Consider the following 57671-nt stretch of genomic DNA (forward strand, 5'->3'; position numbering starts at 1 on the left):
TTTCCCTTTCCGGCGAGTCCGACTCTATCAGATCCTTTCGGGCCTGATTCCCAGTCAGCGGGGCTTGTCCTCCGGGCTGTTGGGCCCTTCCGACGTCCAAAACCTTAGCGGATTCTCCCGGCGACTCATAATCGAGCCTCGCAACTGAATTTCGGCATGCCGAAATTGTCCCGTGCGGGAGGTCGTGCTGAAGAGTTGGTTGCCGCGGATGCGGCGGGATCGGCTGTCGGAGAACCGTTACGGCTCGATGACAACTCGAAGAACCTTACGGATCAGGGAGGGTCGTGTCAACCCCTCCCCGGGGAGGGTCTCAGTCCAGGTCGGTGAGGCGGCCGCCGGCGTCCGGCTGGGCGTGTTCCACGCGGCGCAGCAGGCGGATCAGCATCTCGCCGAGGACGCCGCGCTCCTCGCCGGAGAGGTCCTGGAGCAGGTCCTCCTCGAAGTCGGTGGCCATCCGCATGGCCTCCAGCCACTTGGTGCGGCCCTCGTCGGTCAGCTCGACGATCACACGCACGCGGTTGGTCTCGTCGCGGTCGCGGGTCACCAGCCCCTCGCCCGCCATGCGGTCGATGCGGTGGGTCATCGCGGCCGGAGTGAGTCCGAGCCGCTTGGCCAGCTCGCCCGGTCCCAGGCGGTACGGGGCGCCGGACAGGACCAGCGTCTTGAGGACCTCCCATTCGGCGTTGCTGATGCCGAGGGCGGCGACCTGTCGTCCGTACGCGACGTTCATCCGGCGGTTGAGCCGGCCGAGCGCCGAGACGACCTGCTCGACCTGCGGGTCGAGGTCGCGGAACTCGCGCTGGTAGGCGGCGATCTGCTCGTCGAGGCTCGGCTCCTGCGGGCCGGGCTCGGTGGTGTCGGACATGGCGCGCAGTATGGCACGCCACCCACAGGCATCGAAGTCCTTCACCTTGAATTGTTGAGCTTCTAACTTTAGTGCTAAAGTCTTCGGGTTCGAGTCTTTCGATGACGTGGTTCGAGACCTTGAGGAAGGTGAGTGTGACCAGGGAAATGGGCGCGGCGCTGCGGCGGATCCAGCTGGGCAGCGCGCTGAGCGCGTTCGGGCTGGGGTTCACCGTTCCGTATCTGTACGTCTACGTGGCGCAGGTGCGGGATCTGGGAGCCGGTACGGCGGGAGTCGTGCTGGCCGTCTTCGCGATGGCGGCGCTGGCGGTGCTTCCGTTCACCGGCCGGGTCATCGACCGGCGCGGGCCGCTTCCCGTGCTCGTCGGCGCCTCCGGCATCGCCGCCGTGGGTGCCGTCGCGCTCGGTCTCTCCGCCCAGGTCACCACCGCCGTGCTCGCCGCCGCCGTGCTGGGCGCGGGCACCGCCGTCATGCAGCCTGCGCTCGCCACCATGCTCGTGCGCTGCACCGGCACCGCGACCCGGACCCGGGCCTTCGCCATGCAGTTCTTCCTGCAGAACCTGGGGCTCGGGATCGGCGGTCTGGTCGGCGGGCAGATCGTGGACACCGCCCGTCCGGCCTCCTTCACGCTGCTGTTCCTCGTCGAGGCCGTCATGTTTGTCGTGCTCGGCGTCATCGCGGCGACCGTGCGCATGCCCCGTAGCCCTGCCGTCGTCACCGGCACGGCGGCCACCGAGGGCGCGGCGCCTCGCGGCGGCATGCGGCAGTTGCTGTCGCACCGGGCGATGGTGCGGCTGTGCGTCCTGGGGTTCGTGCTGTTCTTCGCCTGTTACGGCCAGTTCGAGTCCGGGCTCGCGGCCTACGGCACCGAGGCCGCCGGGATCCAGCCCTCGACGCTGGGCATCGCGCTGGCGGCCAACACGGCCGTCATCGTCGTCGCCCAGTTCGTGGTGCTGCGTCTGGTGGAGCGGCGCAAGCGCACGCGGGTGATCGCCTCGGTCGGCCTGATCTGGGCCTTCGCCTGGATCGTGGCGGGGTACGCCGGGCTCGGCCACGGCAGCCAGACCATGGCGACCGCCGCGATGATCTCCACGTACGCGCTGTTCGGACTGGGTGAATCGATGCTGTCGCCGACGGTCGCGCCGCTGGTCGCGGATCTCGCGCCGGAGTCGATGGTCGGTCAGTACAACTCGGCGTTCGCCCTGTGCAAGCAGCTGGCGCTCGCGGTCGGCCCGGCCGTGGGCGGCCCGATGGGCGCCTCGCTGCACGGTCCGTACATCGTCACGTTCGTGCTGTTCTCGCTGGGGATCACCGTGCTCGCGCTGCGGCTCGGCAAGCGGCTCACCCCCGTACAGGACCAGCCCTCGCTCGCGGCCGTGCCGTCGCGGGTCGTGGCCGTGTCGCTGCCGGAGAACGCGCCGGCCGAGATGCCGCCGGTCGCCACCGCGCGCTGACCGGCCCTCCGGGGCGGGCGGCTACCGCGGCAGGTCGAACTCGCACCAGACGGCCTTGCCGCCGCCCGGAGTGCGGCGACTGCCCCAGGAGGTGGCGATCGTCGCGACGATGGAGATGCCCCGGCCCGCCTCGTCGCCCGGTTCCGCGCGGCGGCGGCGCGGCAGGTGGTCGTCCCCGTCGGTGACCTCGATGATCAGCCTGCGGTCGGTGCGGCGCAGGCCCAGGCGCATCGGCGGCGTCCCGTGCTGGAGCGAGTTGGCGACCAGCTCGCCCGCCGCCAGGACGCCGAGGTCGCACAGCTCGACCGGGAAGCGCCATGACGTGAGCACGCCCGTCGCGAAGGCGCGGGCGCGCGGGGCCGCCTCGATGCCGCCGAGCAGATCGAGCGAGGCGTTGTGGAACAGCTCGGCCGCCGGGCCCGTGCGGGCCGGGTGCTGGACGACCAGGACCGCCACGTCGTCGTCGTGCTCCGCCGTCACGTTCAGGGAGCGGATCAGGCGGTCGCACACCACCTGCGGTGCGCCCTTCGCGCCGGCCAGGGCGCGCTCCAGGGCGGCCACCCCCTCGTCGATGTCCTCGCTGCGGCGTTCGACCAGTCCGTCCGTGTAGAGGACGGCGGTGGAGCCGGGCGGCAGGGCGATGGTCCCCGAGGTGTGGATCCAGCCACCGGTGCCGAGCGGGGGGCCGGTCGGGTCCTCGGCGCGGCGGACCGTGCCGTCCTCGTCGCGCACGAGGATCGGCAGATGCCCGGCGGAGGCGTAGACGAGCAGGCCCTCATTGGGGTCGTGGACGGCGTAGGCGCAGGTCGCGATCTGGCTGGCGTCGATCTCGGCGGCGAGGCCGTCGAGCAGCTGGAGCACCTCGTGCGGCGGGAGGTCGAGGCGGGCGTAGGCCCGGACGGCGGTGCGCAGCTGGCCCATCACGGCGGCGGCGCGGACCCCGCGTCCCATGACGTCCCCGATGACGAGTGCGGTGCGGCCCGCCCCGAGGGTGATGACGTCGTACCAGTCGCCGCCGACCGCGGCGTCCGTGCCGCCCGGCTGGTAGGTGGCGGCGATCCGCAGGTCGTCGGGGTGTTCCAGCTCCTGCGGAAGCAGGGAGCGCTGGAGGGTGACGGCCGTTTCGCGGTGGCGGCGCTCACTGGCGCGCAGCCGCTCGGCCGCCTCCGCGTGGTCGGTGACGTCGGCGGCGTAGACGAGGACTCCGCCCTCGTACCCCTTCTCCTCGTCGCCACGGACCGGCGTGCAGGTCACGGTGTACGAACTGCCGCTGCCGGCCTTGCGGGACTTCACCGTCCTCGGGGTGCCGCTGCGCAGCACCTGGTCCATGAGCGGGAGCAGGCTCAGCTCGGTCAGCTCGGGCATGGCCTCGGCGGCGGGGACGCCCGGGGGGCGGGGGCCGAACGCGGCGGTGTAGGCGTCGTTGACGTACGCGATGCGGTGCTCGGGGCCGTGCACGAGGGCGACGAGGGCGGGCAGCCGGCCGAGGATGTCGCGGACGGAGAGGTCCTCGGGGGCGGGTGCGCCGGGCCGGGCCCCGGTGCCGTCGGGGGCGTGGTCGGGACCGCCGGGGGGAGGGCTCGAATCGGTGTCCGCCTGTGCGTACTCACCGCGGGCCGCCGGAACGGGGCTGCGGTCGTCCCGGGCTGCTCTGCGCTGCGTACCGGGTAGGCGGGCGCTCCAACGCGTGAAGTTCACGGAATCTATGGCCTCGTGTGTCGGTCTGGTCCGCTCGGGCGGGCTGCTTCCTCTGCCGGGGCGTCACAAGTATGTGCTGGTGGTCCGTTGCCCCTGGGACGGTCTCCTGGATGGTCACTGTCGGTCGCTGCCGGCCGGGTCACTCTGTGCAGATGTGAGCCCACCTATGGTCACACGTCCAGTGTGTCGGACCCTACTGACAGTCGTCGTCGTCCGGGCGGGGATGCCGTCCCGCGGCGATCTCGAACTCGGCACGGGGATGCTCCAGCGAGCCCAGCGAGACGATCTCCCGTGTGAAGAGTCCGGCGAGGATCCACTCGGCCAGCACCCGGGCCTTGCGGTTGAACGTGGGGACGCGGCTCAGGTGGTACGTGCGGTGCATCAGCCAGGCGGGGTAGCCCTTGATCCGGCGGCCGTAGACGTGGGCGACGCCCTTGTGGAGGCCGAGGGAGGCGACGGATCCCGCGTAGCGGTGGCGGTACTCCTCGGTGGGGCGGCCGTCCAGGGTGGCGACGAGGTTGTCGGCGAGCACCTTGGCCTGGCGGACGGCGTGCTGGGCGTTGGGCGCGGTGCGCGCGTCCGGGGTGCCGGAGGTGAGGTCGGGGACGGCGGCGGCGTCGCCGGCGGACCAGGCGTGCGGGGTGCCCTCGACGGTGAGCCGGGCGGTGCAGCGCAGCCGGCCGCGTTCGTCGAGCGGCAGGCCGGTCTCGGCGAGCAGCGGGGCGGGTTTGACCCCGGCGGTCCACACAAGGGTGCGGGTCGGGAAGCGGGAGCCGTCGCTGAGGACGGCGACACGGTCCTCGCAGGACTCCAGCCGGGTGTCGAGGCGGACGTCGATGTTGCGGCCGCGCAGCTCGCGCACGGCGTACCGTCCCATCGACTCCCCCACCTCGGGAAGGATGCGGCCGGTGGCTTCCACGAGGATCCATTTCAGGTCCTCGGGCTTGATGTTGTGGTAGTACCGCGCGGTGTAGCGGGCCATGTCCTCCAGTTCCGCGAGCGCTTCCACTCCGGCGTAGCCGCCGCCGACGAAGACGAAGGTCAGGGCGGCGTCGCGGATCTCGGGGTCGCGGGTGGCGGAGGCGATGTCCATCTGTTCGATGACGTGGTTGCGCAGTCCGATGGCCTCCTCGATCGTCTTGAAGCCGATGCCGTGGTCGGCCAGGCCGGGGACGGGGAGGGTGCGCGAGACGGAGCCGGGGGCCAGGACGAGTTCGTCGTACGCGATCTCCACGGCGCCGGTCCCGTCCTCGCCGGTGGCGAGGGTGGTGACGGTCGCGGTGCGTTTGACGTGGTCGATGCGCCGGGCCTCGCCGACGACGAGCGTGCAGTGCGGCAGGACCCGGCGCAGCGGGACGACCACGTGGCGCGGCGAGAGGGAGCCCGCGGCCGCTTCGGGGAGGAACGGTTGATAGGTCATGTACGCGTCGGGGGTGACGACGACGATCTCCACCGCGCCGCTTCTCAGCCGCGCCTTCAGCTTCCGTTGGAGACGCAGCGCGGTGTACATGCCGACGTAGCCGCCGCCGACGACGAGAATGCGCGCTCCCGGCTGGGGGCCGGGGGCTGTTCCCCCGGATTCTGAGGCCATCACCACCCCATGACGCAACGTGCACAAGAGTTTGTCCACAGGCCCGGCAAATTGTGTGACCGGAGCTCGCGTGCGGACCGCCTCCGCCTTTCCGGCCGGTCGGGCGGAAGTACCGCAGGTCAGGCGTTACGGGGAGGGGTGCGGGCGAACCGGGGGCCGCCGGGCGGGCGGTGGTTGCTCCGATCGGGGGGCGCTCCCGGCGGGCTGCCCTCTTCTGAATTGACCCTGGCTCAACTATGTTCGTATGTCGTCGGGGTGTCGGACGGTGACCATCGATCCACCCTCGACAGACACGGCGGGAGTCTCCGGGGGGAGACGTCATAACCGGGGGAACAGTTATGCATATTCAGGAATCCCATTGGCCGACGGCCGCGCTCTCACCCGAAGGAAACGGGCGAATCGGGGCAGTCGGCACGGCGAGCGGGACCGGGGCCAACGGCACCGCGGCAGTCGCGGGCACCGTGAGCACGCTGGGGGCCGCGCTCGGCGCACAGGCCCCCGCGCACGGCCGCTCGGCACCGCTGCGCGTCGACGCGCAGCGCAATCTGGAGCACGTCCTGCGCGCCGCCCGCGAGGTGTTCGGCGAACTGGGTTACGGCGCACCGATGGAGGACGTGGCGCGCCGCGCCCGCGTCGGTGTCGGCACGGTCTACCGGCGCTTCCCCAGCAAGGACGTGCTGGTGCGCCGGATAGCCGAGGAGGAGACTGCGCGGCTGACGGCCCAGGCGCGCGCCGCGCTCGGCCAGGAGGAAGAGCCGTGGTCGGCGCTGTCGCGCTTCCTGCGGACCTCGGTGGCCTCGGGCGCCGGGCGGCTGCTGCCTCCGCAGATACTGCGCGTCGGGGTGGACGTCGACGAGGCGTCGGTGGCCGGTGAGAGCGCTGCCGCCCAGGGCTCGGAGAGCGGTGACCCGCGTGACGAGCCCCGTGTGCCCCAGCAGCGCCAGGAGGTCGGCCCGTCCGGTCTGCGGGCGGCCGAGCGCCGCCCCGCCCCGGAGGAGGCCGACGACCTCGGCGCCGGCGCCGCCGAACTGCTGGAGGTCGTGGGCCGGCTCGTCGAGCGGGCGCGTACGTCCGGGGAGTTGCGCCGCGATGTGACGGTGGCCGATGTGCTGCTCGTCATCGCCACGGCCGCTCCCTCGCTGCCGGACGCGGCACAGCAGGCGGCCGCCTCGGCCCGGCTGCTCGACATCCTCCTGGAGGGACTGCGCTCGCGACCGGAGTAGCCGGAGGTACGGCGCGCGGAGTGCGGGGTGGCGGGGTGTTCGTGCGCCGTGCCGATGGGGCGTGAGAGCCGCTCGCGTCGGCGAGGCGTGCGGGCCGCTCGCGTTGGTGGCGTGCGAGCCGGTCGCGTTGCTCCGGCGGGTACGGGGCGTTCGCGCCGCGCCGGCGGGATACGGGGGCGTCGCGTCCGGGGGGGGCGATCACCGGGGAGCCGGGGGCGGGGCGTTGAGGCTTCGGTGCTCCGGGGAGCTCGAAGAGGGCGCCTCGGGATGCCCCGGGGTGCTCGAAGGGGGCGTCTCGGGATGCCCCGGGGTGCTCGAAGGGGGCGTCTCGGGATGCCCCGGGGCGTGTCCGGAGAAGGGCGGTCTTCGGCCACCTCGTGCCGTTGCACCCCAACTGCGCCGTCAACAGGTGCCGTTAATCCTGCCCCTGACGAGTGCCTTTGAGAGCTCGCCTGCGGGAAAACTCCCCGGATGAGTGGTTGCCGGGGCTGAAAGGCGGCGGCTCCCGCGCTCTGTGGCACGCTTGCCCGGTATTCGGGGCCGAAAAGCGCATACGGGGGCGTCCGCGATGAGCGGTGACGGGCAGCAGGAAGAGTCGCTCGAAGGTTTCTCCAGCGGTGGCGGCACGGGCACGGACGGTCCGGCCGGCCGCCGGACGACGGAGGGCCGGAACGGGCCGCGTGCCCCGGGTGCCGACGAGGACGCCGGCGGCACGGTGCTGCCCGGACCCTGGCCGCCCGCGCCCGTCGAGACCCTGGCGGACGCGGCGGACACCGCGCGGGCCGGCGCGATCGACGCCGCGGCGGCCGCGGCCGTGCCCATGCAGCGGACCCCCGTGAGCGCATCCGGGAGCACCGCGCCGAGCCCCGTGCCCGGCGACGCGGGGCCTTCGGACGCCCAGTTGATCCAGCGGATGCGGGGCGGCGACGACCTGGCGTACGAGGAGCTGTTCCGGCGGCACTCGGACGCCGTGCGCCGCTACGCGCGTACCTGCTGCCGGGACGGGCACACGGCGGACGACCTGACGGCCGAGGTGTTCGCCAGGACACTCCAGGCGGTACGGGGCGGCAAGGGGCCCGAGGAGGCGGTGCGGGCCTATCTGATGACGGCCGTCCGGCATGTGGCCGCCGCCTGGACGAAGACGGCGAAGCGCGAGCAGTTGGTGGACGATTTCGCGGTGTTCGCGGCGCAGGCCGTCCGCACCTCGGAGGTCTCCGACGCCGACACCCTCGACCTCGGCGCGGACGTGCGGGCGATGCACGAGGCCGAGCAGTCGATGGCGATGCGGGCGTTCCGGAGCCTTCCGGAGCGGTGGCAGGCGGTGCTCTGGCACACCACCGTCGAGGAGGAGTCGCCGAGCGACATCGCCCCGCTGTTCGGGCTGACCGCGAACGCCACGTCGGTGCTGGCCAGCCGAGCCAGGGAAGGGCTCAAGCAGGCGTATCTCCAGGCCCATGTGAGCCAGGCGCTGACCGCCGGGGGCGACTGCGCGCGCTATGCCGACCGGCTCGGCGCCTACGCCCGGGGCGGGCTGCGGATGCGGGCCGAGCGCGGGCTGCGCGGCCATCTGGACGAGTGCGAGAAGTGCCGGCTCGCCGCGGGCGAGCTGGCCCAGGTCAACGCGGGCATCCCCGCGCTGCTCCCGGTCGCGGTCATCGGCTGGTTCGCCGCCGGGTACGCGCTCAAGGCCGCCGGGGTCGTGGCGGGCGGCGCTGTCGGGGCGGCCGGTGCGGGCGCGGCGGCGGCGGCCACCGGCAGTGGCTCCTCGGCGGGTTCGTCCGCCGGCGGGGCCGCCGTGTCCGAGGGGCTCGGCGCCCCGGCGAAGGCCGGGATCGCGGCGACCGTAGCGGTCGCGGCGGCGGCCGGGCTGGTGTGGGCCCTGGTCGGGGACGACCAGCCCCGTCCCGAGCCGAAGCCCGTCGCCAAACCCCCGGCCGTGGCCCCCGCGGTGCCGTCCCCGACCCCGCCGAAGCCCACCCCGACTCCCCCCGTGCCCGCCCCGCCGGCCCCGGTCCCGGACCCGACGCCAACCCCCACCCCGACACCGACACCGACCCCGACGCCGCCTCCGACACCGACGCCGACCCCCACGCATCCGGTGCCGCCTCCGCCTCCCGCGCCGGAGCCGACCCCGACACCGTCGCCCACGCCCCCACCGGCGCCCGAGGTGTACCGGGTCAACGAGCTGGCCTACACCCTGCTCGGCGACCACTCGGCTCCCGAGGTGGTCCTCGGCGAGAGCAGCTGGGTCTGGCAGCGGTCCGGCCTGTCGATCGGCGGCACGCGGTACGCCCACGGGGTGACCGTCAACGGCAGATCCTCGGTGTCCATCCAGCTCAACCGGTCCTGCACGCGGTACGAGGCGATGGTCGGCGTGGACGATCTCACCCCGGGGCTCGGCTCCGTGCGCTTCTCCGTGTTCGGCGGGGACGGGACGCGGCTGTGGCAGTCCCCGGTGGTCAACGGCGACGACCCGGCCGTACCGGTGGACGTCGGCATCGAGGGGCAGGAACGCATCCGGCTCGTCGTCGAACCAGCGGGCCCGTTCGGCGCGGTCACGCTCGCCGACTGGGCCGACTCCCGCATCACCTGCGTCTGACGGGGCGGGGCGGGGCGGAACAGCATGCGCCGGTACGGGGCAGTGGTGGGGCGGCCCCGGGCGGGCAGGGCGAGTTACGGAAGGTCCCGGGCGGGCAGGGCGAGTTACGGGAGGTCCGCCGTGATGCCCTTCAGCAGGTCGATGGCGTCGTCCAGGGTCAGGGCCCGCCCGGCGGCGTGCTCCTCCTCGTATCGTGACGGCCCGAGTTCCGTCCGGGCCCGGCGGGCCACGGCGTCCACCTCGGCCTGTTCGCCCTCGGCCCGCAGGACGGGCAGCCGCCAGACGTCCGCGGCGCCCAGAAGGCGTACGGCGGCGTCGGTCCGGCCCACCAGCGGCAGCGCGGTGGCCAGCCCGTCCGCCAGATAGCCGGTGACCATCTCGGGGCACTGCGCGTCCCTGGCCACGACCAGCGCCTCCAGCAGGGCGCGCACGGCCACCGCCGGACCGCCCTCGGGCTCCGGTTCGTGGAGGGCGATCCGGGCCGACACCCCTTCCTGCATGACGACGAAGTGGGAGGCGGGGCCGCCGCGCACGTTCGCCTCGCGGGCGAGGGCGAGGAACCGGCGGGCGGCGGCCGGGTCGCCGCGATGGAGCGCCATGACGGCCCGCAGGTAGTGCACGTACGAGGTGGCGTCGCGGGTGTGGTGCCGGTCCGCCTCGGTCTCCGAACGGTCGAGGTCCCGTTCGGCGGCGGCCGTATCGCCGGTGCGGTAGGACAGTTCGGCCAGCCGGGCCAGCAGGAAGGGGGCCTCGGCGTGGGCGCCGACCTCGCGGGCGAACAGCAGCGCCTCCGCGTAGGCCGTGCGGGCCTCCTCGTAGCGGGCGCGCATCATGTGGGCCTCGGCGGCGGCGCTCGCGACCTGGGCGCGCATCCAGCGGTCTCCGAGTCTGCGGCTCAGCCGCCGCAGTTCGGCGAGGTCCTCGTCGATGCCGGGCATGCCGCCGGGGGTGTCGACGACCATGTGCGTGCGGAACATCAGCGTGATCCCGTACTCCCACTCCCCGCCGTGGGCACGGGCGTTGTCGACGGCCCGGTCGATCTGCCGCCGGACGTCCGCCGTGGTCCAGGTGAGGAACGAGGTCATCGGCCAGAGCAGTCCGGGGAAGCGGGCGCCCTGCTCGGCGGAGCCGGCGAACGCCTGCGCGACGCGGCCCATGAGTGCCTGGAGCCCGGGATCGTCCGGGTCTTCGTCGGCCGCCCGGGAGTCCATCCCCAGGAAGAACCACACCATGTGCACGTTCATCCGGGGCCAGTAGCGGGGGTCCGCGGCGTCCTCGGGGTCCGTGCCGAGGGCGAGGGTCCGCTCGGTCCAGGTCAGGCCCTCCACGCGGTAGTTGCGCAGCCACCAGAACCAGGCCATGCCCATGACCAGCCGGATCGCGTCCGGTTCGCCGGCCGGTCCGGCGGCGACGGCCCGCTGGAGCGCCGCCCGGATGTTGTCCAAGTCCGTCTCCAGTCTTCGGATCCACCGCAGTTGGTCGCCGGAGCGCAGCCGGGGCTCGGCCTCCTCGACGAGAGCCGTGAAGTACGCCCTGTGGGCGTACTCGGCGGCGGTCCGTGTCTCCGGAGTCTCGGCGCAGCGCTCGGTGGCGTACTCGTGGATGGTCTCCAGGAGGCGGTAGCGCATCGTGCCGTCCGCCGCCGGGGCGGCGACGACCAGGGACTTGTCGACCAGGGCGCCTATCAGGTCCGCGGTGTCGGCGCGGGGCCCGCCGGGGCCTGCCGGTCCGACGACGGCCTCGGCGGCGGCCAGGTCCCAGCCGCCCGCGAAGACGGAGACCCGGCGCAGGGCCGTGCGCTCGTCCTCGTCCAGGAGGTCCCAGGACCAGTCCACGACGGCTCGCAGGGTCTGCTGGCGGGGCAGGACGGTGCGGCTGCCGCCGGTCAGCAGCCGAAAGCGGTCGTCGAGCCGGTCGGCGATCTGGCGGGGGCCCAGCAGCCGCAGCCGGGCGGCGGCCAGTTCGATCGCGAGCGGCAGCCCGTCCAGGCGGCGGCAGATCTCCGCGACGGACGCGAGGTCGTGCGCCGGGTCGTGCACGGGGTCGAAATCGGGGCGCACCGCCCGCGCGCGTTCCGTGAAAAGCCGCAGGGCGGGGTCGGCGGGGAGCGGGTCCACGGGCCGGACGGACTCGCCGGGGACGCCGAGCGGTTCGCGGCTGGTGGCGAGGACGCGCAGTCGCGGGCAGCGGGTCAGCAGGGTCTCGGCCAGCGCGGCGGCCGCGTCGATGACGTGTTCGCAGTTGTCGAGGATGAGGAGGACCGGCCGGGGATCGCCGCCGTGCGCGAGGCGGTCGACGAGCAGATCGACCGGGTCCGTCCGCAGCAGCGGCCCCTCGTGGCCGCCGTCGCGCAGCAGAGACGTCTCGCGCAGCCCGAGGGCGGAGAGCACGGCGCCGGGGACGGCGTCGGGGTCCTCCACCGGGGCCAGTTCGGCGATCCAGACGTCCCGGGGCCCCGCCCCGGCACGGTGTGCGTGGGCGGCGGACTCCTCGGCGAGCCGCGTCTTCCCGGAACCGCCGGGTCCGGTCAGCGTGACCAGCCGGGACCGGGCCAGATCCTCGCGGATCGCCGCCAGTTCCGGTTCACGCCCCACGAACGAGGTGAGCCGGGGCCGGAGATTGCCACGCACCGGTTCCGGTTCCGGTTCCGGAACCGCTTCCCTTTCCCCTTCCCGTTCCCGCCGCCGCTTCCGCTCAGGGGCGTGCGCGGGCGCGGTCGGGGGCGCGAGCAGTTCCTGATGCAGCGCGGTCAGTTCGGGTCCGGGGTCGGTGCCGAGGCCGTCCGCGAGCGTGCGACGCGTCTCCTCGTACGCGGCGAGCGCGTCGGCCGGCCGCCCGTCGGCACGCAGCGCCCGGATGAGCTGCGCCCGGAAGCGCTCGTCGTAAGGGTGCGCGGCAGTGAGACCGGCCAACTCGGCGACGAGGGCGGCGGGGGTGGGGACAGGGTCGGGTGCGGGCGCGGCCACCGGAGCGGCGGCCCGCACGGGCCCGGCCGCGGGCGCCGCCCGCCCGGCGGGACCGCCGTCGGCCGGGGAGCGTCGCGGACCCTCCGGGCCCTCCGCTCCCGCGCAGCGCAGGTCGGCCTCGATACGGCGTTCCAGCGCGGCCAGGCGGTGGGCCTCCGGGCGGAGAGCGTGTCCCCGGCCCCCCTCGGGAAGGTCGGCCAGGGCGGGGCCGCGCCAGAGGCCGAGGGCGGTGCGCAGGGTGCGGGCGGCGGTCTCGGGGGTGCCGGAGTCCAGCTCGGCCGCGCCCCGCCGGGCCAGCTTCTCGAAGACGTACAGGTCGACGTCGTCCGGACCGGCGGCCAGCCGGTATCCGCCCGGGGAACGCGTCAGGGCCTCCCGCCCCAGCGCCCGGCGCAGCCGGCCCACGAGCGCCTGGAGCGCGGCGGGGGCGTCGGCCGGGGGCTCGTCCGCCCATACATCGTCCACCAGCTCGGTGACCGGCACGGCGCGGCCCGGCCGCAGGGCGAGCGCGGCCAGCAGGGCGCGCAGGCGCGGGCCGCCGAGCGGCAGCACGCCACCGCTCTCGTCTCGCGCCTCCGTGACGCCCAGGATCAGATACCGCACTCCGCCATTGTGTCCCGCCCCTCGGACACCGGTACGGATACGGCCTCGGAGGGCCCGGCATCCGTACGAAGGGCCGTGATCCCCGCGTACGGGACCCGCGCCGCGCACCCCTGCGGCGACGACCGCCTCCAGGCCGTGGCCCTCCGCGTACGGGACCCGCGAGGCGCACGTACGCCCGCACGTGCCTCCGTAGGCGCGCGCACCGGACGCTGTACGCGGCGGCTGACTGGCGTTACGACTCCGTGCCTCCGTACGCGCGCACCGGACGTACGCCCCCGGGAAGCGACCCCGCGCCCCGGTCTCAGCGTTGGAGGGACCGGCGGGCCGGGGCGACGCCGCCGGCGACGGCGCGCTGGCGGGGGGCCGCCGTGCCGGTCCAGCAGGTGCCGCGCCGTGAGACCAGGCGGCGGAGCCACAGTTCGGTGGAGGCGAGGTCGGCGAGGCCGTCCAGGGGAAGGGGTTCGCCCTCGGAGGCCGCGCGCAGCGCCTTGCGGACGACGCGGGCCTCGACCAGTCCGGCGTCCGCGAGGAGCGGGGCGTCGAAGAGGGCGATCAGTTCGGGCAGGGCGGCGCGCAGGCCGGTGCGGTTGACGGCCGTTGAGGTGGCGTGGGAGGGGGCGCCCCAGCCGGGGGGCAGGTCGTGGATGCCCGTACCGGCCAGGACCCGGCGCAGGATCGCGGCGCGGGCGCCGGGCTGGACCCGCAGGGACTCGGGGACCGCGCGGGCGGCGCGGACGACCTGGTTGTCCAGGAAGGGGGCGTGCAGGCGCTGGCTGCGCACCTCCGCCGCCTGTTCCAGGATGCGGTGGTCGGCGGCGTGGCGGGCCAGGGCCGCGCGGGCGCGGGCCTCCCCGGGGCGCTGGACGGAGGCCGGGCGGATCGCCGCCTCCTGGAGGCGGACGGAGACCTCCGCTAGGGCCTCCCCGGTCAGCCAGCGGGCGGCCGGGCCCGGCCGGGACCAGGTGAGCGCGGCGAGGGAGGCGTCGGCGGGGGTGTCGAGGCCGGGGGTCAGGCGGTTGGCCTCGGGCAGCCGTCCGGCGGCCGTCTCCAGGCCGGTGCGGAAGGAGGTGCGGGCCAGCTTGCGGGCGGCCCGGTAGACGGTCAGCGGGACGACCAGCGAGTGCGCGGAGGGGCCTTCGGCCCGGGCGAGGGCGGCGACCGGGCGCACCAGGTGGCGGCGTCTGCGGTCGATCAGGAGATCGGCGAGGCGGGCCGGGTGGGCGTCCAGGACCTGCCGGGCGCCGTCGCCGACGAAGTGGTCGGCGCTGCCCGCCGCGAGTCTGCGGCGGTGGCGCTCGACGAGGACCAGGGAGGGGGCCGGTTCGTCGGTGAGCGGGCCGTTCGCCAGGTCCGCGTAGGGGAGAGCCTCCTCGCCCGCGGCGACCACGACGTGGTGCAGCCTCGGGTTGGCGGCGATGGCGCGGGCCCGTTCGAGTTCGTCCTCGTGGGCGCGGGTGGTCAGATCGTTGAAGGTGACCGCGAGCAGTCGCTCCCCGGCCCCGGTGCCGTGGCCCAGGATCGTGCCGGGCAGTCCGGGGAGGCCGGCGGCGAGCAGGGCGAGCGTCGCCGAGGCGCTGCCGCCGGAGAGGTCGGCGCCGATGCCGGGGACGGGCGCGCCCCGGGCCGCGCGGCGCTCGGCCGGGCCCATGCCGGGGACCGGCCCCGGGTCGGGGGGCAGGGTCTCCGGGGCGTGGCGCGGGGCGAGCAGCCGGGCCCGTACGGCCTCCACCAGGGCGTCGCGCACCCCGTCGACCGCGCTGACCGGGTCGGCCTCGGGTGCGGCGACGGCGAGGGAGGCCACCGCCTCGTAACCGGTGATCTCGCGCGAGCCCTCGCGGAGGATCAGCGCGTGTCCGGGCGGGATGCGCTTGACCCCGGCGTACGGGGTGCCGTCGCGCAGCGCCTCGGGGGTCTCGGGGCAGGCCAGCAGGGCGGCGAGGTGACCGATGTCGAGCTGGGCCTCGATGAGGTCGGCGAGGGGGAGCGCGGCGGTGGCGTACGCCGTGCCGCCGGCCCAGGGGGTGTAGAAGACGGGGCGGGCGCCCGCGAGGTCCCCGACGACGGTGATCCGGCGGCCTATCTGGACGACGGCCGTGTAGCTGCCGGTCCAGGCGGTGAGGTGGCGCAGGGCACCGCCCCGGGCCGAGAGGAGTCCGAGGCGCAGCTGTTCGTCGGTGGCGCCGCAGCAGCCGAGGACGGCGAGCCGGGCCGGCGGCGCGCCCCCGACGGTGTCCACCCGTACGGTGCGGATCTCGTCGGGCCGCCAGTCACCGACCGCCCAGAGGGGATCGGGGTCCCCCCACAGGAGTTGCGAGCCCACGGGGTGCATCGTGCGCGCGTCGTCGTCGGCACCGACCGCACCGGCCGTGCCGAAGCTCGCGGCGATACTGCTCCAACCCACCAACCAACGCATCGCCGCCTCCACAGGCTGTGGACAAAGGGGCGCAGCGAAGCAGTCGCGGGAGAACTCCGGTCACGCGCGGCGCCGTTGCGGACATGCTGCCACGACAACGGCGTGCGGGAGTGGCTGCGGACGGCGCACGTCGTGAGGGCATGCGCCCCTGGCAAGGGCCGGAGCACGGCCGACGGGTCCCCGGCGGGGCGTGCCGCCCGCGCGCGTCGCCCCGGTGATCAACCGCGGCCGGGGTCCGGCCGGTTGTCCGGCCCCGGAGAACCGGCCGGCGGCGGTGGCCCGGCCGGAGCGCCGCCCGTACGCCGTGCGCGACGATGTCCGCGCCTCGCCCGGCCCAACCCTGTCGGACCGACAACATCCGGCCAATCTTGGGAGGGGCGGGAACCGGTCGGGCGGTCAATCACCGTCCCACGTAAGCCTGTTCATCCCGGTTTGATCCCGGGAGGCCCCGGTGGACCGGCATCCGCCCCACGACCGCCGCACCCATTCGACGGCCGGGGCGGACACCGTTCCGCGACCGGTCCCGCTCTTCCGTTCACGCACAGTCCGGGAGGCGAGCCCCACCTCCCGGACCGGTCCGCCGCCTGCGGGGAATGAGGCGGCGGGATTCCCCCAGCCCGCCGCTTCCCGAGCGACGGGCCGACCCACGCAGCACCCATGCAAGCGCTCCCGCCAGGCCCCGGCCAGAGCGCACGGGCGGGCGCACGGCCACACGCCCGGGGCACGCCCGAACCCCTCGCGGGAGCGCTTCCCCGGCGCCGTGACCCCGCCCGCCCGGCGCCGCGCCGCACCGCGCCGGCCCGGGGTCCGCCGCTGGTCACGGCCGGGACGCACGCGCGGAGCCGTACGACGGGGGCGCCGCGACCGCCCCTCCGCCGACAACCCGCGACCCCGCCGCGGTTCCCCGCGACCCGGCCGCCGCGGCCGGCCGCCGGCGGGCTCCACATCCCCTCCCCGGGGCCCCCTCGCTTCCTCCGCCGGTCCTTCGCGGACCCCTCGCCCCCGCTCGCCCCACCCGCCCCCGGCGCCCCATCCGTCACCCGGCTCTCCCCGGGTGGCCGGGACGGACAACAATCCCGCCATCCGGACGTCCGGCCCTTAACGGTAGGGATGCGGCGAACTACGCTGGGTTTACTGATGTTCTCGCCACAGGGGCATATTCCTCGGGGCTCGGCCATATGCGTGTGCGGCCGGTGTGCCAGGGTTCGTCCCTGGGGAGAACCCGGTACGAATGCCGCGCGCCGCAACGGTGACGCGGCTGCCGTCTGTGTGTCGAGGGGTGGCGCATGTCCAGGGAGCAACGCGGACCGAACGACAAGCTCGGAACCGTTCTCGCCCTCGCGGGAATCAGCAACGCCGGGCTCGCCCGGCGGGTCAACGACCTCGGGGCGCAGCGCGGACTGACACTTCGGTACGACAAGACCTCGGTGGCCCGGTGGGTCTCCAAGGGGATGGTGCCGCAGGGCGCCGCGCCCCATCTCATCGCCGCGGCGATCGGCGCCAAGCTCGGCCGGCCCGTCCCGCTGCACGAGATCGGGCTCGCCGACGCCGATCCGGCGCCCGAGGTCGGGCTGGCCTTCCCGCGCGACGTGGGCGAGGCGGTCCGTTCCGCGACCGAGCTGTACCGGCTGGATCTGGCCGGACGCCGGGCGGGCGGCGGCGGCATCTGGCAGTCGCTGGCGGGCTCGTTCTCGGTCAGCGCCTACGCGACGCCCGCGTCCCGCTGGCTGATATCTCCCGCCGACCCCTCGGTGGCCCGCGCCGCCACGGCCGCGGTGACCGCCCCTGCGCCCCGGAACGGCGCGCCGGGCACGCACGGCGCACGGGGCGCGTCGGGGGCGCAGGGCTCCGGCGGAACGCCGCCCGGCGCCCCCGGCACGCTCCTCGTCCCCGGCTCCGCCGCGCCCCCCGCCGGGTACGGCGCGACGATCCCGTCGCAGCCGGGTCCCGACACCGCGCACGACGCCACGCCGCTGCGGGTCGGCCACAGCGACGTGTCCAAACTGCGCGAGGCCGCGCAGGACGCCCGCCGCTGGGACTCCAAGTACGGCGGCGGCGACTGGCGTTCGTCCATGGTCCCGGAGTGCTTACGGGTGGACGCGGCACCGCTGCTGCTGGGCTCGTACAGCGACGAGGTCGGCCGGGCGCTCTTCGGGGCCGCGGCCGAGCTGACCCGGCTCGCCGGGTGGATGGCCTTCGACACCGGCCAGCAGGAGGCCGCACAGCGCTACTACATCCAGGCACTGCGCCTGGCCCGCGCCGCCGCCGACGTCCCGCTGGGCGGTTACGTCCTCGCGTCCATGTCCCTCCAGGCCACCTACCGGGGATTCGCCGACGAGGGGGTCGACCTCGCCCAGGCCGCCGTCGAGCGCAACCGCGGTCTCGCCACGGCCCGCACCATGAGCTTCTTCCGCCTGGTCGAGGCGCGGGCCCACGCGAAGGCGAACGACGCGCCGGCCGCGGGGGCCGCGCTGAAGGCCGCCGAGAGCTGGCTGGAGCGCTCCCGGGACGGCGACGCGGACCCGTCGTGGCTCGGCTTCTACTCATACGACCGGTTCGCCGCCGACGCCGCCGAATGCCATCTCGATCTGAAGGCGCCCCGGCAGGTGCGGCGCTTCACCGAACAGGCGCTCTCCAGACCCACCGAGGAGTTCGTCCGCTCGCACGGTCTGCGGCTGGTCGTCTCCGCCGTCGCCGAGCTGGAATCGGGGAACCTGGACGCGGCCTGCGCGGCGGGCACCCGGGCCGTGGAGGTCGCCGGGCGCATCTCGTCGGCCCGCACCACCGAGTACGTACGCGATCTCCTGCACCGGCTGGAGCCCTACGGGGACGAGCCGCGCGTGGCCGAGCTGCGGGAACGCGCCCGGCCGCTGCTGGTCGCCCCCGCGTAAGGGTCGTCCCGTAGGACCCGTCCGGCCCGCCGCCGGGGCGGCCGGGCCCCGCCCCTGCCGCGAGGGCACGGATGAGCCACGCTGTGCCGCACGGGTTTGAGTGCGTTGTCAGTGGGTCAGTGCACTATCGGGGTGGGAGGTGGCGTGGTGATGACGCACGCGGCGTACGACTGCGACGTGCTGGTGATCGGCGGCGGGATCGTCGGCCTGTCGGCGGCGTACGCGCTCACGCGGAGCGCGCCGGGCACCCGGGTGACGGTCCTGGAGAAGGAAGCCGCCCCCGCCCTCCACCAGACGGGCCGCAACAGCGGGGTGATCCACAGCGGGATCTACTACCCGCCCGGCTCCCTCAAGGCGCGCTACGCGGTCCGCGGCGGCGCCGAGATGGTCGACTTCTGCCGCGAGCACGGCATCGCGCACGCGGTGACCGGCAAGCTCATCGTGGCCACCGAGCGCGCCGAGCTGCCCCGGCTCCACGCCCTCGTGCAGCGCGGCCGGGAGCACGGACTGCCCGTGCGCGAGCTGGGCCCCGCGCAGATCGCCGAGTGCGAACCGCACGTGAGCGGCCTCGCCGCGATCCGGGTGGGCACCACGGGGGTGTGCGACTTCGGCGCGGTGGCGAACCGGTTCGCCACCGAGGTGCGGGGCGCCGGCGGCGTGATCCGCTTCGGCGCCGAGGTCACCGCGATCGACCGGCGGCCCTGGGGCGTCGCGGTGCGCACGGCGGACGGCCTGGTGGTGCGCTCCCGGGTGCTGGTCAACTGCGCGGGGCTGCACTGCGACCGGGTGGCCCGGCTGGCGGGCGACGACCCGGGCATGCGGATCATCCCCTTCCGGGGGGAGTACTACGAGCTGGCCCGCCCCGAGCTGGTGCGCGGCCTGGTCTACCCCGTGCCCGACCCGGCCTTCCCCTTCCTCGGCGTCCATCTCACCCGGGGCCACGACGGCGGGGTCCACGTCGGCCCCAACGCGGTCCCCGCCCTCGCCCGCGAGGGCTACGGCCACGCGGTCGTCCGCCCCCGCGAGCTGCTGGCCACGCTCGGCTGGCCCGGCTCCTGGCACATCGCCCGCAGACACTGGCGGTACGGGGCGGGCGAGGTCCACCGCTCGCTCTCGAAGCACGCCTTCACCACGGCCGTGCGCCGGCTGCTGCCCGAGGTCACCGAGGCCGATCTGCGCCCCTCCCCCGCCGGAGTCAGGGCCCAGGCGGTCCTGCGCGACGGCACCCTCGTCGACGACTTCCTGATCCGCGAGGCCCCGCACACCGTGCACGTGCTGAACGCCCCGTCCCCCGCCGCCACGGCCGCGCTGCCCATCGGGCGGGAGGTGGCACGCAGGGCGCTGCTCCGGGCACGGGCGACGGGGTGGAAGCCGCCCGCCGTAGAATCAGGGCATTGTGTCTGAGCCCATGAATTCCCCCGCGACGCCCCCCGCCGGACCGCCGGCCGGCCAGGACGCCGCCACCGCCGGCATCCCGGACGAGCTGCGCGCCGCCTCGCTGGACCGCGCGCGCCGACTGCGCCACGAGCCCCGCTTCCCCGGCGGCCCCTCGGCCGACCCGGCCGGTTCGCACCACGAGCGCCGCATCCGCAGCTTCCAGCCGCGCCGCAGCCGGGTCACCACCGGCCAGCAGAACGCGCTGGAGCGGCTCTGGCCGAAGTGGGGCCTGGACATCGACGGGCTGAGCGTCCTGGACCTGCCCGCGCTGTTCGACGGGCTCCCGGTGGTCCTGGAGATCGGCTTCGGCATGGGCGAGGCCACCGCGCAGATGGCCGCCGACGACCCGGGCACCGGCATCCTCGCCGTGGACGTCCACACCCCGGGCCAGGGCAATCTGCTCGGCCTCGCGGACCGCAACGGGCTCTCCAACATCCGGGTCGCCAACGGCGACGCGATCATCCTGCTCCGCGAGATGCTGGCCCCGGACGCGCTGGACGGCCTGCGGGTCTACTTCCCCGACCCGTGGCCCAAGGCCCGCCACCACAAGCGCCGGCTGATCCAGCCGGAGTTCCTCGACCTGGCGGCGCAGCGGCTGAAGCCCGGCGCGGTGCTGCACTGCGCGACCGACTGGGAGCCGTACGCCGAGCAGATGCTGGAGGTGCTGACCGCGCACCCCCGCTTCGAGAACACGGCGGCCGACGGCGGTTATGCGCCACGGCCCGCGTTCCGGCCGCTGACCCGCTTCGAGGGCCAGGGCCTGGACAAGGGCCATGTGGTCCACGACCTGCTCTTCGCGCGCCGCTGACGGACCGGGGGCCGGGGACGTCGCCCGCCGGACGGGTCGCTCCCGCGCCATGGCCGTTGTCAGTCCCGGTCGTTAGGGTCGAAGGGTGTCCGACGGGTCCGTGCAGCAGCGGCAGCCCGCCGTCCCGGTGCTGGAGGAGCAGCGGGTCGGCGAGATCCTGGCTGCCGTGCCGGAGCGGGGCCAGTGGCGCTACCGGCCGCGCCGGGTCGGCATGCTGTGGCGGAGCCGGACGCTCCGCGTCGTCGCCGTCTTCACGGTGCTGGCGCTCTGCGGCCTGGTGATCCTCGCCCTGGTCCGCGACCAGACCGGGACGCGTGGCTTTCTCGTCGGCCTCGGCCTGGCCGTGCTGCCCGTCCCGGTGCTGATGACGGCCTTCCGCTGGCTGGACCGGGTCGATCCGGGCCCGTGGCGCACGATGCTGTTCGCCTTCGCCTGGGGGGCCTGTGCGGCCGCCCTGATCGCGATCCTGGCCAATTCGATGGCGACGCGGTGGATCGCCACGGCCACGGCGGACCCGGGGCACGCGGACACGCTGGGCGCCACGGTCATCGCCCCCGTGGTGGAGGAGAGCGCCAAGGCGGCGGCCGTGCTGCTGCTCTTCCTGTTCCGCAGACGGGACTTCGGCGGTGTCGTCGACGGGGTGGTGATCGCCGGCTTCGCCGCCACGGGCTTCGCCTTCACGGAGAACATCCTCTATCTGGGCAACGCCTTCGGCGAGGACCAGCAGGTGGGCTCGGGCTTCGCCTCGGTGACGGTGGCGACGTTCTTCGTCCGCGCCGTGATGTCACCGTTCGCGCATCCGCTGTTCACCGTGCTGACGGGCATCGGCTTCGGCATCGCCGCAGGCGCCGCCCGCCACCAGCGCCTGCGGCGCTTCGGACCGCCCGTCCTCGGCCTGCTCCTCGCCATGGGCATGCACGCCCTGTGGAACGGATCGGCGTCGTTCGGTCCGTACGGGTTCTACGCCGTGTACGGGGCGTTCATGGTCCCGGCCTTCGGGCTGGTGACCTGGCTGGCCGTCTGGTCCCGGCAGCGGGATCTGCGCACCCTGGGCGTCGAACTCCCGGCGTACGCGGCGGCGGGCTGGATGTCGCCCGCCGAGCCGCCGGCCCTGTCCTCGATGCGGGCCCGGGGCATGGCCCGCGACATCGCGCGCCGCCTCCCGGCGGGCCCCGGGACGGGCCCCTTCCCGGCTCCGCCGCTCATACCCGCCCCCGCACCGACGCCGGCCCAGGCCCGGAAGGAGGCGAAGGCCCGGGAGAAGGCGGCGGCCCGTACGGTCGCCGAGTACGAGTCGTTCGCGACCTCCCTCGCGTTCCTGCGCCGCCAGGCCCGCCGGGGCACGGCCGGACCCGACTTCGCCGAACGGGAGCTGGAGCTGCTGCACCACCTGTGGCAGCGGCGGGCGACGGCGGGCCCCGCCCTGGCGCACGCGGCGCAGGCCACCGGTCGGCTCCGCCCCCGCTTCGCCCCGCCGATACCCCCGCCGTACCCGGGCCAGGCGTACGGCCCCCGGCCGTACCCGTACCGGGGAGGCCCGGTGCCACCGCAGGGCGGCCCCCTCCCGTATCCGGCCGGTCAGCCCCCGTATCAGGGCGCTCAGGCCCCGTACCGGGCCGGGCCCGTCCCGTATCAGGGCGGCGGCCCGGTGCCGTATCGAGACGGAGGCCCGGTTCCGCCTCAGGGTGGTGGCCCGGTTCCGTACGATCCGCAGGCCGGCCCCAGGGGCTGAGGGCTCCTGGGGCCGGCCGGGGCGGGGGCGTCGGTGAGGCGTGCGGTCAGGCGGATGCCTCGGTGAGGCGGGACAGTTCCGCGTCCGTCAGGTGGAGGTCGGCGACGGCGAGCAGGGCGGGAAGCTGCTCGACGGTGCGGGCCGAGGCGATGGGCGCGGCGACGGTGGGGCGGGCGGCCAGCCAGGCCAGGGCCACGGTGGCGATCTCCGCCTCGCGTTCGGTCGCCACGGCGTCCAGTGCGGCAAGCACCTTCTGTCCGCGCTCGGACTCCAGGTGCGCGGAGGCACTGCCGGCGCGGGCGCTGTCGACGGTCGCCCCCGGGCGGTACTTGCCGGTGAGGAATCCGGCGGCGAGGGCGAAGTACGGGACGGCAGCGAGCCCGGCGCGGGCGGCGGTCTCCTGGAGTTCGCCCTCGTAGGTGTCGCGGGAGACGAGGTTGTAGTGCGGCTGGAGGGCCACGTAGCGGGCGAGTCCCTCGCGCTCGGAGAACTCCAGCGAGGCGCGCAGCCGTTCCGGGCTGATGTTGGAGGCGGCGATCTCGCGGACCTTGCCCTCCTTCACCAACTGGTCGAGCGCGGTGATGATCTCCTCGACCGGGACGGTCTCGTCGTCGAAGTGCGTGTAGTAGAGGTCGATGTGGTCGGTGCCGAGCCGGCGCAACGACTCCTCGGCACCGGCCTTGATGGTGGCGGCGGAGAGGCCTTTGTAGTCGGGGTGGGCGCCGACCTTCGTCGCCACGACCACATCCGCGCGGTTGCCGCGCGCGGCGAGCCACTTGCCGATGATGGTCTCCGACTCGCCGCCCACGTTGCCGGGGATCCAGGACGAGTAGGCGTCGGCGGTGTCGATGAAGTTGCCGCCGCCCGCCGTGTAGGCGTCGAGGACGGCGAAGGACTGCGTCTCGTCGGCCGTCCAGCCGAAGACGTTGCCGCCGAGGGAGAGCGGGAAGACCTGGAGACCGGAGGTGCCGAGGGGGCGAAGAGAAGTCATGGGGAGAACAACCCGCCGCACCCGGGCCGCTATTCCGTGCCCGGTACACAAAGACCCGCCGACGGGCACGCCCCTGCCCGGCCGGAGTGCGTAGGGGCGGGTGTGCGGGCACAGGTCTGCGGGCGGGCGTACGGGCACGGCTCTGCGGACAGACCGGCAGCCCTGACGTCGGGGGGTCAGCGTCAGGGCTGCCGGGGTTTCGCCGTACGCCTCGGGGAAGGTGTCAGACGGTCAGGCCGCGGGCGTTCAGCCAGGCCATGGGGTCGACGCCGGTGCCGTCCGCGGTGTGGACCTCTAGGTGGAGGTGCGGGCCGGTCACGTTGCCGGTCGCGCCGACGTTGCCGATGACGTCCCCGGTGGTGACCTTCTGGCCGACGCTGACGCCGATGGACGACTGGTGGCAGAACCACAGCTCCGTGCCGTCCTCCAGCTCCAGGACGGTGCGGTAGCCGTAGGACCCGGACCAGCCGGCCGACGTGATGGTGCCGGTGTGGATGGCCTTGATCGGGGTTCCCGTCGGGGCGGCGAAGTCGAGGCCGGTGTGGTAGCCGGAGGACCACATCGAACCGGCCTCGCCGTAGGTCGAGGTGATCGTGTACGAGGAGGTCGGGATGGCGTAGCTCGCGGCGAGCTTGGCCAGCCGCAGGGCCTCCGCCTTCTTCGCCGCCTCCTCGGCCGCCTTCTTCTTCTCGGCGGCGAGCCGGGCCTCGGCGGCGTCCTGCTTCTTCTTCGCCTCGGCCGCCGCCTTCTCGGCCGCGGCCTTCTCCTCGGCGGCCTTCGCCTCGGCGGCGGCGGCGTCCTGCTGCTGTTCGGCCTGCTGGAGGATGCGGGCGCGCAGCGCCTCACCGGCATCGGTGGTGCCCTGCTCGGCCTCGGCGGTGGTCACACCCGCGGAGGTCAGCGGGGCGGCGGCGATGGCCGCCTCGGCCCTCTCCTCGGGGGATTCGGCCTTGTCGGACGAGAAGAGCGCGCCCACCCCGGGCAGCGACTTCGCGGCCGGAAGATTGTCCGCGATCGAATCGGGAAGAGAAATGGAGACCGGCGGCTTGCTCTGGGCGGTGGCCATGCCACCCGCTCCGACGGCCGCGATGACACCGACACCGAGGACGGTGGAGCTGCGGGCCAGACCATTGCGCTGCTTGGCGACGCGGTGCCTGCCGCGTACGGGACGGACGGACTCCTCGGTGGGGTTCCACTCCTCCCAAGCCCGCTCGGACCCGGCCTCCTCGGCGCGGAAGTCGGCCGCGTAGGCATCGACCCGATCGGTCCCGCGCTCGGGCGCGAAGTCGTTGCCGTAGTCGTACCCGAACCGGGAAGAGGGTTCGGGGGCAGGCTTGTTGGACGCCACGGAGGCGCACTCCTTTCCTTCCTTCTCGCCTACCGGGTTAGCTGACGGGTTCGGAGCAGGAAGGTCTCCTACGGGTTCCTCCGCCTCGACGGACGAGACAGAGATGCCCGATTCACCCCATGTAGGTGGTTCCCCGGTTCCCTTGCGGAATTCGGCGCTCGCGCACGGTGCCGCCACTGACGACGGCCTGGACAACCGCGCTGCGTTATCGAACGTTAATAGACAGACGGGCTCGATTCCAAGCTGTTCCCCTTGATCGTTCCCGTCCTTGGCCTGGACTTTACGGGACACAACCGGGTGGAATCGGGCGAGTTCATCGCCCCTCGACGACCCTTCGGATTCTGACTGTGCGTCAAATGTTATGCGGAGTGGGGTCTCTCGGTTACGGTCCGTCGCCCCGCGCGTGACCCCGGCCGCCGCCTCCCTGCCCGCCGCCTCCCCTGCCGACGATCCGCACCGTCCTACGCCGGTCGGGCTGCCCCTCGGCGGGCCGGGCGACGGCGAGAAGCGCCAGGTCGTCCGTCGCCTCCCCGCCCGTGTGCAGGCGCACGTCCTCCGTCAGCGCCGTCAGCAGCTCCTCGGGGCCCGGGAAGATCCGGCCCCGCAACCGGGCGGCGGGGTCGTAGAAGACCCCCGCGCGGTCACGGGCCTCGGAGAGACCGTCCGTATAGAAGAGGAGGGTCGCGCCGGCGGGCAGCTCCCACACGTCGGTCGGGTCCGGCCACGCCCCCAGGTCCAGTCCGAGGGGCAGCGCGGGCACCGAGGGCGTCAGCACCTCCAGTGCCCCGTCGGCACGCAGCAGCAGCGGCTCGGGGTGGCCCCGGTTGACGATGCGCACCCGGCCCTCCCCCTTCGGGATCTCGGCGAGGACGGCGGTGATGAACCCCTCGGAGGCGTCGAGGCCCCCGCGTATCTCCGACTCCCGGGCCAGCGCCCGCTCCAGCCGCACCGCCACCCCCGCCAGGTCGTCCTCCCGCTCGGCCGCCTCCCGGAAGCAGCCGATGGCCACCGCCACCGCGCCGACCGCGTCCAGCCCCTTGCCCCGCACGTCTCCGACCAGCAGCCGCACCCCGTGCGGGGTGTCGGTCACCGAGAACAGGTCGCCGCCGACGTACGCGTCCGCCTGCGCCGCCTCGTACCGCGCGGCGACCCGCAGCCCCCCGACGCTCTCGGCCGGGATCGGCACCACCGCCCGCATGGCGGTCTCCGCGATGACCCGGGCGGAGGCCAGCTGCTCGTTGCTCCGCCGGACGACTCCGTTGATCAGGACGGCGAGGACGGAGACGGTGAGGACGGTGAGCAGTTCGATGACGTTCACCGGGCCGGGCAGGTCGCCGTGCGGGATCCGCAGGAGGAGCAGGGCCAGCATCGCGGCGGCGCCCGTCCGAATGGTGCCGGCCCGCGAGAAGAACGGGGCGGCGACCAGCGGAGCGGCGGCGAACAGCGGGATCGCGGTGTACCGGGGCGGGGTCAGCCCGTCGAACAGCACACCACCGACGATCATCAGCGCGGGAAGCGCGCGGACGAACCGGCGGGCCGCCACGCCTCCGGCCGGCCCGGCCCGCCGCTGCTCCCGCGTCCCCACCTGTCTGGCCTCCTGCCCGGTGCCGCCACGGCCGCGGCCGGTGCCGCGCCACCGCAGCCTCCAGGCTTCCCCGAGCGGGGGCGCGGGGCGAGTCCTCGTCGGCAAATGGGGGAAAGGAGCGCGGTCGTCCGGGCTCCGTACACGCATCAGGCCCGGCACGCTGTGCGCGTGCCGGGCCTGATGTTTCAGTAGCGGGGACAGGATTTGAACCTGCGACCTCTGGGTTATGAGCCCAGCGAGCTACCGAGCTGCTCCACCCCGCGTCGGTGAACACCACTCTACGGCATCCCCGGGGCGCCGATGACCACTCGCCCCGTTCGCCCCCTCCGTACCACTGCACACCCCCGCACCAACCCCCTCACCACACACCCAGAAGCACACACCCCTCACACACCCCAGGAGCCCCAACACCCCTTGGACCAGCGGGAGTAGGCACGGCTCCGCACGAACACGCGGTCCGCCACCCGGCCTTGGCGGGCGGAATGCGGGCCTCCTTCCAGGCCCAGCGGGGACCGTTTTCCCGTCGGATCGTCAAGGTGGTGAAACTGAGAAGGTGTTGCAAGGAACACGTGTTCTGCCGCAAGGTAACTGCTGCATCCCCCGGTCCGGTGGGCTGCCCGTGCGAGCAGGCCGCCGAACGCGCATGTCATCGCGCCCGAACGCCTCTCCCGGCCTCTCATCGCAACCCGTCTGGAGGGCCCTCGACGATGACCGCACCGCTCACCTCTGATCACGCCCCCGCTTCCCCGGCCGCCCCGGCCTCCTCCCCCGTACGTGCCGCCGCCACGGGCGGACTCATCGGCGGGGTCATGGGCGCGGTGATGAGCGCGGTCGTGAACTACTTCGCGATCGGCCTCCCGGGAAGCGAGTCGGTCAACGCGGTCAACCACGCGATATCCGGCCTGATCAGCGGCTTCATCGCCGGCTTCATCGGCATCATGACCCACAGCAAGAAGACGGCGGCGCAGGCCGTGACCGCCGCTCCGGCGACCGTCCCGGCGGCTTCTCCGTCCGCGCCCGCCGCCGAGCCCGAGGCGTCCCCCGAGCCGAAGGCGTCCGCCGACACGGAGAAGGCCGCCCGCACGGAGAAGGCCGCGGAGGCCGAGGAGCCGGTGAAGGCCGCAGAGGCCGCTTCCGTACCGGAGAAGTAGCCGCCGCGCCGCGCGCCGCGCCGCGTCGCCCCTCGTCCGGCCCCCCTTGCTCCCCCGCATGGCGGAGGGGGGACCACACCAACGGGCGAGGGGCTTTATGCGGTGATATGACTGATTTCAGTTTCAGCCATTTCGACGCTGCGCCAGGAGTGGACGATGGACGACTACCCCCTGCTCAACCTGTTCTGGACCATGCTCTGGTTCTTCCTCTGGATCATGTGGCTGTTCCTGCTGTTCCGGGTCATCATGGACATCTTCCGCAGTGACGACCTCGGTGGCTGGGCCAAGGCGGGCTGGCTGATCCTGGCCCTGGTGCTGCCGTATCTGGGTGTGCTGATCTACGTGATCGCCCGGGGCAAGTCCATGGGGCAGCGCGACATGAAGGACGCGAAGGACCGCGAGGCCGCGTTCAAGGCGTACGTACGGGACGCGGCCGGCACCTCGGACGCGCAGCGCGGCGGCGGACACGTCGACGATCTGTCCAAGCTGGCGGAGCTCAAGGCCAAGGGCGCGATCTCGGAGGACGAGTACCAGCGCGCCAAGACCAAGCTCCTGGCCTGACCGCACGACACGACGGCGCCGGCCCTCCCCGAGGACCGGCGCCGTCGCCGTGGGCCGTCGCCCTCAGTCCGGATACGGGGGCGGCGCCGCCCCCGTCGCCTCCCCCCGGACGGCCGCCTCCCAGACCTCGCGGGCGGGCCCGTCGAGCGCGGGGACGAAGTCCGGACGCTCCGCCAGCCACCGGGCGACGTGCTCCCGCACCTCCTCGGTGCCGTAGGCCCGGTCGGCGCTCTCGACGAGATGGCGGACGCGGGCACGGGCCCGCATCACGACCGGGTCCTCCCAGGAGCAGGCGGAACGGGCAGCTTGTTCACGGGCCGTGGGAGCGGAGGGCTCCGCGGACGGCGCGGTGGTCAGGGACCGGAGCGGGGCTCCCGACGGGCCGGCGGGCTCCGGGGACCGCGCGGCGGCCGACGACCGGAGCCGGATGTCGTTGGCACGGTCCACGGCCACCTGGACGTCGAACCACGGCCGCAGCGTCCGTACGGCCCAGCGGTGGTGGGCGGCGGCGAAGCGCGCCGGGTCCTCGGCGGCGCCGGCCGCGTGCCGGGCGGTCCATCGGGCCGCCCACAGGGCCAGCGCCACCCCCTGGCCCAGGGTCGGGTTGGTGTGCGTGACGGAGTCGCCGACGCCGACCAGCCCGGTGACCACGGGCCCGGCCGCGTCGCAGAGCCCGGTCCAGCGGTTGTCGAGACCGCCCATCGCGAGCACCCCGGAGAGCGGTTCCGGCCGCAGGGCGAGCCAGGCGGCGACGGCCGGAAACGTCCGGGCCGCGCGCTCGAAGACCTCCGGATCGCGCAGGGCGCCCCGGACCGGGTCGGCGGTGGACACCGTCAGCAGCACCGCGAAGGTGCCGTTGTCCGAGGGGAACACCCCGCCGACCGCGAAGTCCGCCACCGAACCCGGCTTCACTCGCCCCGGGCCCTGCGGCCCGTCCGGGCGCAGCCGGTACCAGCGGGAGAAGTAGGCGATCCCCGTCCGGTGGCTCTCCACGACCGCGTCCCGGCACCCCGCCCCGGCCAGCCAGCCCGGCACCGGCGACCTCCGGCCCCCCGCGTCCACGACGAGTTCGGCGTCGTACCGCGCGGCCGGGGAGCGCGCGCCCGTCACCCGGGGGACGGCCCCGCCCCGCTGCTCCGCGAGGACGAGCCCTGCGGCGGGTTCCGCGCGCCGCACCTCGACGGACGGTTCGCGGTCGACGGCGTCGTGCAGCGCGGTCTCCAGCACGATCCGGCGGGCCCGCACGGTCACGAGGTCGTGGTCCCCGGGCCGTACGGGCGGGCGCTCCGCGAACCAGTCCAGCTCGTTGTACTCCCGTGCGCCCAGCCGCAGCATCGCCTCGTACACGTCCGGCGCCTCCGCCCGCAGCACCCTGCGCACGGGCGCCAGCAGCCCGTGCGGCTGGACCGCCTGCGGCACCCCCGGACGCCGCCGCCCGAAGAACTCCGCGTCGAGATCCCGCCCCGGCCGGCGGCCCTCCCGCTCCAGGACGGTGACCCGGTGGCCCCGCCGCCCGAGGAAGAGCGCGGTGGCGAGACCGCCGATGCCTCCGCCGATGACGACGACGCCCGTCATGCCGCCCTCCCTCTCCCCTGGGGCCCCGCGGCCTCCGCCGCACGGTTCCGCGCGCCGCTCCCCGTCCTCCCCCCGCACTCTGCCCGGGGCGGGCCCGGGTCGAACGCCCCCGCGCCGTCGGGGAATCCGCCGTCGGGCGGGCGGCGGCCCCGCCCGCGTGCGGGGCGCCGGAGCGTGCGGAGCGGGCCCGGGGCAGGCCGACGGCGCCGGGCCGGACGCCGGGGCGGGCCCTGACACGGCGAACGGCCCCGCCCCGGACGCTCTTCCGTCCGGGGCGGGGCCGTTCGCCGCGTTCGCGCGGGCCCGCTCGTCAGTGACGCCGACGGCGACGCCGGGCCGTGGCGAGGAGAACGGCGCTGCCGAGGAGGACGCAGCCCAGCGCGGTCAGCGCGAGCGGGCCCTTGCCGTCCGCGCCGGTGTGGCCGAGCTCCCCGCCCCCGCCTCCGTGGCCGCCGCCGTGACCGCCTCCGTGGTCACCGCCGCCGGGAGGCGGAGTGGGGTGCGGACCCGGCCAGGTGGGCGAGGGGTGCGGGGAGGGAGACGGCGAGGGGGACGGGGAGCCGCCCCGGTCCTTGTTGGTGAGGGTGCAGGTGACGTCGTCCCCGGCGGAGAGCGTCACCCGGTCGTCGGTGACGGGTACGTCCTCGCCCCCGGACCCCGTGCACGTCCAGCCGGACGGCAGGTAGCCCTCGGGCCCGCCGGACTCGCCCAGGGTGTAGGTGCCGGACGGGACCTCCACCCCGGTGACCTCCTCGCTGCCGCTCGTACCGGAGAGGTCCTCGGGTCCGTCCGCGCTCAGGGTCCAGTCGCCGGGGACCGCGGTCCCGCCGTGGTGGTTGACGACGCGCTTGACCAGGGTCAGGCGGGCCTGGTCCTCGTCCTGGCAGGTCACGGTGTTGCGTACGGTGAAGGTGTTCTCGGGTTCCGTGAGCTGGGCCGCGTACGGCAGGGCCGCGTCCACGGGGCTGCCGTTGGCCTCGACGACGCGGCTGCCGTCCACGGTGCACGTGTCGGGCACGGTCGTGGTCTCGGCGATCGTCGTGGTGTCGCCGACCGCGTAGCCGCCCCGGGGCTCGTCCCACTCCTGGGGCGTCGCGGCGGCGGTGCCCGGACCGGTCAGGGTGAGGTCCGCGTCGAAGCCGTCCGGACGCTCGTCGTGGGGGTACGTCGTCCCGTCGATGCTCCATTCCTTGTGGACGGTGACCTCTGCCTCCGGCTCCGCCAGGGGCCGGTTGTACATGGTGCAGCTGATCGCGGAGAGCCGGGGGACGTCCACCCCGAAGGCGGGGGCGCCGGGCGTGCCGCCGTTGGTGACCTCCACCGGTTCGCCGGTGTCGAGATCGGTGCAGACGGCGTTGCGGCCGCCCTGGGTCACCACCTCGTAGCCCGGTCTCTGGGTCTCCGTCACATCGATGGCGGCGGAGTCCGTACCGGCCGGATAGGTGGGTTCGAAGGAGACGGCGCCGGTGCCGTCGGCGGTGGTCTCCTTGGCGTCGGGCAGTCCGCCGATGCCGGGCGTCGTGGTCGCGGCGCCGAACTCCCAGCCCGGGCCCGCCGGAACGGCCCCGGTGACGTCCTCACCGGTGGTGTCCTCGGGCACGATCTGCTTGACGACGGAGAGGGTCCCCGCGCAGTTGCTGAGCGCGAGTTCGGTCAGGGCCTGTCCGGCACCCGCGAAGTCGGCGGTCTGGTAGTAGTCCGCGGTGAGCGGATTCGTCCCGTCGAACGCCTCCGTACCGGAGATGGCCCGGAGGTTCAGCCCCGAGATCCCCTCCACACCCCGGCCGACGCCGACCGCGACGACCCGGGAACCCTCCGCCTTGACCGCGTTGGCGGCGAAGATGCCGCCCTCGACGTCGGCGAAGTGGGTGTGCGAGCCGTCCCCGCGGCGCGGGTTGTTCCAGTAGGTCGGGTTGCCGTCGGTGAGCACGACGACCGCGTCGTAGTGCGGCTCGGCCTTGGCCACCGCGTACAGCCCCTGGTCCCAGTTGGTGCCCGAACCCAGGGTCCAGTCGGCGTACAGGGACTTGAAGGCGTCGGCACCGGCCTGGGTCGAGACGGGCATCAGCTCGGGGTGGTTGGCGGTCCCCGTGCTGGGCGAACCCCGGTCGAAGGAGAAGAGCGCCATCCGGGACGGGGTTTGGGCCAGCGCGTCGGTGAAGCCGTTCGCGGCCGCCTTCAGATCGGGCAACGCGCTTCCCACGGACGCCGAGAGGTCCAGCACGAGCGCGACGTCCAGACCGCAGGTCTCGGGCAGCCCGGGGTTCACGCGCGACTGCTGCCAGATACCGCCCGAGGCGACGTAGGGGTTGGCCGCGTAGTCGGTGCTGAACATGAAGTCGCTGGTGGAGGAGTAGGTCTGCCCCTCCTCCAGGGCCGGGGTGAGGAACCGGTACGGGGAGCGGACGGAGCCCGAACCGCTTCCCGCGCCGGTCCGCAGGGAGGTGTTGGTGAACCAGCCGGGCGGCACACCGTCCTCGGGCTGGCCGACGTAGTAGCGGGCGTTCTCGTTGGCTCCCCCGTCACCGGTGTCCGGGACGGTGAAGTTGCAGTCGCCGTCCGCGTCCGAGGTGCAGCGGGCCCACGCGGCGTCCAGGGGCTCGGTGGCGTCCTGCGAGGCGTACAGCGCCAGCCGTACCCCCGCGAGCGGCCCGACCACGGAATCACCCGTACGGTCGCCCCCCGTTTTCACCGTGACGACGGAACTGCCGGGTTCCGGGGGCGGGACCGTCGCGGGCGCCGCCCCCAGCGAGGCGGCCACGGCCACCACACCGGCCAGCACCCGGCCGACAGCCCGGACTCTCCCGGAGCGCGGGCCCCGCAGGACGGACCCTCTCCTCAGCGACCGCATGAGCACTCCTCTGATACGCAGATACGGAGACCTCATTAGAAGGAGCTGAGGGGCGCCGGCTCCCCCATTGGTCCGTTCACCGGCGTGGCACCGCGGGACGGGCGGACGGCCACGGGCGTACGGGGCGCCGGCGCCGTCGGCTTGCGGCGTCCCCGGTCACGGGAATCATGGAACGGGGAGAGACGAAACGGGGGGATCCGCGCCCCGTTCCGGGGCGCCCACACGCACTGGAGTGCTCATGACGCAGCAGCCCCCGCCCGTCACGCCCTATCTGGAACGCGCCGCGCGAGAACTCGCCGAGGCGACCGACCCGCACCCCCGGATCTACGAGGTACCGCCCGCGCAGGGCCGCGACATCCTCGCGGGCCTGCAGAGCGGCGAGGGCGTGCCCCGTCCGGAGGTCGACGAGGAGTGGGTGGACGTCGACGCCGGTGAGTGGGGCACGGTCCGCACCCGTGTCATCCGCCCCAAGGGCGCCACGGGGCCGCTGCCGGTCGTCGTCTACATCCACGGCGCCGGCTGGGTCTTCGGCGACGACAAGACGCACGACCGGCTCTTCCGCGAACTGGTCGTCGGGGCGGGCGCCGCAGGGGTCTTCCCGGTGTACGACCGGGCGCCGGAGGCGAAGTACCCCACCCAGGTGGAGCAGAACTACGCCGTGGGCCAGTGGGTCCGCAAGCACGGCGCCGACCACGGTCTCGACGCCTCGCGCGTCGCGGTGACCGGCGAATCCGTCGGCGGGTGCATGTCCGCGGTGTTCGCGCTCATGAACAAGGAGCGCGAGGACGGCATCGACCTCAAGGCCCAGGTCCTGCTGTACCCGGTGACGAACGCCGACTTCGACACCCCGTCGTACCACCAGTTCGCCGAGGGCTACTACCTCACCCGCGACGGCATGAAGTGGTTCTGGGACGCGTACACCACCGATCCCGACGAGCGGAAGCAGCACTACGCCTCCCCGCTCCGCTCGACCCTCGACCAGCTCAAGGGGCTGCCGACGACGCTCGTCATCACCGACGAGGCGGACGTCCTGCGCGACGAGGGCGAGATGTACGCGAACAAGCTGCGCGAGGCCGGTGTCGACGTCACCTCGGTCCGGGTCGCCGGCATGGTCCACGACTTCCTGCTCCTGGACAGCCTCCGCGACACCCGCGCCGCGAACGTCGCCCGCCATCTGGCGATCGACGCCCTCACCAAGGCGCTCCACGAGAACTGAACGACGGAGCGCCCCGCCCGGTCGACACCGGTCGGGGCGCTCCACCGCAGGTCACAGGGGATACCCCCACCCTGCGTCGCGTAGGCCGTGTGGGACTCGAACCCACAACCAACGGATTAAAAGTCCTGGTCAGAGCCAAGTGAGTTGGTGCCGGCCGGTGTTGCTTTGTCCGAAACGGACTGGCCGGACGGGCTGTCCGGTCCCGCGCGGTCCGAGTGGAACCGGGCCATGCCGGAACGTCCGCTCACGCATCGCTCACGCACCTCCGACGCCGCTGACCTGGGCTTCGGCCTGACGCAACCGGTCCCTTGTGACCGCCGACAGGCAGCGGCTCATTTGAGTTCTCCGGACCGCCCTTGCGAGGGCCGTCACCTCGCAAGACTTTCACCGGAACGAAGAGATCCGGACACGCGCCCAACCACCCGTCAGGTTGGAAACGGCGCAGCAGGCATGGGTACTTGGCGAGTGCCGCCCCGATGGTGGGCTTGCCAGTCACCGAATTTGGGGTCCGGTCGACGGGTCTCGAGTGCTACGACGGCAGTCCGGCCTTGCGCGGCAGCTACACACTTCCCGAGGTGTAGATCCACATGGGAGTTTCACCGACCTTCGTAGTCGCGTGTACCCGGCGGAACTCTGGTCGGAACCCTTGAGGCTCAAGGGTCTGGAGGCTGTCATAGAGTTGCTCAGCCATGGCTACAGCGAGACAGACAGTGGGGTCTCCCGTGGCGTGTCGAAGCGGTGCAGCGTCCAGCAGCCTCGTGGCAGTGTTCAGGTCTGCGCCGTACCAGCCCTGGTTCGGCGAGACGAAGAGGGCGCCCTGAGAGACCGTGAGCCGCATCCTCAGTCTCGTCTCACCGAGGGATTGACCGGCCGCAAGTCTCTGCACATGCAGCAAGAACCCAAGCACAGCACCCAGCGTTGCCCGCTCGATGGGATGAAGAATGAAGAGACCGTCCCCACGATCAGCAATCTGAGCGGCATCACTGAGGCCCGCGAAGTCCAGTGCTTCCTGAGTATAGGCATAGTGCCTTTGGCGCAAGCCCACTTGCGCCCAATCTGATACCCCGCTGAAGCCGACGACGTCGGAGACGATGATCCAGTGCGCAGCGCTCGAATCAGCACCTGCACCATCGTCATGCGCTGTCTCCATCAGACCGGATGCAATAACAGAGCGGGCAGCGTCTACCCATAGCCGGTGAAACCTGTCGACCTCCCGCTCTGGCGAAGTGCGCGGTGAGCGGGTGGCCAGGATCTCGACGAGGGCGTCCACGGTCTCCCACGGAGGCCGAGCCGTTCCCGTCATAGCGTCGTGCAGACTGCTCCGACTGATCCTCTTGCCTGCATCCCTGTGCATCGAGGACAGCGACGGCAGCCCGGCATCCAAGTGCAGTGCGTGCAGAGCCTCGTTGAGCTCCCTCAGCGGCCCGGCACCAAGAAGCGGTCGCTTCAGCTCACCCGGTCGTCCCACACATCCCCCTCGTGTCCGGAACCGTCCAGGACCTTCCTCGCAGCATGGCAGACCGTACGCCTCCGTGGCGATCTATGGCTGACCGTTCGGACAGCCGGAGCCTGGATTGAAGGTGGCCCAAGGCGCTCAACCCGAGACGCCAACTCCGGCGGCTGAGGCCCAGCCGCAAATGAGAAGAGGACATCTTGGAAGGCATCGATCTGCGCACCGCGTTTGTCTTCACCCTGGTTGCAGCCGCCGGCTACATCACCTACCGAAATCCCGCGATCGGCACGGCTGCCGCAGTCGCCCTGGCGTTCGGCCTATTCGCTGATCACTTCTTGCGTCGCCACTGAGCCTTTCCATCGTCGGTCTGAGCTGGCCAGATGCAGGGTGAGGACAGCCCGGACAAGGCTCGTGATGCCGGTGGTCGAGCAGCGGAGCTTGCGGAGGAGCCGCCAGGACTTGAGGGTGGCAACGGCCTGCTCGACCAGGACCCGGGTCTTCGTGTGGGACCGGTTGACGGCCTGCTGGCCTGCTGACAGCGTGTCCCACCTGCCGTGGTAGGGAACACGGACCGTACCTCCGGCTCCTTGGTAGCCCTTGTCGGCCCAGCAGACGGTGCTGGCGCCTGCGAGAGCATCGATGACGCCGTGCTCGCGGGCTGCACGGACGTCATGGACGGCCCCGAGCATGACGGGGAACGCCCACAGCAGCCAGCCGACCAGATCGGCGAGCACCTGCACGTTCACCCCGTGTCTCTTCTGTTTGCCCGAGCAGAACGGCCGATCGGCGGCGATGCGGTCGATCGGCAGGAGCGTGCCGTCCCGCAGGACGAACGCCTTCGTCGACGCCGCCCGGACAGCTTCGGCGAGAGGGTCGGGGCGAGTGCGGCCAAGATATCGACGGCCTCGGTGATGTAGCGGTAGGCGGGTGGCGGTGCCGATCCCGAACCCGGCCGCGAGCTGGGCGGACGGATGACCATTGCGGAGATGCGCGAGAGCAAGCAGGGCCTGCCGCCCCGCACTGAGGCGCCGACGTCGGGTGCCGAGACGACGACGGTGTTCCCGCAGACGATCGGCAAGGAGGCACAGGGCAGGCTGGACACGTCCAGCCCGGGCGGGTGGACAGGCATGCGAAACCTCTGGTGGGCACGGGTCCTTCTTGGTCGAAGACCCATCTCCCAGGGGCTTCGCCCGTCTGTCAGCCGAACTGATCGGCCTGGCCCTCAGATTGGAAAAGGCTCACTGCCGTGCAAGGGACGCTTTCGTTGCCTTCAGCGACCAGACGTGCAGGGAAGACTCAAGTCTCTACTCTTCAGAGGCATCGTCTACGCCAAGGTCGTGGCGCATGACGGCCCTGAGGTCGGACAAGAGAACCCACGATAGTTCCGTCTCGATCTCGAGGGCGCTTAGTTCCTCGGTGCTGGGGTGGCCGCCTGCCATCATCCTCTTCTGCAGCCCGTAGGTCTTGTTGAGCTGATGGTTTGCCGCTCGGGCGTCATCCAGCACGGCGCCAGGCACGATCATTTGCGCTTCTGCATAACTGTCGCGAAGGGCCAGACGCCGCGCCTCGAGCTGCTCGGCGCAAGCCTGCGTTCTAGCAGCGTCCTGGGCGCGTAGGGCATGCATGAGGTTGATCTGCGCGGTCTGGTACTGCCGTGCCGTGGTGTTGAGGGAGATGTAGCAGGCTCGGCGCAGGTCGATCAGTTCGCGTCGTGCCGTAACGCGTGCTTCCTGTTGCCGAATCTGTTCGGCGTGGACGCGGTCTTCGCGTTGCTGACGAGCGGTCGCTTCCAGTTCATGGCGTTTGAGCCGGTCCGCTCTGCTCTGTGTCAGCAGAGCCGCGCCCAGGGTGCCGATCACACCGACGACCGCAACGGCGAGTGCACCCCAGGTCTCTCCCATAGCTCCCACCTTGTATCTGACAGGTGGGGCGTTGCCCTGCCTGCATCAGTGGTGCCGATCATAGGGTTTGGCCATCTGCCATGACCCGCCGCCCGTATCGAAAGAAGCTCTCTGCGGGCATGAGTGAGTCACCAGCGCTACTGGACGCTCTCTTCAGCAGCTGAGGCCCGGGGAAGGGGCTGGTTTGCGTGCAGTGTGCCTGAAACCAGGCGTAGGGCGGCTTGCGCGTCAGGCTCCGCGCCGCCTGGGTCGAGGCAGTGAGTCTGGGGGATATCGAGAACAACACACCGGCCATCGCGGCCGGTGGCGGACGAGTAGACGAGTCCGTGGATGGGCCGTTCCGGGTTGAACACCCGCAGGAGGTATTCGGTGACGATCTGCGTGGGCACATAGGTGAGGTGCTCGTCGGCGCCAGCGTCGGCGCTGAGAAGGTTCACGAACTCGTGAAGAAACATCAGTGCCCGTCGCAGGTGTGCCCGGTCGGTGTCGAAGATGGTCGGTATGGGCCCCAGGCGGGTGAAGTCGATCACCCGACAGGCGCGGGTGATTTCGAAAGCAGCGTAGGTGACGAGCTTGTTGGTGCCGGCGGCGTGGCGGGCGACTTCCTGTATGGCGGTGGTGGGATTGTCGGCTCCGTAGAAAAGGGGGATGCCGGCCGGGCTCATACGGTTGGGGTGGCGCGCCTGAGTTGGCGACGCGGTTCCCAGGTCACATGCCGCCCAGTGCTGTTCGGCGTCATGGGTTCGTGCGCGCCACAGGCGGTGCCCGGCCGGGATCTCGTGGACGAGGTCTACCTGGGGAATGAGGCCGCCAAGAGCATCAAGGATGGCTGGGGCCGGGATTTCTCCCCCACCGAGGTGTGCCTCGGTCTGGCTGGGCGGGGCTAGCCAGAACACATGGCGGGTACGGTACATCACCTCGTGACTGAAACGCCTCCACCCGTCGAGCAGTGCTTCGTCATGCCGAGGCTCGATGAAGTGGCGTTCCACCCAGACGTCGTCGTGACGGGCGGCCTCACGAACGGTCTCTCGCAGGTCCTCGCCCAACAGAGCATCTGCATACTCGTTGACGAGATCATCGCCCTCCCAGTACCTGGTAGGGACCAATTCGCCTCCAAAGTAGGCAAGCTCGTCGCCCGCCAAGGAGAACTCAGTGTGCAGCCCATCAAAAAAGGCTTCCAGGAGGATGTCGAGGGGGGCCGCCGGGGCCCGGGCGCAGTAGTCGCAGGTTTCATCTTCGTCTGCGTCACTCTCGATCGGGACTGCTGCACGGATAGGTGACACCTGACCTGGCTTGCTGAGAGGCGGCCTGGAAGGATGTCGCAGTGCCCAAGCCGTATCCGAAAGAGTTCCGCGAGGACGTCGTGCGGGTCGCACGCAACCGTGAGCCAGGCGTCACGCTGGAACAGATCGCCGCCGACTTCGGCGTCCACCCGATCACGCTGTCGAAGTGGCTGCGCCGCGCCGACACCGACCAGGACGCCGGACCCGCACCGGCGTCGGGTGAGTCGGCCGAGCTGCGCGAGGCCCGCAAACGCATCCGGCTCCTGGAGCAGGAGAACGAGGTTCTGCGGAGGGCTGCGGCGTATCTGTCGCAGGCGAACCTGCCGTCAAAATGATGTACCCGCTCGTCCGCGAGCTGGCCGCCGCCGCTGCCCCTGGCCGGGTGCCGGTGGCGGTGACGTGCCGGGTGCTCGGGCTGGCCCGCCAGCCCTACTACCGGTGGCTGGCCCGGCCCGTCACCGACGCCGATCTGACCGAGGCGTACCGGGCGAACGCGCTGTTCGATGCCCACCGCGAAGACCCGGAGTTCGGCTACCGCTTTCTCCTCGACGAGGCCCATGCGGCCGGTGAGCCGATGGCCGAGCGGACCGCCTGGAAGATCTGTCGCGTCAACCGCTGGTGGAGCGCGTTCGGTAAGCGCAGAGGCCGGGGCAAGAACGGCAAGGTCGGACCTCCGGTCCACGACGACCGAGTGAGGCGAGATTTCACTGCATCAGGGCCGAACCGGCTGTGGCTGACAGACATCACCGAGCACGCCACCGGCGAGGGCAAGCTGTATCTGTGTGCGGTCAAGGACGTCTACTCGGGCCGCATCGTGGGCTACTCCATCGACGCCCGGATGAAGTCCAGCCTCGCCGTCAAAGCCCTGGAATCCGCCGTCGCCCGCCGCAGCCAGGTCGCAGGATGCATCGTGCATTCCGACCGCGGGTCGCAATTTCGCTCACGGAAATTCGTCGCCGTTCTCGCACGTCATCACATGATCGGCTCGATGGGCAGAGTCGGTGCCGCCGGCGACAACGCGGCCATGGAGAGCTTCTTCGCGCTGCTGCGGAAGAACGTCCTCGACCGCCGTGCCTGGGCCACCCGTCAGGAACTGCGAATCGCGATCGTCACCTGGATCGAACGCACCTACCATCGGCGCCGACGTCAGAAACGCCTGGCCCGATTGACCCCCATCGAGTACGAGACCATCATGACCCCACCCGCAGCCCTGGCTGCATAAAACTCCGCTGTCACCTACTCGTGCAGCAGTCCCATCTTCCTGGCGAGGGCCTCGTCATTGACGCACCTGGCGCAGACAAACCCATACCCATAGTCCCAGCCCTGGTCTGCCTGTGCTTGCTCCACGTCATCTGCTCCCACGTGGGACACGGTAGTGGTCGAAATCGCACTCGTGCGAGAGCAGGACGGCTTGCTGTGTCACTGCGCGCATCTGCCCGGCTGCGGATTAGGTGAACGCCAGCTCGCAGAAGGCGTTGCGGACGTCGGTCAGCGGCTGACGGTCGCGGGTGTAATAGAGCTTGTTGGTCAGGAGTACAGCCCATCGGTCCTCAGCGGGAGAGATCCACATGCCGGTGCCGGTGAAGCCGTAGTGGACCCAGACGTCCTGCTCGTCGTTGGTGCTAGGGGCAGGGTGCCAGAACAGGCCGCGCTCCGGTTGGAGGCCGCCGGTCTGCACCGTGAGGGAGTAGGCACTCCACTCCGCGCCGAAGCCGGCCTCGGCGGGGGCCGTGGTCGGGGCGAGCATGTAGCGCAGGAAGGCGGCCAGGTCGTCGAGGACGGTGAAGACGCCGGCGATACCGCATACGCCGCCGAGGAGCCGGGCGGAGAAGTCGTGGGCGACGCCCTTGAGGTGGGTGTCGGTGTCCTGGTCGAGTTCCGTGGGGGCACACCGGGCCGCGATGTCCGCTGGCAGCGGCCCGAAGCGGGTGGAGTTCATGCCGAGCGGGCGCCAGGTCCTCGTCTCGGCCAGCTGGTCGAGCGACTGGCCGGAGAGATGTTCGGCGAGGTAGCCGAGGATGAGGGCGGCCCGGTCGGTGTACTCGACGGCCTCCCTGGGGGGCCGGTTGAGGGCTTCGTGCAGAGCTCCGCGGCGGATGGCGACGGGGTCGGTGCCGTAGAGGTTCTTCAGCTGGGCGCGGAGAGGTAGCCCGGCGGTATGGGTCAGGAGCTGGCGAGCTGTTACGGCGCCGAGGGGATGACCCGCGACCTCGTCCCAGAAGGTGCCGAGCGGGGCGTCGAGGTCGAGGACGCTGTCCTCCCACAGCGCGCCGATGGACGCCCAGACTGCAAGGATCTTGGTCAGGCTGGCGGCGTCGAAGACAGTGTCCCGCCGCATCCTCACGTCGGGTTCATCGGGATCCACGGCCCCGGTGGCACCGCACGCCTGGACTCCGCCGGAGTCGCCGACTGCCCACACCGCGCCCGGATAGACCTTGTCGCGCACGCCTTCGCTCAGCAGGTTCTCGATGCGGTTGGTGTGGAACGGCATGGTCTCCCTCATCGTGTGGGCGTCCCGGCGGCCAGCGTAGTGAAGTGAGTGGTGCGGGACGGGCAGCGGCGTGCCGCTGGGATGCAGGGTGCGTTGCCCGACCCGCTGGTCTCAGGAGAGCCGGCGGCCGAGGCTGGCCAGCTCTCGGGCGGTCTTCGACAGGGGGTAGCGGGCGGCGTTGGCGTATCCGGCCTGCCTGAGGGCCGCGAGGAGTCCACGTTCGGTTCGCAAGCGATCAAGATCCCGGCTGAGCACGGAGGGGTGAGTGAAGTCGGCGGTCATACCGGAGCCACCGAGGGCTTCGTTGAGGCCGGGGACCGGCTGGTAGAGGACGGGGAGTCCACAGGCTTGGGCTTCGAGGGCGACCAGGCCCATGGCCTCCAGGGTCGTGGAAGGCATGACGAGTAGGTCGTGCTCGGCAAACGTTCTCCACAGCTGGGGACGGCGAAGCCAGCCGAGATAGCGGGCCCTCACTCCCGCCTGCTGTAGCTGTGGGGCCAGCGCACGGAATTGAGCGCTGGGTGCGGCGATCGACAGTTCGATGCCCTTGAGCGGGGCCACGCTCCGGAGCAGCGCTTCCACGCCCTTCTCAGCGGTAAGTCGACCCGCGTACAGCAAGCGGAAGTGGCCCCTGGCCGTGCGTACGGGCCGGGTCGGCGGCTGAGTGAGGTGGTGGTCGGGGATTCCCCACGGGATACGGGTGATCTTGCGGCGCTCGGTCTGCGGGGCGAGCTTGAGGAGGTGATCGGCCATCGCGCTGGTGGGTACGACGATGGCGTCGGCGGCGCGGGCGGTCGCTCTCAGGACCTGGAGCTGGTCGTGGTGGGCTTCGGCGAAGATCAGGTCGGTGCCGTGCACCAAGGCGATTCGGGGGTGTTGGGGGAAGGCCCGGATCAGCGCTGGTGTCGCCCCGAATGCGAGGTGTTGCAGATGCAGGATTCCGACGTCTGCCGGATCTACCGCCCTGACCAGCGCCCGCTGGAGGGTGGCAACATAGTGCTGGAAGGCATAACCAGTCAGGCACTTGCCCGGCGCCTCCACCAGACCCAGCCCTGCTGGTGCTGTCGGCCTCGGCCCCCTGCCCTCGGGCGCGAGCATGAAGGCTCGGGCGGGCAGGAGCGGATCGCTGCCGGTGTACAGGTCCAGAAAGAGTTCGACGCTTCCGCCGGGGCTCGGAAACGGCAGGTCGAGGGCCGTGAGGATGGTGGGGTTCACGCGTGGCCTCCCGGGTTTTCCTCGTAAAGGCGGGATGTTTCGATGCCCTGGCTTGCCCGGTATTTGAGGCCGTGGTCCTGGTAGCTGGCCGCAGCGCCGAGGGCCTGGAGGAAGACCAGCTTTCCGAAGGTCATGCGTGGGTAGACCCGAACCGGTCGGCTGGCGCGGATCTCCAGGGTCCAGCGGATGGCGTGGCCCTGGTGTCCGAGGGGAGCGGAAACGTGCACCCAGATGCCGAGCGCGCCGATCGTTCTGTTGCCGTTGAGGAACTGCGCGTACGTCTCCGAGCCGGTTCGCTCGTACGTCGTTCCCAGGTAGAGGACCTCCGGCCGAAGCAGGTAGCCCGTGCCGGGGATCACCACTTCCTGGAACTCGGTCGGCTTGGCTGCGTCCAAGGAGCCGTCGTGGAAGCGCAGGGTGTCGCCGAGGCTCCAGTCGTAGGCGTTGGGGGACACCCTCTGCGGTTCGTACGGCTCGATGGTGATCTCGCCAGAGGCTCTGGCGGCGGTGATGGCGGGGCCGGTGAGGATCACGAGGCCACCGCCCGTAAGGCGGCGAGGTCGCGCCAGTACGCGGAGGGCTGGGGGCCGGCAGCGGACTGGTACTTGCCCGAGTAGAGCGCCACCGGGCCGACGGACACGAAGAACATGATCTGGCCGATTCGCATGCCGGGGTACACGCGCAACGGTCGTATCGGGGAGAGCATGAGCGTCCACTGACCGTGAAAGCCGATGTCGCCGATGGGTGCGGTGATCTCGACGAACAGGCCGAGGCGGCCTATCGAGGAACGGCCGAAGAGCAGCGGCACGAATGTGTTGGAGCCGACCTCTTCGATGGTGTGGCCGAGGTAGAGCTGGCCGGGTTGGAGTTCGTAGCCGTCGGCGCCGATCTCGATCGGCACGGTGGGATTCGGCTGGTGGGCGTCGAGTGTGTCGGCGGCGTACGTGAGCAGTGTCCCGCCGAGACGGACGTTGTAGCTGTTGGGGTTGATCTGCGTCGGTTCGAACGGGGAGATGCGGATGCGGCCGTCGGTCGCGGCCTGGGCGATCTCAGGTCCGGTGAGGATCATCGCAAGCCTCCATCGGTGAGCGTGTGCTGCACGGCTTGGCCGAGGGCGATACCGGCCTGTTGCGTACGGCCTCCGAGGTACGTCTCGGCCAGATAGCCGGTGGTGAGCACGGTCGGCACGCGGTCGGGCAGGGGCTCGGGAGCGAACACGATCGGGCCGGCTCTCTCCGCGAGATGAGAGAGGAAGGCCGTCGGGTCTGTGGCGAAGGGCTCGGGCACGCGGGCGTGGACGAGCTGGTTGTTGAAGGGCTCGATGGCCAGGAGCGTTCCCGTGGTGAGCGTGGTCCCGAGCTGGACCGTGCGGAGGGCCGTTTCGTTGAGTACGACGGCTTCGGCGCCCAAGCCGCTGTGGAGGCGGTTGGAGAGGTCTTGGAGGAGGGCCCGACGTTCGAGAAGGCGGTTCTCGTACGGATGCCGGATCGGTCCGAGCGGTGTGCGCAGCTCCTCGCGGACAGTGTCGATGGCTTCTCGTACCGGCGTGAGCTCGTCCGGGAGCCCGTCCGCTGCTGGGAAGTCCGCCAGTCGACCCGCCCAGCCGGAGTGCAAAGGCTGCGCGAGTGCGTATCCCGCTGCCAGCTCGCGTCCCTTGAGGACGAGCGTGTCTCCGACGGGCACCGGCTTCGGGCGGCCGCTGTGGCAGTGTCCGGCGAAGACGACGTCCAGGAACGGGCAGGCGGCGGCCAGCTTGAGGTCCTCGTCGAACCCGGCATGGCTCAGCACCACCCAGGAGTCCGCCTGGTGGTGATGGGCCAGCATCAGCTCGCGCAGTGCACGCACGGGCTCGACGACACGGTGGCCGGCTCGCTGGTCGGGCGGGATGGCGTTGAATGCCTGCGGCCCGATGACGCCCGTGAGGGCGATACGGCGGGTGCCGATGCGCACCAGGCGGACCTGGTGGAAGAGCGGCTCACCGGTGTCGTCGCCGACGACGTTCGCGCACACGCTGATGTCGTGGAGGGCGGGTTCGAGGTGGTGGCTCCAGCCGTGATTGCCCGGAACGACGGCGTCGTAGAGACGGAGGAGGACCTCCCTCTCGATCTGTCCCCGGCCGAGCCGGTAGTAACCCGTGCCCTCGAAGAAGTCCCCGCAGTCGATGACGAGGCTGTCGTGTCTCATGGCGTGCAGGTGCGCGAGCATCGGTGCGGCGTCGTCGAACGCCGAGTGGAAGTCGGTGGTGGCGATGATGCGCTGGAGGCGTCTCGGGGCGGTCATGGGGTGACCTCGCAGATGTCGGCCCCGAGTGCGAGGAGCTTGCCGGGCAGGTCGGCGTGGCCGCGGCGGATCTGGTCGACTCTGCCGAGCGTGGTGACGCCTCGGGCGGTGAGCCCGGCGATCATCAGCGCCGAACCCGTACGGATGTCGGTCGCCTCCACCCCGGCACCCGTCAGGCGCTGCGGTCCGGTGAACCGGCATTCGGTGGTGGACAGTTCGGAGATGACTCCCCCCATGCGGACGAGCTGAGGGATGAGGTTGCTGTGGCGGCCCGGGTTGATCGGGTCAGAGAAGAAGTGCGTGCCGGGGAATCCCAGCGCGAGGCCGAGGAGCGGTGGCTCGAAGTCGGCGTCGAGGCCGTTGGGAGCGAGGGAGGCCATGGCCCGGAACGGCCGACCGGTCGGCTGGATGTCCCGACCGTGCACGACGAGCGCCTCGGCTTCGTAGGCGGTAGGGATGCCCACCCGGTTCAGCGCAGTGATCAGCGGTGCTATGTCGGAGGCGAGGACACCCTCAACCCGGGCGGTGCCCCCGGTTGCGGCCACGGCACAGGCCAGCGTCCCGGCCTCGATCTTGTCTCCGGGCACTTTCCAGACGGGTACGTCCTGCGAAACCGAGGACGGCGCTACGAGGGTGAGGACGCGCTCACCGGCACGGCACTCGTAGCCGATGGCCTTCAGCGCGTTCAGTACGCCGAGGACCTCCGGGGAGAGGTTCGGCTGACCGAGCCGGAGCGGCGTACCGGCGACCACGGCGCGCAGGATCGCGGCGATCGTCGCCCCGCGTGAGCGGAACGGCAGTACCAGCGACACCGTGCCCCGGACCACCGTGCCGACTTCGACCAGGTACCCGCGATCATCCACGCGGATCCGGTCGCCGAAGGCTTCGTACACCTTGAAGTGCTGTTCCATGCCACGGTCGCCGATCCGGCACCCGCCGGGCCAAGGGAGCCGGGCTCGGCCGCACCGGGCGAGAAGGGCGGGGACGAGGTAGTAGGAAGCACGGATGCTGGACGCGGCATCACCCAGATCGTCGGGCGCCACGGCCGTCTCGCCAGGGAGGACAAGGGCGGTTGGGCCCTCACTGAGCGGGTGAGCGGCGTTCCAGCCCGCCTGCTGCAGCAGGCGGAGCAGAGTCCGTACGTCGGAGCTGGCAGGCACGTTGTCGAGGCGCACGGGGCGAAGGAGGGCAGCCGCAGCCGCGATGAGCGGGAGCGCGGCATTCTTCGAACCGTCGACCGGCACAGCACCGGTGAGCGGCCGTCCGGGCCGGATCGCGATGACCTCGGATGTGACTGCGGGGGCACAGGTATTCACATGCAGCTCCTCTGCGTAGGAGGGGCCGAGGCGGATACAGCCCCGGCGGAAGGTGGAACCGTCGCGTCGATTTCGGCCCAGCAGCACTTGCCGGAGTCCGTCGGTGCCATACCGAAGCGGTCCGCGAGGACGCCGACGAGGAAGAGACCGCGTCCGCCCTCGCTGCCCTTGTCCGGCAGCGCCGGCTTCGGCGCGGTGCGGCTCGCGTCGCTGACCTCCACCCGCACAACCCCGCCGGAGAGCTGAGCCCTGACGCCGATCGGCTGGTGGCCGGCATAACGGACCGCGTTCGTGACGAGTTCGCTGACGACCAACTCGACCGTGTGGACGGCTTCCGGCATCGCGACCACCGTCGGCCATGCGGCTATGGCCTCCCGCACCCGGCGCCGCGCCACGGGCACGGCAACCGGTGTCGGCGGGAGAGTAAAGGTGAGCTGGTGCGCTTCCACGAGCGGCCTCCAGGAGTCGGTTGCGACCACCCCAAGAAACCGCGCCCACAACGCAGTTCGCGACGACCTGTGCCCGTACTGCATCGTCTATGCAGAAGCTGCATGAAGCCCCTGCACCGCTCGCCTACGCTCGTTCACGAGGGCATGCTCGGTGAGGACGGAAGGGCATGGATGGCAGACGTGAAGACCGAAGCCGAGAAGATCGGCGAGGCGATCAAGCACGCCCGCCAGCGCGCCGGCCGCTCGCAGACCGACGTTGCCACCGCCCTGGGCTACCACCAGTCGAAGCTCAGCCGCCTGGAGAACGGGCGGGGCACGGAAGACACCCGGGTTTTGCGTGCAGTCGCAGCCGAACTCGGCATCCCCCTACGCCTCCTCGGCCTGAGCACTACCGGCCCGTCCACAGAACCGACCGACGATCCCGAGACAGAAGAAATGCGCCGCCGCACCTTCCTCGCCGGGAGCATCGCCTCCTTCACGGCCCACACCGCGCCTGCCACGGCTGCCCACGCCGACCTCGTCCGCGCCCTCCTCCCCGGCCCGGAGATCGCGTCCGCTCAGACAGGAGCCTCGGGCACAGCCTCTCTGGAGTCCCGCGTCGCCGCCGCCCGGCGCCTGTTCTCCATGTGCGACTACGCACAGCTGGAAGCCGTCCTGCCCGCTTTGCTCACCGACCTGCGGGAGGCTGCGGCTGGGCACCGCAACGGGACCGAAGCGTCCGGACTCCTGGCCACTGCGTATCAGACGTCGACCAGCCTGCTGCTCAAGCAGGGCGACCACGGCAATGCCTGGCTCGCGGTCGGCCGCGCCCTCTCCGAAGCCGAGCGCTCCGGCGACCCCGTTGTCCTCGCCTCCAGCGTCCGCGTGCACGCGCACGTCCTGACCCGAGAGAAACACACCGCCCAAGCCGTCACCCTCGTCCGGCACACGGCGGGCCAACTCGCCGGGGCATACGACCAGCGGTCCCCTCGCTACCTGGCCGCCGTGGGGCTACTTCTCCTCCGGGGCGTCACAGCCGCCAGCACCGCCGGAGACCGCGCAGCCACATGCGAGTTCCTCGACGAAGCCCGGAGCGTCGCCCGCTACGTCGCGCTTGACCAGCCCGACGCCTGGGCGAACTTCAGCCCCACCAACCTCTCGCTTCACGCCGTGAGCGCCGCAGTCGCCTTCGGTGACGCGGGCATCGCCCTGAACACCGCCGCGCCCCTCATGCGGCGCCACATCCCCGTCCCTGAACGCCGAGCGGCACTGTGGGTCGAAGCGGCCCGTGCGTACAGCCAGCAGGGCCGCCTCGCGGAGGGCTACCAGGCTCTGCGTATCGCCGAATCTTGCGCCGCCCAGGACGTACGCCGCCCCGCAGTCCGCGACCTGGTGGTCGACATGGCCGCCCGCGACCGGCGACGTACGCTGCCCGAACTCCACCGACTGAGCCGACGACTGGGAGCCCCAGCGTGACGACACAACCCTTCATCTACGTCGTCGTCTGCGCAGCCGGTATCGCGGGCGACGCCCACAAGCTGATCACCGCCGCACAGAACAAGGGCTGGGGCGTCGGGGTCGTAGCCACACCCCAAGGACTCGGCTTCCTCGACACGGAAGCGATCGAGGCCCAGACCGGCTACCTGATCCGCTCCGCCTGGCGCAGTCCCGGCGACCCGCGCCCCCTCCCACCTGCCGACGCCATCGCCGTCGCGCCCGCCACCTTCAACACGATCAACAAATGGACGGCCGGCATCGCCGACACCCTGGCCCTCGGCATCCTGTGCGAGGCATACGGGCTCGGCACCCCGACCGCCGTCCTCCCGTACGTGAACACGGCCATGGCCGCCCACCCGGCGTACGACCGGAGCCTGAACCAGCTCCGCGAGATGGGTGTACGGATCGGGTCGTACGAGCCGCACCGGCCGAAGGCGGGAGGTGGAGCGGACCGCTTCCGGTGGGAGGAGGCGCTGGAGCTGTTGGAGGGCAAGATCGCCGATCTTCCCGGAAGCTGATCGCCATGTGGGGCTGCTGGTCAACGCCGGCGACTGTGTGAGGACGAGCGCGCGGCAGTCGGCGTGCTGCCTGTCGGGGGCGGTATACGTCGGACGGTGCTGCGGGCCATGGCTGCCTGGGAGCGTGGGCTGGGTGTGTGGCGTTGGCCGAGGCGGTGCAGGCGCCAGGTCAGAGCGCGGGCGGGGTTGCGGGCGTCGTCGAGGGTGCGTTGATCGAGGGCCTGTTCGAGGAGTGTGGCCGGGTTGTGACCCGCTGTCTCGGCTTCGGCGAGGACAGCGGCAAGGGCGCCCCAGACAGGGTCGTTCAGGATGCGATCGGCGTGCGCCCCGTCTCCCCTCCCCGCTCGCCCACATCGACCCACCCGACACCGACTTCATCGAGGAGATCGATTTTTGAAGGGTTCCACCCATCGCCGCTGCTACTGCCGAGACGCCCACACCGGCAAGCCGCTCGGCAAGAAGTGCCCCAAGCTCACCAGCCGCAATCACGGCTCCCACTCCATCCGCCAGGAACTACCGCCCCGCGAAGACGGCACCCGCTGCTCCTACAGCCGCGCCGGCTACGACACGCTCAAGGCCGCCCAGCGCGATCTCGACCATGTCCGCGCGCTCCTCGCCCTGGCCGACACGGACGATCACGACAGCCCCCAGCGGCTCGTCACGCCGGTACATCTCCACCGAAGTGCTCCGGCGTCAGGAGCCGGTGCAGTCTGGCCACCGACACATTCGACGCGTCAAGCCAGTCGCGCAATACGCGGACGAGGTCATTGATCTCCTTGCACGCCCCGCGTGCCTCCGTCCACGGTCGCCCCGGCCGCTTCGCTGTCCCCACGCAGTCTCTCCCCAGCGAGTTGTTCTTCGAACAACCCTCGTTGTCCCAGAAACAACATCCAACCGGCTTATCGCGCAGGTGGGAGGTGGATCGTCGATTCAAGGCGGTGCGCGAGTGCATCGTCACCTGCTGAACCGACTCGGAGGGGATCCGTGAGCCTCACCCACACTGCGATGCTGGTCCTGACGATCACCCTGGCCGTGGTCCTCTCGCTGCTTACAGCCGGCGCGGCCTTCGCCGTCGCCCGCTGGGGCGGTAGCCCGGTCCCTACGTGCATCGCCGCATTTGGCAAGGCGTTCGCTACGTCCCTGTCGGTGATCAGCGCCGTCCACGTGGTCGTGGTCACGGTCGTCAAGTAGTCAGCGATCTGCCGCACCGGCCACGGCTGTCAGAGGTGTCGGCGAGGATGCCCGGCATGAACGAGTACGACGATCTGCTGGAGCGCGTCTCCATCAGGGCTGCGGCAAGCAGACCGCACCGTCCCCCTGTGACCGCAGACGCCCTCGCTGCGGCCAAGGAACGCCTTGGGTTCCCCTTGCACCCCCTCCTTGCAGCCCTCTACCGGCAGGCGGGGGACGGGGGCTTCGGCCCTGAGTACACGCTCTTCCCTCTCGCCCGGACAACGGCTGCAGAAGAAGACACCGTGGTCGACGGCTACCTCGCCCGCGTACCGACCGCGGACGCGGACACCTGGTGGTCCTGGCCCAAGGGGGTCGTGCCGATCCTCGACTGGGGCTGCGCCGTGATCGCCGCCGTCGACTGCCTGAGCGAGGACGGGACGGTCCTGGTCTTCGATCCGAACGCGATCACCGACCAGGACCTCACCCGCGCCTGGTTCGTCGACGCGAGCAGCTTGGCCGAATGGCTGGAGACATGGCTGGCCGGCACCGGCTGGTACGAGGAGGACATGGTCGACGAGGAGTTCGACATGGTCCCGTGGGCGGATGCCGCTTCACGCTTGTAGCCGAGAGACCCTCACCTGCCCCTCGGTCCACATCCAGCTCAGCCCGTCCGCTCACGCATCGCTCACGCACGCCCCCCGGAACGACGAAGCGCCCCGCCCGGTCGAAACCGGGAGGGGCGCTCCGTATCAGGTCAGAGGGTCTCCCCTCGTCTGTGCTTGGTAGGCCGTGTGGGACTCGAACCCACAACCAACGGATTAAAAGTCCGCTGCTCTGACCAATTGAGCTAACGGCCCTCGGCACATCACCCCCGAGCATAGCCCGCCGCGGCCCAGCCGCCGATCGGGTATCGGTCGGCGGGGGTTTCGCGGGGTTCTGCCGGGGGTGGGGGTGCGGGGAAGGCGCCCCCGTGGGACGGGGGCGCCTTGCGTCGGGGCGGGTCAGGTGAGGCGGTTGTACATGAGCCAGCCGCCGCCGATCTTCGCGCGGGTGGCGAAGAGGCCCTTGCCGTCGCCCTGGTAGCTCCAGAGGACGCCCGAGGTGTCGCGGGCCAGGAGGTCCGCCTTGCCGTCGCCGCTGATGTCGCCGACGCCGACGAGCGCGTCGTAGACCTGCCAGCCGCCGCCGACCTTGACGCGGGTGCCGAGCGTCGTCGCGCCCGTGCCGCTCGCGGGGTAGCGCCACAGGACGCCGGCCGTGTCGCGGGCCAGGAGGTCGGGCTTGCCGTCGCCGTTGAGGTCGCCGGCACCGGCCAGCAGATAGCCCTTCCAGCCCTTGCCGATCTGGAGGCGGGCCTTGAAGACGCCCGCGCCCTTGCTCTCGTACAGGAAGAGCAGACCGGTCGAGGTCTCGCGGGCGATCAGGTCCGCCCGGCCGTCACCGGTCACATCGCCCGGGGACGTCAGCGCGTCGTAGACGTTCCAGCCGAGGCCGACCTTCGTGTACGGCGTCGCGGGGGTCAACGCGGCGCCGCAGGCGGGGCGGTAGGAGCGCAGTTCGCCGCTCTTCACCCGGACCAGCACGTCGTTGCAGCGGTCGCCGTCGCCGTCGTCGAACGGGACGGCGGCCGTGACCGTGGAGGTGCCCGTCCAGCCCGCGCCGGAGACCTTGGCGTCGACCCGGCCCGTGCCCGTACCGGTACCGGCGCGGAAGTCCGCGACGCCGGCCGGGGTGAACGCGAGGAGGTCGCCGAAGCCGTCGTTGCCGGTGAAGTCGCGGGCGACGGCGGCGCCGCCGGTGATCTTCACCGTGTTCGAGACGGACAGGGCGGCGCCCTGCCCGTCGGCCGGCTTGGCCGTCAGCGTCCAGGTGTACGCGCCGTTGGCGACGAGCCGGCCGGCCGTGTCCTTGCCGTCCCAGGCGGCGGTGAGCGAACCCCGGACCTCGCCGCCGGTGACCGTGCGGACGACCTGGCCGGACGCCTTGTTCTTCACGGTCAGCTGCCAGGAGGCGGCGGGCTTGGACAGCCACCAGGTGCCCGTCCACCGGGGCGCCGAGGCGCGCAGGTCGAGCGAGGCGGCCGGAGCCCGGGTGTCGATGACCGACAGCGCGGAGGCGGGGATGCCGGTCGGGACCACGCGCACCCGGCGGTCCTGGCCGGTGTACGCGACATGCCCGCCGAAGCGGTCCACGGTCCAGCCGGAACGCCGCACCGTGCTGTCGCCCAGGTCGGCCGCGTTCACCAGCACCCGCCGGGGCAGGTCCGCGGACGCGCCCGAGGCCGGCAGGCCGGCGTGCAGGTCGTAGAGGGTCAGCCCGTCCTTCTCGGTGTACGCGACGAAGTAGCCGTCGCCCAGCAGGCCGCGGCCCTCGGGCGCGGTCGTCGTCCGACCGGTCTGCCGGTCGCTGATTCCGGCGCCCCGGACCCAGGAGCCGTCCCGGCACTCCCAGTACACCCACCGGCCCACGGCCTGGAGCTCACTGGGGACGCATCCGTTCGGCGTGGTGAAGGAGGCACCGGCCGCGCCCGTGGACAGCGTCTTCGAGGTGATCGTGGACGAGCCCGGGAGGTTGCTCCAGAGCGTGCCGCCCCACAGCGCGGCGCTCTGCTTCCCCGTCTCCACGATCGCGCCCGGGTCGGAGCCCTTGAACTCGGCGATCCGCTGGGTTCCGCCCGTGCCCTGGCCGATCACGCCGTACCGGCCGGAGAGGTCCGCGAGTTCCGGCGACGACAGCCCGGTGGTGAGCTGCGGGCCCCATTTCCGCTCACCGTTGCGGTAGAGCATGGTCACGTCCTGCTCGGTGGCGTCCTTGCGGCCGTGGAAGCCGTCGCCGCTCGCGAACATGGTCACGCAGTAGGTGGCGTCGAGCCAGCCGCAGTCCGCGTCCCGCCCGCCGATGAGTCCGTCCTGCGTGGTGCGGATCTCCTCGGGGCGGCCGGAGGTCTTCAGCCAGGTGCTCCGGTAGCCGCCGACGTACGTGTGCGGCTGGTAGAGGTACGAGTCGTCGGCGGTGGTGAGGATGCCGCTGCCGAGCGCGATCCCGGCGGGGCGGGCGGGCATGTCCTCGATGTCCGCGACGCGCGTGCGCGTCACCTTGCCGTCGGCGCCCGCCGTGAACCGGTAGTAGCCCCAGTCGAGGGCCCCGTAATCGGTCCGCTTCTCGGCCCCGGCGACCAGGAGGGAGCCGTCCGGGGTCCGGGTGAGGTCCGTGTGCGAGACCGCGAGCAGTTCCTCGCCCCAGTAGTCGCCCTCGATCAGCGCCAGGCTGTTCCCCCGGTACTCGTTGTTCCCCGCGTTGGCGCGGTCGACCGCCACCAGCGAGTCCCCGAGCATCCGGAACGTCGTGTCGTACATGAAGTTGCGCAGGTCCAGCGGGCGCGGCTCGGCCGCCGGGTCGTTCCGGTCCAGCACCTCCCCGCCGTAGGAACCGATCTGGAGGACGGAGTCAGGGGTCAGGCTGACCGATTCGGCGTGCGCGTCCAGGGTCCTGATCGCCCCGGTCGCGAGGTCGACCAGCCACCACCCGTTCTTCATGGTGGTGTCCTCCCAGAGGATGCCCCGCACGAGCGCCGAGCGGCCGTCCCCTTCCTGGAGGCTCAGGTTCCACCCCTCGGGCAGCCCCTCCAGCCGCTGGTCCTCGATCCCGCCGGCCGTCTGCCGCAGCAGATGGAGGCTCGTGGTGGCGTTCTCGGGGCCGGTGCGGGTGACGACGGTCGTGCCGTACGTCTGGACGTACGTCTGCCCCTGCGGAATCGGCACGACGGTCGTGGCGCCGCCGCCCGCGCGCTGCTGGAGCGTCACGTGCGGGGCGGGCGTCGCCGCGTAGACCGCCACGGTGTCCGACCCCTGGCCGAACCCGGTGGGCCAGGCGCCGATCTCGCGCCCCTCCTCCGGGTTGTACGCGAGCGGCTTCGGCAGCCGCTCCGGCAGGACCGTGGCCGCGCCCGTGGCGTAGTCGATCCAGCGCAGGCGGTCGTCGCCCTCCTGCGCGGTCAGGAAGCCGGTCTCACCGGCGTTGAGGATCCGCGTCTCGCGGGGCACGAAGCGCGCCCCCGGACTCACGACCACGGTGTCGGCCGCCGACGTGCCGGCCACCGCCGCCGAGGTCGTGGCCACCGCCGTCCCGGTGCCGGCCCCGCCGGTGACCGCCAGGCTGATCAGGAGAGCGAGGTGCCCGGACGCACGCCTGCGTCTCCACCCGCTGGATGAGCGAGTCAATGTGAAAGTCCCTCCCCGGGAAACAAGGGCGCGGGAGGGGCTCGCGGCGCGGGAAGAACGCGCTGCGGCCTGCGTGGTGCGGCCGATGCCGCTCGCACCACCACCCCCCGAGCGGATGCCGCGACTTTAACAGCCGCCCCCGACATCCCGGCAACGTGTTTCGAACCCGTTCAACGCGTAGGGGCCCGTACGGCGTTCTCCGCCGCACGGGCCCCCGGGCGTCACGCGTCCCGGGCCGGCCCGGGACGCGTGTCAGGCCAGTCGGGAGTACATCTGCCAGCCGCCCCCGATCCTCGCCCGCGCCGCGAACAGCCCCTTGCCGGTGCCCCGGTAGCTCCAGAGCACACCCGAGGCGTCCCGGGCCACCAGATCCGCCGTGCCGTCCCCGCTGATGTCCCCGATGCCGACGAGCGCGTGGTAGATCTGCCAGCCGCCGCCGACCCGCACGCGCGTCGCCAGGGTGCCCTTGCCCGTACCGGCGTACCGCCACAGCACCCCGGCCGTGTCGCGGGCCAGCAGATCGCCCCTGCCGTCCCCGTTCAGATCACCGGCGCCGGTGATCAGATAGCCCTTCCAGCCCTTGCCGATCTTGACCCGGGCCTTGAAGACGCCCGCGCTCTTGCTCTCGTACAGGAAGAGCAGACCGGTCGAGGTCTCGCGGGCGATCAGGTCCGCCCGGCCGTCACCGGTCAGATCCCCCGGCGACGTCAGCTCGTCGTAGATGTTCCAGCCGAGGCCGACCTTCGTGTACGGCGTCGACGGCTTCAACGCGGCGCCGCACGCCGGTTTGTACGTCCGCAGCTCACCGCTCTTCACCCGCACCAGCACGTCGTTGCACCGGCGCCCGCCGCTCACGTCCTCGAACGGGACGGCCTCGGTCACGGTGTTCGCACCCGTCCAGCCGGAACCCGACACCTTCGCGTCCACCGCACCGGAACCCGTGCCGGTGCCGGCGCGGAAGTCGGCCGCACCGGCCGGGGTGAACGCGAGGAGGTCGCCGAAGCCGTCGTTGCCGACGAAGTCGCGGGGGACGGCCGCGCCGCCCGACAGGCGCACCGTGCCCGCGGCCGTGAGCGCCGCCCCCCGGCCGTCGGCCGGCTTCGCCGACAGCGTCCAGGCGTACGCGCCATTGGCGACCAGCCGGCCCGCCGTGTCCTTGCCGTCCCACGAAGGGGCCAGCAGCCCGCGTACCGTGCCGCCCGACAGCGTCCGCACCGTCGTACCGCTCGCCGCGTTCCTCAGGGTCAGCGTCCAGGAACCGACCTGCTTCGACAGCCACCAACGGGGCTTCCAGGGCGTCGCCCCGGCGTTCACCGCCTGGGACACGGGGATGTCGGTGTCCTTGACGGCCACGGGGGCCGTCCCGGCTCCGCTGTCCACGACGTGGATGCCCCCGTCGCGGTCCGCCCAGGCGACCGTGCCGTCCGCGGGGTCGACCGCCCACGGGGTCTCCGAGGAGCTGACGTCGGCGGCGATGTCCTGGGTCGCACCGCCGGCCCCCAACTCCTTCACTCTCAGGCGGCCGTTCACCGGGTAGACCACGAACCCGTCCCCGAGCTGCGCCCCCGCGCCGTATCCGATGCCCAGAGGCGTGATCGTGCGGGTGCGAAGGTCGTAGATCCCCTCGTCGTCCCTCGAACCCGCGCAGTTCCAGAGGAGCCAGTGCCCGACCGACTGGACGCCGTCGAGAAGGCACCCGGGAATGTAGGCCGACTCGGTGCGCGCGCCCGTCCTGATGTCGTAGCCCACGGCCTCGTCGTTGGATTCGACGGTCCACATGGTGGTGCCGGACACGGCGTACGGACGTACGGGGAACTTCCGTGTCACCAGGCCGGTATCGGTGTTCACCACGCGCGCCTCGGGCGATCCGTCGGTCAGCGTCGCGAAGACCACCGCCCAGCGGCCCGAACTGCCGATGAAGCCCTTCGACCGGGTACCGGCATCGACCGCGGTACCGGGCAGCCGCGCCCCCTGCGGGAGCGTGTGCAACGGCATCGGCGCCGCGGTCCCCGCTCTGAACGGACCGCCGTAGACGAGCCTGCCGTCCCCGCTCTCCTCCACCCGGGGGCAGTCGGGAACGGAGCATCCGTCCGGAGGCTCCGGCAGCGTCCCGCGATCCTGACGGCCGCCGTAGGCCCAGGCGTCGCCGTCGCGCTCCCCGGTCCAGGTGTACGCGTGGGCGCGGCCCGTCACCGCCACGCTCTCCACCGTGGTCAACCGGCCCTGGCTCAGGGACAGCTGGTGCACGGAGTTGGGCACGGGGCGGGAGGGGATCGCCGTGTCGGGGGTCGCCCGGACGACTTCCCTTCCTCCGGGCGCCCCCGGCTCCACGGCTTCGATCAGCTGGACCGCCCAGGACGACTCCGTGGGTCCTCCCCGCACGAGGAGGCCGCCGTTCGGAGTCGCCACGGCCGTGCCGATCGACCTGGCGAGAACGGTGTGGGCGGGAGCGCCGTCCAGGGGTTCGGCATCGATCCGCCACACGGGGCGGTACTCCGACATCCGTCCCAGGGCGGGGTCGTACCGGGCGATGATCAACTCGTTGCCGACCATGCCGAGCAGCCGGACGCCCGCGCCCTCCTCCAGCACGTGGACGCTCTCGACCCGGGTGAGGTCCTCACGGCTGTAGACGGAGACCTTGCCCCCGTCCCTGACCGCCAGATGATCGCGGGTCAGCGCGATGCGGTCCACGGCGAGGGTGCCGATCGGCAGGGGCACGGTCCGCCGCTGCACGACATCCAGCCAGACGGTCCGGCCGCCCACGGAGATGACGAGGCCGTTCTCGTCCCCGAGCCCGGGGACGACCGCGTATCCGCCGTAGCCCGACATGCCGTCGACGAGGCGGTCCCGGAGCTCGCCGGTCTGCACGTCCAGTACGTGGAAGCGGCTCTCCCCGCCGAAACCGTCCCTCGTCAGCACGTTCCAGCCGAACGACCCCACGTAGGTGTGCCCCGACGGCACGGGCACGTCCACGGCCGTGCCCGACACCATGTCCCGGAGCTCGACCGTGCGCGTGGCGGACCGGTACCGGGCCACGACGTCCGAGCCGGTGCCCCACTCGAAGACACCGTCCCCGACGGTCGCCGAGGCATCGACCAGCGTGTCGGCGGTCGCGTGGTACGACCGCCAGACGGCGCCGCGTCCCTCTTCCCACCGGAGATATCCATGGGCCCCCGCGTTCAGCAGCTTTCCGGTCGCGGGCACGTCGCTGGTGGCCCCCGGGAGGACCACCTGCGGCCCGGACGCGGCCCGCGCGGGGGACGCCAGCGGAACGGCGAGCAGCGCGGCTCCCAGAACGGCGGCGACAGCCGAACCCACGACTGCGGCGAAAGGTCTCTTGACGGGCACAAGTCTCCTGTTCCGATGCGGGGTCGGCGTCCGTGGGAAGGAGCGCTCCCCCGCGTCTCCCCCATGCTCAAGTCGCCGGATCGTAACAGCGGGTCCGCATGCGGAGCAGGGGAAAGGAAAAGCGGGCCCGTCCGTGAAGGACGAGCCCGCTTTTCCGGGTCACAGAGACCTGGGGACGATCAGCCGTTGCGCTTCCAGCGCGGCTTGTCGTCGCGGCGGCCGAAGGAACCGGTGTTGGTGCCGGTGCCGCTGCCCCGGTGGTCGTCGCGGCGGCCGGTCGGGCGGTCGGAGCGGTAGCCGCCGGAGGGGCGGTCGTCGCGGCGGTCGCGGTTGAACGGGCGGTCGCCGCCGCCGGAGCGGTAGCCACCGGAGGGACGGTCGTCACGGCGGTCGCGGAACGACGGACGGTCGTTGTCACGACGCTCGAAGGGGCGGCCGCCCCGGTCGTCACGGCGGTCGTCGCGGCGGAAGCCACCGCGGTCACCGCCGGAGGGACGGTCGTCACGACGGTCGCGGAACGACGGACGGTCGTTGTCACGGCGCTCGAAGGAACGCCCACCCCGGTCGTCGCGGCGGTCGTCGCGGCGGTCGTCGCGGCGGAAGCCGCCACGGTCACCGCCCGAGGGACGGTCGTCACGACGGTCGCGGAACGACGGACGGTCGTTGTCACGACGCTCGAAGGAACGCCCACCCCGGTCGTCACGACGGTCGTCGCGGCGGAAGCCACCACGGTCACCGCCCCGGTCGCCCCGGTTGTCGCGGCGCTCGTAGTTGCCGCGCTCGTCGCGGCCGGCCGGCTGCTCCGGGACCGAGGTGGCGGCCAGCAGGGCGGCCTCCGCCTCGGCGGCGGCCTCGGCCACGGCGGCCTCGGGGTCGTCGCCCCGCTCACGGGCGGCGCGGGCGACCAGGCGGTCGGCCTCCTCGCGCAGCTCCACGGCGCGGCGCTGGACGCGCTCCAGCTGCTTGGTCAGGTCGGCGGCCTCGCGCTCG

39 protein-coding genes, 2 tRNA genes, 3 pseudogenes and 1 riboswitch (1 of these 45 running past the window's edge) are annotated in these 57671 nt (G+C 72.2%); of the genes and pseudogenes, 17 read left to right on the forward strand and 27 right to left on the reverse strand.

Features of this window, described 5'->3' with window-relative positions:
* Positions 1 to 310: 310 nt before the first annotated feature.
* Positions 311 to 865, reverse strand: a complete 555-nt coding sequence (locus ACWCXC_RS28055) for a MarR family winged helix-turn-helix transcriptional regulator (protein ID WP_450685237.1) — start codon at positions 863 to 865, stop codon at positions 311 to 313.
* 146 nt (positions 866 to 1011) lie between these two features.
* Here ACWCXC_RS28055 and ACWCXC_RS28060 point away from each other — a divergent pair, with 146 nt between their 5' ends.
* Positions 1012 to 2319 carry an MFS transporter gene (locus tag ACWCXC_RS28060; protein WP_450890922.1) on the forward strand — a complete coding sequence of 436 codons (1308 nt, stop codon included), beginning with the start codon at positions 1012 to 1014 and terminating at the stop codon, positions 2317 to 2319.
* Between the two features lie 21 nt (positions 2320 to 2340).
* On the opposite strand, the gene ACWCXC_RS28065 is transcribed toward ACWCXC_RS28060, so the two are convergent.
* Together ACWCXC_RS28065 and ACWCXC_RS28070 are read right to left on the reverse strand one after the other, a co-directional pair.
* A complete protein-coding gene (locus tag ACWCXC_RS28065) occupies positions 2341 to 4017 on the reverse strand; it encodes an ATP-binding SpoIIE family protein phosphatase (RefSeq protein WP_450890886.1) in 1677 nt (558 codons plus the stop codon).
* 193 nt (positions 4018 to 4210) lie between these two features.
* On the reverse strand, positions 4211 to 5527 hold the full coding sequence (locus ACWCXC_RS28070) for an NAD(P)/FAD-dependent oxidoreductase (RefSeq protein WP_450685240.1): 1317 nt from the start codon (positions 5525 to 5527) through the stop codon (positions 4211 to 4213).
* Positions 5528 to 5946: 419 nt separating this feature from the next.
* Here ACWCXC_RS28070 and ACWCXC_RS28075 point away from each other — a divergent pair, with 419 nt between their 5' ends.
* Together ACWCXC_RS28075 and ACWCXC_RS28080 are read left to right on the forward strand one after the other, a co-directional pair.
* On the forward strand, positions 5947 to 6831 hold the full coding sequence (locus tag ACWCXC_RS28075) for a TetR/AcrR family transcriptional regulator (RefSeq protein WP_450890887.1): 885 nt from the start codon (positions 5947 to 5949) through the stop codon (positions 6829 to 6831).
* A 568-nt stretch (positions 6832 to 7399) separates the two neighbouring features.
* Positions 7400 to 9430, forward strand: coding sequence for a sigma-70 family RNA polymerase sigma factor (locus ACWCXC_RS28080; RefSeq protein ID WP_450890888.1), 2031 nt, complete (start codon positions 7400 to 7402; stop codon positions 9428 to 9430).
* Between the two features lie 104 nt (positions 9431 to 9534).
* On the opposite strand, the gene ACWCXC_RS28085 is transcribed toward ACWCXC_RS28080, so the two are convergent.
* Complete coding sequence (locus tag ACWCXC_RS28085) at positions 9535 to 12999, reverse strand: AfsR/SARP family transcriptional regulator (RefSeq protein WP_450890889.1); 3465 nt, start codon at positions 12997 to 12999, stop codon at positions 9535 to 9537.
* A 301-nt stretch (positions 13000 to 13300) separates the two neighbouring features.
* Entirely contained in the window at positions 13301 to 15412 is a 2112-nt protein-coding gene (locus ACWCXC_RS28090; RefSeq protein WP_450890890.1) for an asparagine synthase-related protein, read from the reverse strand.
* Between the two features lie 1286 nt (positions 15413 to 16698).
* On the opposite strand from ACWCXC_RS28090, the gene ACWCXC_RS28095 reads away from it, so the two are divergent.
* The 4 genes from ACWCXC_RS28095 (at position 16699) to ACWCXC_RS28110 (ending at position 22280) form a co-directional block, all read left to right on the forward strand.
* Positions 16699 to 18303: a sporulation protein gene (locus ACWCXC_RS28095; RefSeq protein WP_450890891.1), complete on the forward strand. Its 1605-nt coding sequence runs from the start codon at positions 16699 to 16701 to the stop codon at positions 18301 to 18303.
* Between the two features lie 147 nt (positions 18304 to 18450).
* Positions 18451 to 19707: an L-2-hydroxyglutarate oxidase gene (gene lhgO, locus ACWCXC_RS28100; protein WP_450890923.1), complete on the forward strand. Its 1257-nt coding sequence runs from the start codon at positions 18451 to 18453 to the stop codon at positions 19705 to 19707.
* 4 nt (positions 19708 to 19711) lie between these two features.
* Entirely contained in the window at positions 19712 to 20548 is an 837-nt protein-coding gene (trmB, locus tag ACWCXC_RS28105) for a tRNA (guanosine(46)-N7)-methyltransferase TrmB (RefSeq protein ID WP_450890924.1), read from the forward strand.
* A gap of 85 nt (positions 20549 to 20633) precedes the next feature.
* Positions 20634 to 22280 (forward strand): PrsW family intramembrane metalloprotease, encoded by a 1647-nt coding sequence (locus ACWCXC_RS28110; RefSeq protein WP_450685230.1) that lies wholly within the window; start codon positions 20634 to 20636, stop codon positions 22278 to 22280.
* A gap of 46 nt (positions 22281 to 22326) precedes the next feature.
* On the opposite strand, the gene ACWCXC_RS28115 is transcribed toward ACWCXC_RS28110, so the two are convergent.
* From ACWCXC_RS28115 to ACWCXC_RS28130, 4 genes are all read right to left on the reverse strand, one after another.
* On the reverse strand, positions 22327 to 23271 hold the full coding sequence (locus ACWCXC_RS28115) for an aldo/keto reductase (RefSeq protein ID WP_450685229.1): 945 nt from the start codon (positions 23269 to 23271) through the stop codon (positions 22327 to 22329).
* A gap of 223 nt (positions 23272 to 23494) precedes the next feature.
* A complete protein-coding gene (locus ACWCXC_RS28120) occupies positions 23495 to 24619 on the reverse strand; it encodes a M23 family metallopeptidase (protein ID WP_450685228.1) in 1125 nt (374 codons plus the stop codon).
* Positions 24620 to 24630: 11 nt separating this feature from the next.
* Positions 24631 to 24786, reverse strand: a riboswitch (cyclic di-AMP (ydaO/yuaA leader).
* Positions 24787 to 25001: 215 nt separating this feature from the next.
* Positions 25002 to 26204 carry a PP2C family protein-serine/threonine phosphatase gene (locus ACWCXC_RS28125; protein WP_450685227.1) on the reverse strand — a complete coding sequence of 401 codons (1203 nt, stop codon included), beginning with the start codon at positions 26202 to 26204 and terminating at the stop codon, positions 25002 to 25004.
* 189 nt (positions 26205 to 26393) lie between these two features.
* Positions 26394 to 26467, reverse strand: a tRNA-Met gene (locus ACWCXC_RS28130).
* A 444-nt stretch (positions 26468 to 26911) separates the two neighbouring features.
* On the opposite strand from ACWCXC_RS28130, the gene ACWCXC_RS28135 reads away from it, so the two are divergent.
* Complete coding sequence (locus ACWCXC_RS28135; protein WP_450890892.1) at positions 26912 to 27355, forward strand: hypothetical protein; 444 nt, start codon at positions 26912 to 26914, stop codon at positions 27353 to 27355.
* 156 nt (positions 27356 to 27511) lie between these two features.
* Positions 27512 to 27916, forward strand: coding sequence for an SHOCT domain-containing protein (locus ACWCXC_RS28140; RefSeq protein WP_450685225.1), 405 nt, complete (start codon positions 27512 to 27514; stop codon positions 27914 to 27916).
* Between the two features lie 63 nt (positions 27917 to 27979).
* Here ACWCXC_RS28140 and ACWCXC_RS28145 read toward each other — a convergent pair whose 3' ends face one another.
* Positions 27980 to 29491 carry an NAD(P)/FAD-dependent oxidoreductase gene (locus tag ACWCXC_RS28145; protein WP_450685224.1) on the reverse strand — a complete coding sequence of 504 codons (1512 nt, stop codon included), beginning with the start codon at positions 29489 to 29491 and terminating at the stop codon, positions 27980 to 27982.
* Positions 29492 to 29801: 310 nt separating this feature from the next.
* On the reverse strand, positions 29802 to 32342 hold the full coding sequence (locus ACWCXC_RS28150) for a hypothetical protein (protein ID WP_450685900.1): 2541 nt from the start codon (positions 32340 to 32342) through the stop codon (positions 29802 to 29804).
* Between the two features lie 238 nt (positions 32343 to 32580).
* On the opposite strand from ACWCXC_RS28150, the gene ACWCXC_RS28155 reads away from it, so the two are divergent.
* On the forward strand, positions 32581 to 33558 hold the full coding sequence (locus tag ACWCXC_RS28155) for an alpha/beta hydrolase (protein WP_450890893.1): 978 nt from the start codon (positions 32581 to 32583) through the stop codon (positions 33556 to 33558).
* A gap of 559 nt (positions 33559 to 34117) precedes the next feature.
* Here the strand turns inward: ACWCXC_RS28155 and ACWCXC_RS28160 are convergent.
* Positions 34118 to 34828, reverse strand: coding sequence for a hypothetical protein (locus tag ACWCXC_RS28160; RefSeq protein WP_450890894.1), 711 nt, complete (start codon positions 34826 to 34828; stop codon positions 34118 to 34120).
* A 383-nt stretch (positions 34829 to 35211) separates the two neighbouring features.
* On the opposite strand from ACWCXC_RS28160, the gene ACWCXC_RS28165 reads away from it, so the two are divergent.
* Entirely contained in the window at positions 35212 to 35361 is a 150-nt protein-coding gene (locus ACWCXC_RS28165) for a hypothetical protein (RefSeq protein WP_450685903.1), read from the forward strand.
* On the opposite strand, the pseudogene ACWCXC_RS28170 reads toward ACWCXC_RS28165, so the two are convergent.
* From ACWCXC_RS28170 to ACWCXC_RS28180, 3 genes and pseudogenes are all read right to left on the reverse strand, one after another.
* A pseudogene (locus ACWCXC_RS28170) lies at positions 35329 to 36140 on the reverse strand (transposase family protein). The gene ACWCXC_RS28165 and the pseudogene ACWCXC_RS28170 sit on opposite strands and share 33 nt — an antisense overlap.
* 175 nt (positions 36141 to 36315) lie before the next feature.
* A complete protein-coding gene (locus ACWCXC_RS28175; protein ID WP_450685904.1) occupies positions 36316 to 36912 on the reverse strand; it encodes a hypothetical protein in 597 nt (198 codons plus the stop codon).
* A 137-nt stretch (positions 36913 to 37049) separates the two neighbouring features.
* Positions 37050 to 38195 (reverse strand): HEPN-associated N-terminal domain-containing protein, encoded by a 1146-nt coding sequence (locus ACWCXC_RS28180; protein ID WP_450890895.1) that lies wholly within the window; start codon positions 38193 to 38195, stop codon positions 37050 to 37052.
* Between the two features lie 41 nt (positions 38196 to 38236).
* On the opposite strand from ACWCXC_RS28180, the gene ACWCXC_RS28185 reads away from it, so the two are divergent.
* Positions 38237 to 39417, forward strand: a protein-coding gene (locus tag ACWCXC_RS28185) for an IS3 family transposase (protein ID WP_450890896.1) whose coding sequence is annotated in 2 segments (ribosomal slippage) — positions 38237 to 38521 and positions 38524 to 39417 — 1179 coding nt in all. Because the reading frame shifts where the segments join, the coding sequence is not laid out codon by codon here.
* A 225-nt stretch (positions 39418 to 39642) separates the two neighbouring features.
* Here the strand turns inward: ACWCXC_RS28185 and ACWCXC_RS28190 are convergent.
* The 7 genes from ACWCXC_RS28190 to ACWCXC_RS28220 form a co-directional block, all read right to left on the reverse strand.
* Positions 39643 to 40686, reverse strand: coding sequence for a serine hydrolase domain-containing protein (locus ACWCXC_RS28190; RefSeq protein ID WP_450890897.1), 1044 nt, complete (start codon positions 40684 to 40686; stop codon positions 39643 to 39645).
* A 111-nt stretch (positions 40687 to 40797) separates the two neighbouring features.
* A complete protein-coding gene (locus ACWCXC_RS28195; protein WP_450890898.1) occupies positions 40798 to 41901 on the reverse strand; it encodes a glycosyltransferase family 4 protein in 1104 nt (367 codons plus the stop codon).
* Positions 41898 to 42434: a dCTP deaminase gene (locus ACWCXC_RS28200; RefSeq protein WP_450681807.1), complete on the reverse strand. Its 537-nt coding sequence runs from the start codon at positions 42432 to 42434 to the stop codon at positions 41898 to 41900. Before ACWCXC_RS28200 ends, ACWCXC_RS28195 begins: the two co-directional genes overlap by 4 nt.
* Positions 42431 to 42970 carry a dCTP deaminase gene (gene dcd, locus ACWCXC_RS28205; RefSeq protein ID WP_450890899.1) on the reverse strand — a complete coding sequence of 180 codons (540 nt, stop codon included), beginning with the start codon at positions 42968 to 42970 and terminating at the stop codon, positions 42431 to 42433. The genes ACWCXC_RS28200 and dcd overlap by 4 nt, the downstream gene beginning before the upstream one ends.
* Positions 42967 to 44181, reverse strand: a complete 1215-nt coding sequence (locus tag ACWCXC_RS28210; protein ID WP_450890900.1) for a metallophosphoesterase — start codon at positions 44179 to 44181, stop codon at positions 42967 to 42969. The genes dcd and ACWCXC_RS28210 overlap by 4 nt, the downstream gene beginning before the upstream one ends.
* Positions 44178 to 45497: a UDP-N-acetylglucosamine 1-carboxyvinyltransferase gene (locus ACWCXC_RS28215; protein WP_450681813.1), complete on the reverse strand. Its 1320-nt coding sequence runs from the start codon at positions 45495 to 45497 to the stop codon at positions 44178 to 44180. The genes ACWCXC_RS28210 and ACWCXC_RS28215 overlap by 4 nt, the downstream gene beginning before the upstream one ends.
* Positions 45494 to 45946, reverse strand: a complete 453-nt coding sequence (locus tag ACWCXC_RS28220; RefSeq protein ID WP_450681804.1) for an ATP-binding protein — start codon at positions 45944 to 45946, stop codon at positions 45494 to 45496. The genes ACWCXC_RS28215 and ACWCXC_RS28220 overlap by 4 nt, the downstream gene beginning before the upstream one ends.
* 171 nt (positions 45947 to 46117) lie before the next feature.
* Here ACWCXC_RS28220 and ACWCXC_RS28225 point away from each other — a divergent pair, with 171 nt between their 5' ends.
* Complete coding sequence (locus ACWCXC_RS28225; protein WP_450681812.1) at positions 46118 to 47401, forward strand: helix-turn-helix domain-containing protein; 1284 nt, start codon at positions 46118 to 46120, stop codon at positions 47399 to 47401.
* A complete protein-coding gene (locus ACWCXC_RS28230; protein WP_450681803.1) occupies positions 47398 to 47940 on the forward strand; it encodes a flavoprotein in 543 nt (180 codons plus the stop codon). The genes ACWCXC_RS28225 and ACWCXC_RS28230 overlap by 4 nt, the downstream gene beginning before the upstream one ends.
* A gap of 20 nt (positions 47941 to 47960) precedes the next feature.
* On the opposite strand, the pseudogene ACWCXC_RS28235 reads toward ACWCXC_RS28230, so the two are convergent.
* A pseudogene (locus ACWCXC_RS28235) lies at positions 47961 to 48263 on the reverse strand (mobilization protein); the annotation flags it as partial.
* A 70-nt stretch (positions 48264 to 48333) separates the two neighbouring features.
* Here ACWCXC_RS28235 and ACWCXC_RS28240 point away from each other — a divergent pair.
* The 3 genes and pseudogenes from ACWCXC_RS28240 to ACWCXC_RS28250 all read left to right on the forward strand — a co-directional run.
* Positions 48334 to 48582 (forward strand): annotated as a pseudogene (locus ACWCXC_RS28240) (site-specific integrase); the annotation flags it as partial.
* A 342-nt stretch (positions 48583 to 48924) separates the two neighbouring features.
* Positions 48925 to 49131: a hypothetical protein gene (locus ACWCXC_RS28245; RefSeq protein ID WP_450681802.1), complete on the forward strand. Its 207-nt coding sequence runs from the start codon at positions 48925 to 48927 to the stop codon at positions 49129 to 49131.
* A gap of 56 nt (positions 49132 to 49187) precedes the next feature.
* Positions 49188 to 49736, forward strand: coding sequence for an SMI1/KNR4 family protein (locus ACWCXC_RS28250; protein WP_450681801.1), 549 nt, complete (start codon positions 49188 to 49190; stop codon positions 49734 to 49736).
* Positions 49737 to 49893: 157 nt separating this feature from the next.
* Here the strand turns inward: ACWCXC_RS28250 and ACWCXC_RS28255 are convergent.
* The 4 genes from ACWCXC_RS28255 to ACWCXC_RS28270 all read right to left on the reverse strand — a co-directional run.
* Positions 49894 to 49970: transfer RNA gene (locus tag ACWCXC_RS28255), tRNA-Lys, on the reverse strand.
* Between the two features lie 144 nt (positions 49971 to 50114).
* Entirely contained in the window at positions 50115 to 53231 is a 3117-nt protein-coding gene (locus ACWCXC_RS28260; RefSeq protein ID WP_450890901.1) for an FG-GAP-like repeat-containing protein, read from the reverse strand.
* A 354-nt stretch (positions 53232 to 53585) separates the two neighbouring features.
* Complete coding sequence (locus ACWCXC_RS28265) at positions 53586 to 56651, reverse strand: FG-GAP-like repeat-containing protein (protein ID WP_450890902.1); 3066 nt, start codon at positions 56649 to 56651, stop codon at positions 53586 to 53588.
* A 209-nt stretch (positions 56652 to 56860) separates the two neighbouring features.
* Positions 56861 to 57671, reverse strand: partial view of a DEAD/DEAH box helicase gene (locus ACWCXC_RS28270; protein WP_450890903.1) — the 3' end only. The gene runs 1382 nt beyond the window's last position; the window shows 811 of its 2193 coding nt (coding positions 1383–2193); the start codon falls outside the window, past its right edge; the stop codon is at positions 56861 to 56863.

This window comes from Streptomyces sp. NPDC001515 (assembly GCF_053597115.1).

What these genes read in the sequence shown, in the direction of transcription:
- ACWCXC_RS28055 (WP_450685237.1), bottom strand. Translation starts at nt 865, where the DNA reads ATGTCCGACACCACCGAGCCCGGCCCGCAGGAGCCGAGCCTCGACGAG.
- ACWCXC_RS28060 (WP_450890922.1), top strand. Translation starts at nt 1,012, where the DNA reads ATGGGCGCGGCGCTGCGGCGGATCCAGCTGGGCAGCGCGCTGAGCGCG.
- ACWCXC_RS28070 (WP_450685240.1), bottom strand. Translation starts at nt 5,527, where the DNA reads ATGTACACCGCGCTGCGTCTCCAACGGAAGCTGAAGGCGCGGCTGAGA.
- ACWCXC_RS28075 (WP_450890887.1), top strand. Translation starts at nt 5,947, where the DNA reads ATGCATATTCAGGAATCCCATTGGCCGACGGCCGCGCTCTCACCCGAA.
- ACWCXC_RS28080 (WP_450890888.1), top strand. Translation starts at nt 7,400, where the DNA reads ATGAGCGGTGACGGGCAGCAGGAAGAGTCGCTCGAAGGTTTCTCCAGC.
- ACWCXC_RS28090 (WP_450890890.1), bottom strand. Translation starts at nt 15,412, where the DNA reads ATGCGTTGGTTGGTGGGTTGGAGCAGTATCGCCGCGAGCTTCGGCACG.
- ACWCXC_RS28095 (WP_450890891.1), top strand. Translation starts at nt 16,699, where the DNA reads ATGTCCAGGGAGCAACGCGGACCGAACGACAAGCTCGGAACCGTTCTC.
- trmB (WP_450890924.1), top strand. Translation starts at nt 19,712, where the DNA reads ATGAATTCCCCCGCGACGCCCCCCGCCGGACCGCCGGCCGGCCAGGAC.
- ACWCXC_RS28115 (WP_450685229.1), bottom strand. Translation starts at nt 23,271, where the DNA reads ATGACTTCTCTTCGCCCCCTCGGCACCTCCGGTCTCCAGGTCTTCCCG.
- ACWCXC_RS28135 (WP_450890892.1), top strand. Translation starts at nt 26,912, where the DNA reads ATGACCGCACCGCTCACCTCTGATCACGCCCCCGCTTCCCCGGCCGCC.
- ACWCXC_RS28140 (WP_450685225.1), top strand. Translation starts at nt 27,512, where the DNA reads ATGGACGACTACCCCCTGCTCAACCTGTTCTGGACCATGCTCTGGTTC.
- ACWCXC_RS28145 (WP_450685224.1), bottom strand. Translation starts at nt 29,491, where the DNA reads ATGACGGGCGTCGTCGTCATCGGCGGAGGCATCGGCGGTCTCGCCACC.
- ACWCXC_RS28150 (WP_450685900.1), bottom strand. Translation starts at nt 32,342, where the DNA reads ATGCGGTCGCTGAGGAGAGGGTCCGTCCTGCGGGGCCCGCGCTCCGGG.
- ACWCXC_RS28155 (WP_450890893.1), top strand. Translation starts at nt 32,581, where the DNA reads ATGACGCAGCAGCCCCCGCCCGTCACGCCCTATCTGGAACGCGCCGCG.
- ACWCXC_RS28175 (WP_450685904.1), bottom strand. Translation starts at nt 36,912, where the DNA reads ATGGGAGAGACCTGGGGTGCACTCGCCGTTGCGGTCGTCGGTGTGATC.
- ACWCXC_RS28190 (WP_450890897.1), bottom strand. Translation starts at nt 40,686, where the DNA reads ATGCCGTTCCACACCAACCGCATCGAGAACCTGCTGAGCGAAGGCGTG.
- dcd (WP_450890899.1), bottom strand. Translation starts at nt 42,970, where the DNA reads ATGATCCTCACCGGACCTGAGATCGCCCAGGCCGCGACCGACGGCCGC.
- ACWCXC_RS28210 (WP_450890900.1), bottom strand. Translation starts at nt 44,181, where the DNA reads ATGACCGCCCCGAGACGCCTCCAGCGCATCATCGCCACCACCGACTTC.
- ACWCXC_RS28225 (WP_450681812.1), top strand. Translation starts at nt 46,118, where the DNA reads ATGGCAGACGTGAAGACCGAAGCCGAGAAGATCGGCGAGGCGATCAAG.
- ACWCXC_RS28250 (WP_450681801.1), top strand. Translation starts at nt 49,188, where the DNA reads ATGAACGAGTACGACGATCTGCTGGAGCGCGTCTCCATCAGGGCTGCG.